Source organism: Streptomyces sp. NPDC002476, from assembly GCF_042889785.1.
Lineage (GTDB): Bacteria > Actinomycetota > Actinomycetes > Streptomycetales > Streptomycetaceae > Streptomyces.
Genome location: NZ_JBIARH010000036.1, coordinates 1 through 57,671, shown reverse-complemented (window position 1 = coordinate 57,671; position 57,671 = coordinate 1). Strand labels below are relative to the sequence as shown.

The following is a 57,671-nucleotide window of genomic DNA, read 5'->3' as shown; positions in this document are numbered from 1 at the left end:
TGTGGAACCCGCCGGTCCTGGAGATCCACGACCGCACCGACCGGGACGTCCATCTGTGCGGGCGGGGCCTGTTGCTGGTGCCGTCGGCGTTCCTGACGGGCGTGGCGGGCCGGGTCATCGGTACCGAGCGGGACAGCGGGCAGGCCGCGCTCGTCTTCGGCATGCCGTCGGACGTGACCTCGCTGTTCTCGCTGCTGCCCGAAGAGGAGGAGGCCGGCGGCGAACAGGCGCTCAGCGCCCTGGTGGGCCAGACCCGGGCGGCCGCGCTGCGGCAGCTGACGGACACCTGCACGACGAGTCAGCTCGCGGCCCGGCTCGGCATCTCCCCCGGAACCGCCAGCCAACACGCCTCGGTGCTGCGGGAGTCGGGGCTGATCACCACCCGTCGGGTGCGCAACTGCGCCCTGCACACGGTCACTCCGCTCGGCATGGCGCTGCTCGGCGGCCGGCTGCGTACGCGCCCCGCGCCGGCACGGACCGGGGCGGGCGCTCACGCGCCGGGAGCGAAATCCCTCGGCCCGCTGCCCGTTCCGTGAGGCGCGCCCCGTCCTCGTCCGACCATCCGTTCAACCCCGCACCAAGAAGTAACCGACAGCAAGAAGGAAGGAACACCCGATGAACATCTCCGATGTCTCCGCACTCCGCCCCGACGCCGCGACCGGACCGGTCCGCGGCGCGCTCGGCGCCCTGGTGATCGAGGACCTGGACGGCGCGCCCGACGCCGCCGTCGCGCTGTTCACCATCTGCATCCGCAGCACGCCCGCCGGCTCGTCGGCCGCCGTGCGATAGCCCACCGGACGTCCGGCCGGCGGTGATCCGGGAACGGCCGGCGCGACTCCGCGCTCCGGGAGCGGGGCGTCACGCCGGCCTGACCGCCCGCCGGGTCCGGGCGGTCAGGGCCTTTCGTCGAACTGCCGTCGTCCGGCCGGAGGCCGGACCGCGCGGCATCCGGTGCGGCGTCCGGTGCGTGCGGCGTCGAGGCGGAGGATCTCCGTCGTACTGGAGGACTGTCCCCGGGCCCACCTGACGGCGGTTCACCCCCACACACACCCGCCTCGGCCCGGCCTCACGACCGGGAATTTCCGTCGTCGCCGCACCACTTATGATCTTCGCATGTGCACTGGAGTTCGACGACTTCGCGGGAAGCGCCACCGAAGATCGCAGACCGCGCATGAACGGGACGGTCGCATGAAGCAGGGGTGCGGTCGCTCGTCCGGCACGAACGGGGCAAACAACGGGGAATCAGCCGAAGGGGAGACGGCCGCAGGGCCAGGGGCCGGAACCGGACCCGGCGCCCGAAAGTCCTCACCGCTGCCGGATCTGCCGGCACCGCGGCTGGCCGGAACGATCCTCAAAGTAGCCTTGCTCGGCTATCTGAGCATCACTCTGATCAACCTCGCGAGCGCGGCGCACACGACTCTGTCGCTCGGCGCGTGCGCGGTGGCGCTGCTCCTCGTCTTCCTGCTCCAGATGCGCCACTCCAGTGCGCAGGCCCATCTCGCGCCGACCTGGCAGAAGGCGCTCACGCTCTCCGCCCAGGCGCTGCTGACCTATTTGCCGCTCGCCCTGTTCCACTCCCAGTGGGGCGCGATGGCCGGGTTCCTCGCCGGTTCCCTGCTGCTGCTCCTGCCGCCGAGGGTGGCCTGGCCGGCGTACGGCGCCGTCGGGCTGTCGATGTCGCTGCCGCCTCTCGTCGACGGCTATCCGCTGCGGGAAATGTTCTACCTCTCCCTGTCGACGCTGCTGACCGGTCTGGTGGTGTTCGGGCTGTCCCGGCTGTCGGCGCTGGTCCACGCCCTGCACGACACCCGTCTCGAGCTGAGCCGGATGGCGGTGACGCAGGAGCGGCTGCGGTTCGCGCGGGACCTGCACGACCTGCTGGGCTACAGCCTCTCCGCGATCACGCTCAAGAGCGAGCTGATCCACCGTCTGGTGGCCACGCATCCGCGGCGCGCGATGGACGAGGTCAGTGAACTCCTGGAGATCTCACGGCAGTCGCTGGCCGATGTGCGGGCGGTGGCCAGCGGACTGCGGGCGATGTCCCTCAAACAGGAGCTGGGGTCGGCGCAGTCGCTGCTGGAGGCGGCCGATGTCCAGGTGGAGACGGACATCCGCTTCGGCACGATCGACCAGCAGGTGGACACCGTGCTGGCGGCGGTGCTGCGCGAGGCGGTGACCAATCTGCTGCGGCACACCCGGGCGACGACGTGCCGGATGGAGGCCGTGCAGGAGGGCGACCGGGTGCGGCTGTCGATGACCAACGACGGGGTGGATCCTGCCTACCGCGACGTCTCCCCGCACAGCGGCAGCGGGCTGGGGAACCTGGCGGTGCGGCTGCGGGCCATCTCCGGCAGGCTGAGCGTCGAACGCCTGCCGGACAGGTCGTTCCATCTGGTGGCGGAGGCCCCCACCCGGCTGCTGCGGCCGCTCCCGGACCTGGACGACGACCCGTACGCCGAGGACTCGGTGGCCTGAGGCACAGGGCCCCGGCATGTGAAGAGTTCACTCTCGGCAGATGATCCATGCACTGTATGTTCTCGGCCATGCCTCGCAGAATCGATGGGGTGAAGGCCGGTCCGCTCCTCACCCGGAAGCGGACCGGCCTCCCGAACTCTCGACGCCGTGCGATCCACGAAGGGACAAGAACACCATGAAGGAAACCTTCTCCTCCCGTGCAAGGCTCGCCGAGAAGCCCGCTCCGCACCTGGTGATCGAGGATCTCGATGCCGCGTGTGCCCAGGCCCAGGCGTTGTTCACCATCTGCATCCGCAGCGGACCGGCCGCCGCCGACGCGACGGGCGAGCCCGCGCCGTCGGCACGGCTCGGGGCATGACCACCGACGAGGGACAGGACCTCTGGGCCGCCTCGGGGGACGACCGGATCCGGGTGGGCTTCGCCGGCCACCTCGAACCCACGGTCGTCCCCGGCGAGGCGGTCTACCTGGTGTCCCAGCGCGGTGTGACCGCACTCCACGGCGAGCACGCGGAGGTGCTCGCACCGCTGCTGGACGGCAGCCGCACCGCGGCGGACGTCCTGCGCGAAGCGGCGACGCTGCTCGGGGCCGTCGGGGCCCGTGACTCGCTCACCGCTCTCGAACGGGCGGGCCTGCTGCGCCGGTTCGCCCCCGACGGCACACGGCCCCCCGCCCCGCGCGAGACCATGGCCTACTGGGACCTCGCCGGCCTGGACGGGGCGCGCGCCGCGGCGGCGGCCGGGCGGGCACGGATACGGATCGTGGACCTGACCGGCACGGCGGACCTCGGCCGTCTGCGGGCGGCGTGCGAGGAGTCGGGGCTCACGGTCGCCGAGGTGAGCGACGCGAGCCGGGAGCCCTACGCGCTCCCGGAGACGGGCCCCGACTTCGCGATCGTGCTGTGCGACGACTACCTGACCCCTCGTCTGCGGGACGTCGATGCCGCTCACCGGGCGCGGGGCCTGCCCTGGCTGCTGGCCCGTCCGGGCGGCGCGGAGCCATGGGTCGGCCCGGTGTTCCGCCCGGCGGAGGGTGGCGCCTGCTGGTCGTGCCTGGCGGTACGGCTCCGCGGGCACCGGCGTTCCGAACGGCCGCTCCAACTGGCCCTGGGCATCGACGGACCACCGCCGAGGCCGCTCGGCGCCCTCGCCTCCTGCTACGCCCTCGGGTTGCATCTGGCGGTGCTGGAGTCCGCCAAGTGGCTGGCCGGGGTGCGCGATCCGGCGCAGGAGGCGGTCACCACGATCGGCACGCTCCGGTCGGGGTCGGCGCAGCACGCGGTCAACCGGCTTCCGCAGTGCGCCGGGTGCGGCGACCCGGGGATCGTCGCCCGGCGCGCATCCACCCCGTTCGTCCCCGTCTCCCGGCCGAAGGCGGAACGGGACCTGGGCGGCCACCGGGCGCTGACGCCCGACCAGATGCTGGCGGCGTACGGCGGTCTGGTCGACCCGGTCACCGGGATCGTCAAGGAGATCCGCCGGGCGCCGAACAGCCCCGGCTTCGTCCACCCCTATCTCTCCGGGCACAACCTGGCCATGGGCTCGTCGACGCTGGCCGGACTGCGGGCCGGACTGCGCGCGCTCAGTGGTGGCAAGGGCGTCACGGAGACCGAGGCCCGGGTGAGCGCGCTGTGCGAGGCGGTGGAACGGTACAGCGGCACACGGCACGGCGACGAGGCGGTGGTCCGTGACACCTTCCGCGCGCTGGGCGACGCGGCGGTGCACCCCAACGCCTGCCAGCTGTACGACGAGCGGCAGTTCCGCGACCGGGACCGCTGGAACAGCGCCGGGTCGCGGCTCAGTCACGTGCCCGAGCGGTTCGACGTGGACCGGCCCACCGAGTGGACCCCCGTGTGGTCGCTCACCTCCGGGCGGCAGCGGCTGCTGCCGACGTCGATGCTGTACTACGGCGACGGGTGGGGCACGGACGGGCTGTCCGCCGACTCCAACGGCAACGCGGCCGGCAGCAGTCCGGAGGACGCGCTGGTCCAGGGGTTCCTGGAGCTGGTGGAGCGGGACGCGGTGGCCCTGTGGTGGTACAACCGCACCCGGCAGCCGGCCGTCGACCTGGACGCCTGGGACGAGCCGTACGTGGACCGGATCCGCGAGGGCTGTGCCGGACTGAACCGTGAGGTCTGGGCGCTCGACCTCACCTCGGACCTCGGCATTCCCGTGGTGGCGGCGCTGTCCCGGCGCGTCGACAAGCCCGCCGAGGACGTGATCTTCGGTTTCGGCGCGCACTTCGATCCCCGGCTGGCGGCGCGCCGGGCCCTGACGGAGATGGGGCAGCTGCTCCCGGCCGTGTGCGACGCGCGGCCGGACCACACCGGCTACCGGATCACCGACCCGGAGCCGCTGGAGTGGTGGCGGCGGGCGACGAAGGCGGGCGAGCCGTACCTGGCGCCCGACCCGACCGCACCGGCCCGTACCCCGGCGCACTGGAGCTACGCACCGCGCGGCGATCTGCTCGACGACATCGCCGCGATCAACGGCCTGGTGCGCGCGCGAGGCATGGACCTGCTGGTCCTGGACCAGACGCGGCCGGACCTCGGGCTCCCGGTGGTGAAAGTGATCGTGCCGGGCCTGCGGCCGTTCTGGGCGCGGTTCGCACCGGGTCGACTGTACGACGTGCCGGTGGCGCTGGGGCGGCGGTCGGAGCCCGTCGCCTACGAGGACCTCAATCCCGTTCCGCTCTTCGTCTGACGCCGGATTCGGCCGGAACACGACAGTGGCGAGGGACGTTCGGACGGCGCCGCCGGAGCGACGCGGCGGCCGCCGACGGACGGACGCCGCAGTTGAGGAGTGCGTCGATCACTTCACGTGCTTCACATCATTCACATAAAATCGACGGCAGTCACAAGAATCCGTGGCTGTCCGGAATCGCTCCTCGTCGCCATCGAGGCCGCGACTCGCCCCCGCCGCTCCGCTCAGCGGTGCCCGGCCCCTGGGGGCATCCCCCGGAAACGGCGAGGGATCATGTGCAGTGGACACGGGGGAGCGGAGAACATGGCGATACGCGTACTGCTCGCGGAGGACATGAACATGGTGCGCGGGGCGCTGGTCGCCCTGCTGAACCTGGAGGACGACCTCCGGGTGGTGTGCGAGCTGGAGCGTGGCGACGAGATCGTGCCCGCGGCGCACAAGTACGGCCCGGACGTGGCGGTCATCGACATCGATCTGCCGGGCATGGACGGGCTGACGGCGGCGTCACGGCTGCACGAGGAGCTGCCGGACTGCCGGACGCTGATCCTCACCAGCATGGGCCGCCCGGGTACGCTGCGGCGGGCCCTGACGACCAAGGTCGACGGCTATCTGCTCAAGGACGCCCCGCCCGGCGAACTCGCCGACGCGGTGCGGCGGGTGGCCGCGGGCAGGCGGGTGATCGACCCTCAGCTGGCGCTGGCCGCCTGGGGCGGCGCGGAGACGCCGCTGACGGAGCGGGAGACCGAGGTCCTGCGACTGACCGCGGACGGCGCCGAGGCGAAGGAGATCGCGCGGCAGCTGCACCTGTCGGCGGGGACGGTGCGGAACTATCTGACGAACATCGTGACCAAGCTGAACGCGCGCAACCGGGTGGACGCCATCCGCATCGCCCGGGACGCGGGCTGGCTGATGTAGGTGCCGGTTCTCCGCTTCGCCCCGGTCCGGGGCAGGCGGGTCCGGGGCAGGCCGGGTCGGGTCAGACCGGGTCGGGGAACGGGAGGGCGGACGTGTCGGCCGGCGCCGCCATGGAAGCCGCGGCCAGGTAGCCCAGGATGTCCTCGGTGACCGACGGCGGCAGCGGCAGCGCCGCCGAGATGTCGTCCGGGGTGGCCGGCCAGGCCAGCATCCCCACCACCCAGACGGCCTCGGGGCGGTGCAGCACCACACGGTGCGCGGAGCTGGGCGACTCCAGGATGAAGCCGCCCGGCCGCAGGGTGAGCGTGATGTCGCGCGGCAGCCAGATGAGCCGCCCGCCCGGGAGCCGCAGCAGCGCGAAGGACGCCTGACGGGACACCGGCGTCACCGAGAGCAGGGGCCCGCGGAGGTCGTCCAGGCCCAGAGTGCGCACGACGAGGTGACTGAGACGTTCGAGAACCGGCAGCAGCACCAGGACGCCACTCCCGTCGGTGGTCCCGTCGCCCGGTGGCCCGTGGGGCTCGGTCGGCCCGGCCTGCAGACCGGCATCGGCCCGGTCCGGACCGGGGACGACATTGGCGAGCAGGATCGGCCCGAGCTCCATCCGGCGCAGCGCCGCCTGCACGACGGGGTCGGCGCCGTCGACCCACTCCTTGCCCCAACGGCCGGTGAGCACGAGCTGGTCCTCGGTGTCACCGGACTCGACGGTGACGTCCTCGGCCAACGACCAGAGGTGCACCGTCCGGTGCTCAGCCATCTCCGCCATGGCGCTCCCCCTCGACTCTCCGAGTCGCCCGGGCGACTCGGTGGACCGATTATGCAACTGGCCAGTAGCCCCCGGACAGCTACGGGCTCACGCCCCCGATATGAAGACTTCACATACCGGAAAGGGCACCGATACATCTGCGGGAACGTCGTCCGGGCCGACGTGCGCCGGGGCCGACGCGTCCGGACGTACGGTCCGCCGCCCGGCGCGGCCGTTCCCCGCCGTCCGGTGCCGGTGGCGGGGAACGGCCGTCGGATCAGGGCTCCCGTCGGTCGTGGCGTCAGCGCTCCCGAGGGTCGTGGCCGAGGGCGGACAGCCATCCGTGAACCGCGAGCGCGGTCGCCCCGGCGTGCTCTTCGAGCATGGAGAAGTGATCCCCCGTCACCTCCAGCAGCTCGTGGTCCACGGGCCATCCGGCACGCGTGCCGTCGCCGAGCAGGGCCGTGCTGTCCGCGGCCCGTACCAGCACGGTCGGGGTGGCGACCGGTCCGGGCCGCCAGCCGTCGAGCAGTTCCGCGTAGCACGCCATCGCGGTGAACTGCTCCTCGATCACGGGAAGTTGGGGGAGCTTTTCGAGGAGCCGCCGGGTCAGCACGCACATTCCGCGCGCCATGGCGGTGCCGGTCGACCGGGGTGTGTCGAGCAGCACCAGCGCGGCGGGAGGGGCGCCGGCCTTCTCCAGCCGCCGGACGACCTCGTGGGCGAGCCACCCTCCGGAGGAGTACGCGGCGAGCGCGAACGGCCGCTCCCCCAGGCGCCGGAGCAGTGTCGTCGCCAGTGTGTCCGCGGCCGCGTCCAGGGTCGCGGGGAGCGGCTCGCCGACGGCGTATCCGGGGATGGCGGCGGTCCACACCTGGCGCCGGCCGTGGAGTGCGGTGGCGAACTTCACGTACTGGTGGGCCCCGGTCGGGGCGACGAGGGAGGGCAGGCAGACCAGGGCCTGTTCGCCCGCGCCGTCCGACAGCCGCAGCGTGGCCGGCTCGGGCCCGTCCCCCGCCGCGAAGACGGGCCGGATCCGGGCGGCGACCGACAGGAGGTCGGCTGCCTGTTCCGGGCTGCCCGTCTCGACCGCCGTGCGGAGGAGACCGGCGGCGGGGCGCGCCGGTGACGCTGCCCGGGGCGCGTCCGCTCCGGGGAGCCGAACGGGAGACGGTTCGGGCGCGTCGGAGGTTCGGGAGGGGGGCGGTTCGGGCGCGTCGGGACGCAGGCGTGCGATGAGGCCGTCGACGCGGGAGCCGCCGCTCTTCATGAAGTGGGCGGTGAGTCCCTCGACCGATTCGGCGTCGAAGAGGAGGGTGGACGCGATGTCGCCGAGGTCCTCGCGCAGGGTGTTGGTCAGTTGAAGGACGAGGATGGAGTCCAGGCCGTAGTCGCTGAGCGGTGCCGAGAGCGCGATCCGGTCCGCGGGGATGCCGAGGGTCCGTGCCGCCTGTTCGCGGAGATACCGTGCCATCGTCTCCGCCCGCTCCTCCGGGGCGGGGCCGGTCGGGGCCCCCGTGGTCCTGGCGGGCTCCGTCGTTCCGGAAGCCGGTTCACGCGCCGGTTCGAGGGGCCGTTCAGGTGCCGGAACCGCATGCGGGGCCGGCGGCGCAACGATCCCGGGCCGTGTCCCGGTGCCCGTGGCCGTCCCCGTACCGGTTCCGGGACGCGCTCGCCGGGGTGCGGGCGTCGCGCGCTCCGGCGCGGACACCGCCTGCCGCACGATCCCGTCGCTCTCGGCCGCGATGATCTGCTGCCCGAGCTCGTGTGCCTGGGGCAGGACGAAGACGGACGAGCGGAATCCCTCGCTCTCCAGTACCCGTCGCCAGTTGCCGGGCGACAGCGCCGGCGAGCCCGGGATGCGCAGCGCGTGGTCCTCGAAGAGCCACCAGCCCTCCAGCAGCCCGAAGGTGAGGTGGCTGAAGACATCGAACGCGGCGAGCTCGTTCAGCAGAAGCCAGCCCCCGTCACGCAGCGCCGCCTTGGCGTTGCGGATGGTGTTGCGGGTGTCGCGCGTGGCGTGCAGCACGTTGGCGGCGATGACGAGGTCGTGGCCCCCGGCCTCCACGCCCTGCCCGGCGAGGGGCCGTTCGGCGTCGAAGCGGGTGTACTCGAGGTAGGGGACCTGTGGTCCGTACGCGGTGCGGGCGTGGTTCAGGAACGCCTTGGAGAGATCGGTGTACAGGTAGGTCTCGATGTGTTCCTGGAAGGGGCGCAGCGCGGCGAACATACCGACGCTGGTGCCGCCCGTACCGGCGCCGATCTCCAGGATGCGCAGACGTGCGCCGGGGTCCAGGCGCAGCCGTTCGGCCACGACGGCCGCGGCGGCGTCGGCCATGGCCCGGTTGTACAGGTCGGCGATCCGGTTGTTCCGGTAGGTGCCCTCGACGAGTGCGACGGAGCCCTGCGGGAACAGGATGTCGGTGGGCCGGGTCCTGCCGGTGAGGATGTCGGGGAGGGCTTGGAGGGTGGCGTCGAGGAGGGCGGCCTCGGCCTTCTTGTCGGGGTCCGCGGACCACCGCTCCCGGTACCGCTCCCACTCGCGCCGGGCCTCGGCCGGTGACGGGCCGGACGGTGGCACGACGCGGAGCGCGTGATCGAGCCAGGTGTCGTACCCGGGCAGGATTCCGGCGCGTTCGCGGAGTTCCGCGACCCGGGTGACGCGCTCGCGGGGGTCGGTGGTTCCGGGACCGGGCAGCACGCCGAGCGTTCCGAGGTGTGCGCGGAGCATGCGGGCGAGCAGCGGATCGCGTTCGGTCCTGCGCCAGTCGGCGACCGCGCGCAGTGCCTCGGGGTCGGAGGGCGCCCCGACACCGGCCCGGACCGCGTCGGGGGTGACACGGGTCCGCGCCCGCTCGTGGACGGTGATGCGTGAGTCCGGGTCGATGCCGGTGAGGGCGTCGGGCCGCCTCGACCTGACGAAGGCCACCTGTCGCTGCGGGCCGCCCAGGAGCGTGTCGAGGGCCCGCATCGCCTCGGGAGGCTCGATCGAGATCAGGCCCCAGCGCGCCATGCTCTCCCGGTGGAGCTGCGACGAGGCGCTGCCGGTGCTCCCCCACCAGCCCCAGTTCATGACCTTGACGGGGTACGGCCGGTGGCGGGAGAGGTGTTGGGCGTAGGCATCGGTGAAGGTGGATCCCGCCGCGTAGTTGCTCTGTCCGGCGGCCGTCGTGAACGACTGGACCGACGAGAAGAACAGCATGAAGTCGAGTGCGTCGTCCGTGAAGACCTCGGCGGTGGCGACGGTGGCGTCGACCTTCGCGGTGAGGGCCGCGCGGAGGGTCGGCTCGTCCATCCGGGCCAGACTCTGGTCCCGCAGCACCAGCGCCGCGTGGACCACTCCATGGATCCGCGGATGGTCGGCCTCGATCCGGGCGCGGGCGCGGCGCAGGGCGGCGGGGTCCGCGGCGTCGGCGGACATGTAGCGCACGTCTCCGCCGCAGGCGCGCAGTTTCGCTTCGATCTCGTGGTCGTGGGGGCGCCGTCCGATCCAGACGACGTGTGCGCCGTACCGCTCCACGACGTGCCGGGTCCAGACCACGCCGAGTCCGCCCGCGCCTCCGATCACGACGTACACGCCGCCCTGCCGGTACACCTCTTCCCGTGTGCCGGCGGGTTCGTCGGGCGCCCACCGCCGCACCAGCCACTGGCCTGCGCGGTGTGCGAGAGGGCCGTCCGAGGCCGGGAAGGGGAGCGTGAGGAGGTCGGCGGGCAGGGTGGTGGTGTCGAGGTCGGTCCGGCGGACGGTCCAGTGCGTGTATTCGTGCCCGAGCGATCCGAAGAGGCCGTGCAGCCCGGCGTGGGCGGGGGCCGTCGGCTCCGTGTCGTACGTGGCCAGGGCGCGCCGGGTGACCAGGGTGATGCCGAGCGGGTGGGCGTCGTGTCCGGTGCGCAGGAGCGCCTTGATCAGACGGAAGGCGGCGATGACACCGCTCTCCCGTGCCACGACGAAGCCGGCGGTGTCCGTCGGCGGGAGGGCCGGCGGGCCGTCCGGCGCGGTGTCCCCGGTCTCGGGGGCGATCCAGAGGAGGTGGTCGATCGGGCCGACGGTCCGCAGCCGCTCGGCCGTCTCGTCGACGGACGCCCCGGAAGCGAGGTCCCATGTCGTGACGCGTGGGTACCGGCCGGTGAGCGCGGCCCGTTGTCCGTCCGTGCCGCCCACGACGAGGACGTGGCCGGGGGCCGGGGCGCCGCCGTCCGTGTGGCCACTCGTGTTCGCGGGTTCCCATACCGGGGCGAAGAGTTCGGGCACCGGGTCCTTCGCGCGGCGCGAGGTGTAGCCGGTCATCCGGACGCACACCTGACCGACCTCGTCGACGAGGTCCACGTCGAGTCTGCTGAGCGGCGTGATCTCCCCCGCCGGGTCGGCGACCCGGATCACGGCACGCATCGACGCCCGGCACGGGGCCAGGATCTCCAGGCGGTCGAGCGCGAACGGAACGGCCGTTTCCGGCGGTTGGGCGCCGCCGGTGATGTGGAGCGCGGTCGACGCCTGGATGGCGGAGTCCATGAGGGCCGGGTGCAGGACGTACGGTGCGCCGGCCGGGTCGGCCTCGGTGGGCAGGTCGAGGACGGCGAGGACGGTGCCCTCACCGACGTGCGCCTCGCGGACGGCGCGCAGCGACGGGCCATGGACGATTCCCATCGAGGCCAGCGCCTCGCGGATGCGTTCGGCGGGCACGGTGCGCGTGCCGTCGGCGCGCGGCGGTGCGAGGTCGACGCGTTCCGGACGGGAGGTGTCCAGGACCGCCACCCGCCCCGTGGAGCAGACGACGGACGTGGTGGCGCCCTCGGCCCGCGAGCTGATCTCGAAGGTGAGGTCGCCGCCGGAACGAGCCGGTTTCACCAGGACGTCGACGGTCACGGGCCCCTGGTCCTGGACGAGGGGCCGTATCCAGGTGATGTCGCGCATCCGCAGCGGCGTCCTCGCGTCGACGCCGAGCGCCCGGGCAGCGGTTTCGCGCGCCATTTCGAGGTGGACGACACCCGGCAGGACGTGCTGCCCGCGCACGGTGTGGTCGCGCAGCACGGGTTCGTCGCCCTTGAAGACGGTGGTGGCACGCAGTGTGCCCCGCCCGTCCCCGGCGTCCCCGGCCGGGGACGTCTCGTGGATCAGCGGATGGGCCGCCGTCGGGCGGTGCGCCGTGGCGGGGGACGGTGTGGGCGGGTCCGCCGGGGGGACCGGTCCGGCCCAGTGGCTCTCCCTGGCGAAGGGATACGTGGGCAGCGGCACCCGCAGATGGGCTCCGGGGGCGAAGACCTTCCCGTAGTCGAGTGCCGTTCCCCGGATGAAGTGCCCGGCGAGGGCGGTGAGATCCGCGTGGTGGAGGTCGGCGGACGCGGTCCGTGCCGGGTCCGCGCAGCGGCGCAGTCGGTCGGCGCCCGCGTCGGCCTCGGGATCCGCTCCGGTCGTGCGCGTGCGCGTCGCGTGCCCGGTGTACGCGTCGGGTGCGTCGAGTCCTTGGTCGAGGATCCTCAGCAGCTCGGTGCGGTCGCGCGCCACGCAGGCGAACCGGTGGGCGAGCGCGGCCCTGCCGACGGTGAGCGTGTAGGCGAGGTCGCCCAGGTCGAGGGGTGTCTCACGGCGGCAGTGCGCCGCCAGAAGGGCTGCCTGCCGGGCGAGTTGCTCTCGTGAGTGGGCGGAGAGGAGGACGAGATGGGCGGGGCGCGTCGTGCGGCGGGTGCGGGTGGTGGGCGGGGCCTCCTCGATGACGAGGTGCGCGTTCGTCCCCCCGGCGCCGAAGGAGCTGACGGCGCCGCGGCGGGGACCGCCCCCGGAGGGTGACTCCCAGCGGTGGTCGCGCGTGCTCATGTAGAACGGGCTGCCTTCCAGGCGGATGGCGGCGTTCGCGGTCTCGAAGTGGAGCGAGGCGGGAATCCGTCGGTGCCGCAGGGCGAGGAGGACCTTGAACACACCGGCGACACCCGCGGCGAACTGGGTGTGCCCGATGTTCGTCTTGACCGAACCCAGCGCGCAGTAGCCGGATTTCGTGGTCGATGCCCTGAACGCCCGGTCGAGCGCCGAGAATTCGATGGGATCACCGAGGGGGGTGCCGGTGCCGTGGGCCTCGACGAGCCCGATGGTGCCCGCGTCGACGCCGAAGGAGGCATGGGTGTCGCGGAGCAGGCGCTCCTGCGAGACGGAGCTGGGCGCCGTGATCCCGTTGGTGGCGCCGTCCTGGTTGGTGCCCGAGGCGCGGATCACTCCGTGGATGTGGTCCCCGTCGGCCAGTGCGTCGTCGAGGCGCTTGAGCACGACCACGCCGACCCCCTCGCCGGGGACGAAACCGTCGGCGCGCCGGTCGAAGGTGTGGCACCGTCCGGTCGCCGAGAGCATCCCGGCGCGTCCGGCCAGTTCGTAGAGGCGCGGGGTCGACTGGACGAACACGCCGCCCGCCAGGGCCAGGTCCGTGTCGCCGGACCAGAGCCCGCGGCACGCCAGGTCGATCGCGACGAGCGAACTGGAGCAGGCGGTGTCGACGGCCAGCGCGGGCCCCTTGAGGTTCAGGTAGTAGGAGACGCGGGCCGGGGTGAAGGACGCCATGTTGCCCGTGAACGCCTGCGCGGGCGCGTGGTCCCCGACGATGTCCTGGTAGTCCCCGCTCCAGCAGCCCACGTACACGCCGCAACGGGCTTCGTCGAGCTGCCCGCCGGCGTGCCCGGCGTCCTCCAGAGCCTTCCACGACTCCTGCAGGAGCAGGCGCTGCTGCGGGTCCATGGCCGCGGCCTCGACTCCCGAGATCCGGAAGAACAGCGGGTCGAACTCGTCGATGCCGCGCAGGAATCCGCCACGCGTGCAGCGGGGCGATCCGTCGGGCCCGGCACCGGGGAGGTTCCAGCGGGTCGCCTCGGTGACGAGGTCGTCTCCGTCGACGAGGTGGGTCCAGAGTTCGTCCAGGGTGTCGGAGCCGGGGAACCTTCCGCTCATGCCGACGACGGCGACCGGTGGACGAGCGGAGGCGGGCCGGGAGGACGTGGGAGCGGGCGCGAAGGCCGGTGCGGGGGCCGGTTCCCGGACGGCGTCCGGGAGTACGGGTGAGGCCGCGTTCCGAGGGGCGGCCGGGGACGCGGCCGTTGCCGGAGGTGCGGAGAGGACCGGAGGTGCGGTCGGGGCGGGCCGTGTGGTCGGAGCCGGGGTCGGAGTCTCGGCCCCGATGTCCTCGTACTCCGCGAGCAGATGGGCGACGAGGCGGTCCGGGGAACTGTGGTCGAAGACCACGCCGGTCGGCAGATCCAGTCCGAACGTCTCGTTGAGCAGGTGCACGAGCCGGACCGCGAGGATCGAGTCGAGCCCGTGATCGGCGAACGCGAGCGCGCCGTCGAGCTCGTCCTGAGGCATCGCGAGTACGTCCGCGACCTTCGCGCGTACGGTGGCGCCGACGCGCCCCTCACGGGTGAGTCCGTCGGCGGTCGCGCCCCCGGTGTCCGGGGCTTCGGTCAGCGGGCCGCGGGTTTCCGGAGCGCCTGTGAGCGGGCCGCCGGTGGGTGCGGCGTCGGTGTTCGGGGCCTGTGCGGACGAAGCGTCGGAGTGAGGAGCGTCGTCCCGGGAGCGCGGCGCGGTGATCGGCGCGGCGGCGCCGGGCCCGGCTTCCCCGGCCGGCTCCAGGTCACCGATCCAGTACCGTTCCTTCGCGAACGGGTACGTCGGCAGGGACACCCGGCGGGGCCGCACCGGGTGCAGACCGTGCCAGTCCAGCTCCACGCCGTCGGCCCAGAGAGCGGCCAGCTTGTCGAGCTTCCCCGCCGCGGCCCACCGTTCGACGAGCAGTTCCCGCAGCTCGTCGTCGGCGGCGATCTCGGCGACGGCGCCCCGTGCGCTCGCCGCGCTCCCCCGGTGCAGGCCCGGCGCCCGTACCCCGTCCCCGGCCGTCGCGTAGCCGTCCAGTGCGTGCCGCAGTCCGGCGAGCGAGGAGACGGTCAGCGCGAGGCGTTCGCGCATGGCCCGGCGTCCGGTCCGCAGCGTGTGGGCGAGGTCCGTCAGGCTGATGTCCCGCCGCTCCGCGGGGTCGCGTTCACCGCGTTCCAGATACGCCGCCAGCCGTGCGGCGGCCTCGCGGAGCCGCTCCGGAGTCCGTGCCGAGAGCACGACCAACTGCTCGCCTCCTTCGGACACCGGCTCCGGCACGGTCTCGTCGGGCACGTACTCCTCGATCACGACGTGCGCGTTCGACCCACCCGCCCCGAAGGACGAGACGGCCGCGATCCGCGGGCCCTCGGACTCCCAGGGTTCCAGGGTGCGCTGGAGAAAGAACGGCGTCTCCTCGAACCGGATGCCCGGGTTCGGCTCCTCGCAGTGCAGGCTCGGGACGAGCGTGCGGTGCCGGAGCTGGAGCACGGTCTTGGTGAGGCCCGCGATGCCCGCCGCGGCCTCCAGGTGGCCGATCACCGACTTCACGGACCCGATGGCGCAGAACTGCTTGTCCCTGGTCGACCGCCCGAAGGCCAGTGAGAGCCCCTGCACCTCGATCGGGTCACCGAGTTCCGTTCCGGTGCCGTGCGCCTCGACGTAGCTCAGCCGTCGCGCCGGTGCCCCGGCCCTGGTCAGCGCGTCGTCGATCAGCTCCGCCTGCGCGGTCGGGCTGGGCACCGTGTAACCGTGGGTGCGTCCGCCGTGGTTGACGCTGCTCGCGCGGATTACGGCGAGGATCCGGTCCCCGTCCGCGAGGGCACGCCCGAGCGGTTTGAGGAGCACCGCCCCGACGCCCTCGCCGGGCACGAATCCGTCGCCGCCCTTGCCGAAGCTCCGCAGCTGCGGCCGGGTCGACAGCATGGTGGAACGGCACAGTTCGACGTAGTCGGACGGGTGCAGATACAGGTTCACCCCTCCGGCGACGGCGAGTTCGCACGTGCCCCTGCGCAGGTGCTCGCATGCCTCGTGGATCGCCGTGAGCGAGGACGAGCACATCGTGTCGATCGTGAGACTCGGGCCGCACAGGTCCAGTGCGTACGAGGTCCGCGCGCTGAGCGAGGCGAAGGAGAGCGACGGCACGACCGTCTCGCCCGACGGCAGGAGAGCGGCTCCGTGCCGGGCGTGGCCGGACTTGGTGACCCCGGCGAAGACGCCGACCCTGCGCCGGTGGCGGCGTGCCAGTTCCTCGGGGGTGTAGCCCGCGTCCTCGATCACTTCCCAGGCGGCCTGGAGGAACAGTCGCTCCTGCGGATCCATGGCGTAGGCGTCGCGCGGGGCGATCCGGAAGAAGGCCGGATCGAACGCGTCGAAGTCCTCCAGGAACCCGCCCCACTTGTGGTAGCTGCGGCCCGTGGCGATGGCCTTGGCACGGTCCGGTTCGTAGAAGCCGTCGAGCGGCCATCGGCCGGGCGGGATCTCCGTGACGCAGTCGCGTCCGGCCTTGAGGTTCTCCCAGAACTCCTCGATGTTCCCGGCGTGCGGGTAGCGCCCGCTCAGGCCGATGATCGCGATCGCCTCGTCGGGGCCGGGCCGTTCGGGACGGGCGGCCTCGTCCGGTGCGTCCGCCGCGGGCCGCGGCACCGTCGCCGTCATCACGGCGGCCGGCCCGGACGGGCCGTCACCGGCGGCGGGTAAGGACGCGGGTACGGGCACGGCTGCCGGACCGGCGAGGCGACCGGCGACGGCGCGCAGCGTCGGGAATTCGTAGAAGAGGGTGGTCGGGACCTCTCCGTACCGTGCGGACAGTTCCCGGTTGAGCTGAATGACCATGACCGAGTCGAGGGCGAGGTCGGCGAGCGGCCGGTCGGCGTCGATGTCCTCGGCGGGAAGGCCGGTGACCCGGGCGAAGGTCTCGACGACGGAGCGGAGGGTCTCCCGCTCCCGGCCGGCGTCGGCCGCCCCGTGCGCGGACGCGGGGACGGGTGCGGACTCGGGCAGGGGGGCGGACGCGGGTACGGATTTCGGTGCCGATTGCGGTACGGATGCTGTCGGGCGGGCCGGGCCCGGCAGTGGTACGGCCTTCGCCGTCTCGCCGTGATGCACCCAGATCCGGTCCTCGCCCGCCTCGCCGAGCCGCCAGGCCCGCAGCAGGGTCTCGATCCCCTCGTCCGACTCCATGGGGACCAGACCCCTCTCCCGTCGCAGGCGGGCGCGTGTCGCGTCGTCCACCGTCATACCGCCGTCCTTCCAGAGCGGCCAGGCGATCGCGAGGGTGTGCCCCGTTCGTTCGCCCGCCGCCACGCGCGAGTTGCGTACGGCCGCGTACGCGTCGAGGTAGGCGTTCGCGGTCGCGTAGTCGGCCTGACCGGGGTTGCCGGTGACGGCGGCACCGGAGGAGAAGGCGAGGAAGAAGTCGAGCGCCATCCGCGCAGTCGCCCGGTCGAGATGCACCATCCCGTCGGCCTTGGGCGCGAGCACCGCCTCCCACTGTTCCGCGGTCTTGTTCGGGAGCAGGCCGTCCTGGATCACGCCCGCCGCGTGGACGATTCCGTGGATCCGGCCGTTCTCCTCGACGGTGCGGGCGACGAGGTGGCGCACCTCTTCCCAGCGGGAGACGTCCGCGACGGCGTACCGGGCCGTGGCACCGGCCTCGCGCAGTTCGGCGAGCAGCCGGTCCACGCGTGCGTCCTGCGGCGACCTGCCGGCCAGTACGAGCACCGGGGCGTCGACGTCCGTGGCGATCCGGCGCGCGACCAGTGCGCCGATGCCGCCCGCCCCGCCGGTGACCAGGTACACGCCCCCGGCTCGCCAGGGCGTACGGGCGCCGTCCGGCGTCCTCGGCTCCCAGGTACGGACATGGCGTTCGGCGCCCCGGTGACGAACCAGTTCGTCCTCCGGCTGCCGTGCGTCGGCCGCGACGAGCTCCGCGACGGCGTCCGCGTCGTGTTCCCCTTCGAGTCCGACGACCTGGCCGGCGACCGCGTGTTCGAGGAAGGCGGTGCGCAGCAGTCCGGCGAGGGCCAGGCCGACGGCCCGATCGCCCTGGGCCGGGGTCACCACCTGTATGAAGGCGCCACCGTCGGGAGCCTCCCGGACCACTTCGCGGACGATCTCGAACACCTGCCGCGAGAGGTCGGTGAAGCGGCTTTCCGGTCGGGTCTTCGTGGTCCTGGCGGCGTGGCAGCGGGCGTCGGGCATCCGGCGCTCGACGGCGGTGCGCGCCTGCGCCGCGGTGTCGCACAGAATGACGGCGTGGTGCAGGTGCGGCTTCCTGTCGGCCGGGCCGGGTACGACGGGCCCGGGCATGGCGGGCTTCGGTGTCCAGCGCGGCACGAGCAGTGTCGTGCCGATCGACGCACCGGCTCCCAGGGCCGCGCCGTCGTCCCGGGCCCCGGCAGGCGTACCACCGGCCGCCGTGTCACCAGGTACCGCTCCGGCGGCCGTCCCACCGTGGATCGCCACGCCACCGGCCGGGATCCAGTACCTGTCGCGTGCGAACGGGTACGTGGGCAGGTGGGTGCGCGGCGGCAGGGCGGGACCGGACGTGCCGCCGTACAACGCGTGCCAGTCGGCATCGGCTCCACCCGTCCAGCGGGCGAGCGTCCCGGCGGCGTCCGAACCGCCGCCCGGTCCGGCGCCGTGCTCCGTGCCCGGGGCCGTGCGGTGCTCCGGGGCGGGCACCGTGCCGCCGTCGAGGAACGCCCGGAGCCGTTCGGCCAGTTCGTCGTGCGAGGCGACGACCCAGCCGGCCCGTTCGGCCATGGGCTCCCGCCCGAACTGGAGCGTCCGGCCGATGGAGCCGAGCGGGGCTGGGCGGGGCGTCTCCTCCAGGTACGCGAGCAGGTCCCGCGCCCGTTCGCGGAGTTGGTCCCGGGTGCGCGCGGAGAGCGGGACGACCACCCGGTTCCCGACGGCCATGTCCTGTGCTCCGCCGGTGTACGGGACCTGCCCGGTGTCCAGGGCGCGTCCCGTGTCCAGGGCGCTTCCCTTGTTTCGGCCGCGTCCCGTGCCGAGGGTGCCGGGCGCGACGTACTCCTCGACGACGACATGGCAGTTGGCGCCGCCGAAGCCGAAGCTGCTCACGCCCGCCCGCCGCGGCGCGGGCAGGCCGTGGCGGTCGCGGGGCCGCTCCCACTTCTCCCGCTCCCGCACGATGCGGAACGGACTGCCGTCGAGCTGTATGAACGGGTTGATCTCCTCACAGTTCAGGGTCGCGGGCAGGGTGCCGTGCTCCATGGCGAGCAGCACCTTGAGCAGGCCGGCGACGCCCGCCGCGGCCTCCAGGTGGCCTATGTTCGTCTTCACCGATCCCAGGCCGCAGGTGCGCCGGCCGGTTCCGCCCAGGCGTCGGAAGGCGGTCCGGAGGGCGCGCACCTCGACGGGGTCGCCCAAGGCCGTGCCGGTGCCGTGGGCCTCCACGTAGCCGATCGTGGCGGGGTCGGTGTCCCCCATCGCCCGTACGACGAGGTCGGCCTGTGCGGCGCCGTTGGGCGCGGTGAGCGAGTGCGCCCGCCCGCCGTGGTTCTCGGCACTGCCGACGATGACGCCCAGGATCGCGTCGCCGTCCCGTTCGGCGTCGGCCAGGGGTTTCAGCACGACGGCGCCGACGCCCTCGCCCCGGACGTATCCGTCGGCGTCGCTCGCGAAGGTCTTGCACCGCCCCTCCGGGCTCAGCATGCCCGCCCGTGCCGCGCTGACGAACGTGTCGACGCCGAGCAGCAGGTTGACCCCACCCGCGATGGCCGCGTCGCACGCCCCGGAGCGGATCGCCTCGACCGCCCGGTGGACCGCGACGAGCGAACTGGAGCAGGCAGTGTCGACCGGCTCGCTCGGTCCGTGGATGTCGAGCACGTAGGAGATGCGGTTGGCGAGCATGGAGTGCGCGTTCCCCGTGGAGGTGAACGCGTCGGGCGGGGTGCCGTGGGCGGAGAGCAGGGTCGCGTAGTCGGTGCCCGAGACGCCGAAGAAGAGTCCGGTGCTCTCCGGCAGACCGGCGGGGGTGTATCCGCTGTGTTCGAGCGCGTTCCAGACCGTTTCGAGGGCCAGCCGGTGCTGCGGGTCCATCAGTTCGGCCTCGCGCGGCAGGATCCGGAAGAACGCGGCGTCGAAGGCGTCCACGTCGTCGAGCACGCCCGCGTGGCGGGGGAAGTCGGACGATTCCACGAGCCGTGCGTAGGCGGCGTCGTAGCGGTGGAGGGGGAACGCCGTGACGCTGTCCCTCCCCGCCAGCAGGTTCGTCCAGTACGTGGGCAGATCGGGGGCGTCGGGGAAGCGCCCCGCGGCGCCGATCACCGCGATCGGCAGGGGCGGCGCGCCGGGCGCGGAGCGCGCGGACGCCGTGCGCGCGGGCACCGCCTCCACCCGCTCCTCGGCCTCCACCCGCTCCCCCGCCTCGGCCCCGTCGCCGGCTCCGGCGTCGGGTGCGGCATCGGGTGCGGTCTCCTCGGCCGGGCCCGTCGGGCGGGAACGCTCGTAGGCCGGGCGCAGGGTCTCCCCGTACTCCGCGACGAGGTGCCTGCCCAGCGACTCGAATGTGTTCAGATCGAAGAAGGCCGCGGGTGTCAGGTCTACGCCGAGCCGGTCGCGCACCTGCCCGGCCAGGGCGACGAGCGAGATCGAGTCGAAGCCGAACGCGTCGAACCCGGTCCGCGCGTCGAGCTCGGCCGCCTCGTACTTGAGGATGCCGCTCGCCATGTCCCGCAGTTCGTCCACGGCGAAGGAGACGAGGTCGTCCCGGACCTCCCCGGCCGGTTCCTCCCCTGGTCCCCGGCCGGTGTCCTCCGCGCCGGCCACGACCCGCGCCGCTTCCGCGGCCGGGCCGGTTCGCGGCGCCTCGCCCTCGCCGCACCACAGATCGGACAGCACCACGACCAGCTCGCCCTTCCCGTCGAGCAGCGCGACGCGCCCGCCGAGCCCGTCCGCTCCGCCGGTCACGTCGAGGACGACGTACCTCACCGCGTCCGGGATGTCGCTCCCCGGCGCGAAGAGCCGGATCTCGTCGATCCGACGGGGAGTCGTGCGTGCCCAGTCCGGTGCGCCGAGGCGCTTCGCCTCGAACTGGAGGCCCTGCGCGACCGCGGCGAGGACATGTGGCGGGAGGGTGACGTTCGGCCGGACGTGATCCCGTAGCAGTTCGGGCGGGAGGACGTCGAGCACCAGCCGTCCGTCCGGCATCCGGTACGCGCTCTCGGTGCCGTTGCGCTCCGGCACGTAGCCGAGTGCGCCCTCGGCGAGTTCCGCGAGGAACGCGGTGCGGGAGAGCGTGGCCACGGCGTCGGCCGCCAGGTCGCCGGCACGCAATCGCCTGTACGGTCCGGCGCCGGTGGCCCCTGCCCCGAAGGCCCCGGTCGCGGCTGTGCGGGCGGGGTCACCGGCCCGTACGTCGAACTCCGCCACGGCCACCCGCGTTCCCCGCGCCTCCTCCACGAACACCGTGCCCGAGGCCGTCTTCCGGTCGGCGGGGTCGAGGACCGTCACCAGCCGGGCGGCGGCCCTCCAGTCGGCCGGGGCGAGGAGACGCAGCCGGCGTACGACCGCGCCTTCGGCGAATCCGGAGACCCGGGTGACGGCGAGCGCCAGTTCCACGGCGAACGTCGGCACGATCCCCGGCGTGCTGTCCCGTCGCTCCCCCGACGTGTATCCGTAGTCGAGGAGGTCGTCGAGGTGCACGTCGAGCACATAGCGCGGCCCGTCGACGTCCGACGCGTTCTGGCCGAGCAGCGGATGCAGCTTCTCGCGCAGGGCGAGCGGGGCGATCACGGTCGGCGCACCCGGCTCCGGGGCCGTCCAGCAGCGCACGCGCTCGAAGGGGTACGGGGGAAGCGGGACCCGCCGCAACGCGCGGGGCTCGTCCTCGGCCTCCCGCCAGTCGACGCTCCTGCCGCCGACCCACGCCCGTGCCAGTGCGCACAGGCCCTCGGACGCGGGGTCGGTGCTCGCGAGTGCCGGGCCGAGGTCGCGGTCCCCCGCAATACAGCGGTCGAGCGCGGCCACGGCCTCGTCCGCGGTCCTCGCGAAGAAGGCCCAGCGGCACGGGAGTTCGTTGCGGCCCACGCGGAGTGTGAAAGCGACCGAGGCGAGATCCGCGGGCTCGTGCGAACCGGCCGCGAGGTGGGCCCGGAAGCGGGCGAGCCATGTCTCCAGAACGGCGTCGTTCATCGCGGAGAAGACGAACAGTTCCTCGCGCCCGTCGCTTCCGCCGTGCGCGGCGGTGTCCGCGCGCGTGTACTCCTCCACGATGATGTGCGAGTTCATCCCGCCCGCGCCGATGGAGGTGATGCCCGCGCGCCGGGGATGGCCGACGCGCCGGCCGTCGACCGTCGTCACCACGGGCTCCCAGTCGGTGAGCCGGCGCTGGAGACGGAACGGTGTGCGGGAGAAGTCGATGTCCGGGTTGATCACCTCGCTGTGCAGCGAGGGCGCGATCCTGCCCTTCTGGAGCTGGAGGAGCACCTTCGTGATGCCGATCATTCCGGCGGCATGCAGGAGGTGTCCCATGTTCGACTTGACCGAGCCGATCGCGCAGAACCCGGTGTCCTGCGTGTACGTGCGGAAGGCCGTGGTCAGGGCCTTGACCTCGATCGGGTCGCCCAGGGACGTCCCCGATCCGTGCGCCTCGACGTAGCCGATCGTCCGTGGGTCGATGCCCGCGTCGTCGATCGCCTTCTGGATGGCGCGCGCCTGCATGCGCGGGCTGGGGACGGTGAACCCGTTGCGCACGCCCGCGTTGGCGAGGGCGGTCCCCTTGATGACCCCGTACACGTGGTCGCCGTCGCGTTCGGCCTCGACGAGCGGTTTGAGGACGAGGGCGCCGACGCCTTCCCCGAGGATCGTCCCGTCCGCCCCCACGCCGAAGCTGCGGATCACCTCCGAGGTCGTCGTCGTGAAGTGCTCGTGCGACGAGGTGATGAGGTTGTACGGGTGCAGCAGGAGGTTCACCCCGCCCGCCACGGCCATCCTGCACTCGCCCGCCCGCAGCATCTGCACGGCCTGGTGCACGCAGGTCGAGGACCCGGAGCACATGGTGTCCACGAAGAGGGAAGGACCGGTGAACCCGTAGAAGTACGACACCATGTTGGGGAGCGTCGCCGTGTAGCTTCCGGTCGCCGCGGAACCGCGGACGAGGCTGTTCTGGAAGCCGTACAGGCCGTAGTGGTTGCTCATCGAGCCGGCGAGGACGCCCACGTCGCCGTCGTACCGCCGCTGGATCGTCTCGCGCGAGTAGCCCGCGTCCTCCAGGGCGTGGACCGCGGTCTGGAGGAACAGGCGCACCTCGGGCGACATGGCCTCCGCGTCACGCTTCGAGATGCGGAAGTAACGGGGGTCGAACATGTCGATGTCCTGCAGGAACGTGCCGGTCCGGATGGAGCTCCTGCCGAGGACGCTCCGGTCGCGGCTGTAGATCGCGTCGTGGTCCCAGCGTTCGCGCGGCACCTCGCGGAACTCGTGGCGGCCCTGTTCGAGGATCGGCCACAGCTCGCCCAGTGTCTCCGCGCCGGGGTAGGTCCCCGCGACGCCGATGACCGCGATGTCGTGCCGGGCGTCGCGGTCCCGGGCGTCGTGCCGGGCGTGCGCGGCGTCGACGGCCGGCACTCGGGCGGTGCGGGCGTCGGGAACGGTCGGCGGTTCGACGGTCACTCGGGCCTCCGGTGCGTCCGGGACGGGGGCGGCGGGAACCGGTGCGCCGTCCCGTGCGTGCGGCACGTCCCGCGTCTCGGCTGTGTCTCGTACCTCAGGTGCGTCTCGCTCGTCCGGCACGTCGCGCCCGTCGTGTGCGCTGTGGGCGGGGTGTGCCGGATCCTCGGCGTCGAGGACCCGGGGAAGCCGGTCGGCGTGCTCCTCGACGAAGTAGCCGGCGACGCCCGCCAGCGTGGTGTGTTCGAAGAAGATGGTCTTGGGCAGCGGGCCGAAGAACACTTCGAGCGACGCCGTGGTCTCCAGGATGCTGAGCGAGTCGATCCCGTAGGCGATGAGATCGACCGTCTCGTCGATGGTCCCGGGATCACGGTGCAGCACCTCGCCCACGACCCGCCGCAGCAGATCGGTCGTACGCCGCGTCAGCTCCTCCCCCGTGGCAGCGGCGAGGGCGGGAACGGCCGCCGCCACGGGGGCGGGCGGGTCCGTCGGTACGGCGGCGGGAGCGGTGGTGAGCCGTGCGGAGGCGCCGTACGCCACCACGAGGTGCGCGGGGCCGTCGCCGAGCACGCGGCCGAGGAGACGGAGCCCGGCCTCGGTCGGGAGCGGTTCCCAGCCGCGTTCCCGGCGCATCGCTTCCCTCGTCACGTGGTCGACGCTCATACCGCCGTCGGCCCACAGCGGCCAGCTGACGGCGACGGTCCTGCCGCTCCGTTCCCCGGCGTCGGCCAGTGCCCGGCGGTGGTGGGCGAAGGCGTCCAGGAAGGCGTTGGCCGCCGCGTAGTCCGACTGCGCCGGATTGCCGAACACCCCCGCCACCGAGGAGAAGACGACGAAGAAGTCGAGCGCGGTGTCGCGCGAGGCGGCGTCGAGGTTGAGCACCCCGTCGACCTTGGGCGCCAGCACGGCGCGGAGGTCGGCCGCGTCCTTGGTGTAGACGTACGCGTCCCGGAGGACGCCCGCCGCGTGGACGATGCCGTCGAGCCGCCCGTGCTCCCGCTCGATGGTGCGCACGGCGCGCTCCGCCTCGTCCTTCACCGCGACGTCGACGGGGAGGTGGTGGGCGTCGACGCCCGAGGCGCGCAGCTCCCGCACGGCCGCCTCGCTCGCGGCGCCGGGCGCCGACCGGCCGCTCAGGACGACGGTGACCCCGGCGCGCCGCCCGAAGTAGCGCGCGGTGTGCAGCCCGAGGCCGCCCAGACCGCCCGTGATCCAGTACACCCCGCCCTCCTTGAGCGGCGGGATCGCGGGGCCCTCGGTCAGGTCGACCGCGACGGTGCGTGCCGCATGGCGTGTTCCGTCCGTGACGTGGCGGATCTCGCAGTCGGCGCTGTCGTCCGCCGCCTCCGCGCGCAGGATCTCCGCGATGCGTTCCGGCGGCGCGGCGTCGAGTTCCGCGACGCGGACGACCCGGCCACAGACGCGCGGGTTCTCCAGGACGACGGTTCTGAAGAGTCCGACGAGCGGTGCGTGCACCTGCCTCGGCACCCGGTCGTCCACCAGCACCACGAAGCGGTGCGGGGTCCGGGGGCTCGACCTGACCACCTCCGCCACCTGCCCGAAGACATGACCGGTCGTCGCGGCGACGGCGTCGGCGACGCGGCCCGGTACGAGGTCGGGCAGGCGCGCGGCGGTGAAACCGGTCATGCCCGTGAGAGTGTCCAGATGGGCGGCGGCCCTCCCGCCGAGGTGGACGTGGACGTGCGGGGCCTGCGCCGCGTCGGGGCCGGACGGGGCCGGTGTCCACTCCGTGGTGGCCGTGACGACGCCCGTGCCCGCGGCGGTGTCCCGCCTCGCGGACGGGGTGCGCTGCACCAGGCCGCGCAGCCGGGCGGTGACGGCTCCCCCGGCGTCGCACAGGTCGATGTCGAACACGTCGAGCGTGCTGTGCCGCGCGCGGCGCCGTACCCAGGCCCAGGTCTCGGACGGGCAGGGGCCGTGGACCGTCAGGTCCTCGAACGCGAACGGCATCGGCGGGCCGTCGGCCCGTCCGTCACCGGTCTCCGCCAGGAGCAGGAGCGAGGACTGGAAGGCCGCGTCCAGCACGCTCGGAGGCAGCACGAATCCCGCCTCCGTGCCCTGGCCGTCCCCGGGTGCGCCGATGCGGGCGAGGAGTTCCCCCTCGCCCAGGCGGATCTCCCGCAGTCCGCGCATGGCCGGTCCGTACTCCAGCCCCCGGTCCCGGAAGGCGGCGTACACGTCCCGCGGGACGCGCTGCGTCGGGCACGCGGCCCGTATCCGGTCGAGATCGAGCCGTTCCGGTTTCCCGTGGTCACCGGTCTCGGCGGTGCCCGAGCAGTGCACCGCGGCCGTTCCGGCGCCGGTGGAGATCTCGAAGGCGAGCGCGCCGCCGTCCTGGGACGCGAGTCCCACGGTGGCCTCGACCGGTGCGTCCCGCACCACGATCGGGCGCCGCCAGACGACGTCGCGCAGCCGGACGGCGAGCGGCCCTCGCTCGTCGCGTCCGGAGGCGCGCGCCACCGCGGCGCGGACCAGTTCCACCTGGGCGGCGGCGGGCAGCACCCGCTCGCCGCGCACCACGTGCGAGGCCAGGAAGGGCTCCTGCCCGTCGAAGACCGCTCCGAGGCTCCCGCCCTCGGGGCCGGCCCCGCCGTCACGCAGGAACGGGTGGGCGGCGGCGACGGGCGGAGGCACGGCCGCCGCCCCGGCGTCGCGGCCCGGGGCCCTGAACCAGTGGCGCTCCCGGGCGAACGGGTACGCGGGCAGGGGCACGCGCCGGGGCCCCGTCCTTTCGCCGCCCCGGTGGCCGGACGGCTCCGCCCAGTCGGCGGTGGCGCCGTCGGCCCACCGCTCCGCCGCTTCCACCGTCCCGTCCGGGTACCCGTCCGCGCCGCGCACCGAATCGCCCACGAGTACCCGGACGGTCTCGTCCGCACCGTCGATGAAATCCCCGAGCAGGGTGACGAGTTCGTCCCGGCCGGTCACCACGAGGGCCACCCGGGCGGGCATCTGTTCCCGGCCGACGCGCAGGGTGTGTGCGACGTCCGCGAGCGTCGGCGCGGCCCGCCCCCGCAGATGGGCACGCAGTCGGCGGGCGACGGCCCGCAGGCGTTCCGGGGTCCTGGCCGAGAGGGGCACGAGCTCCGGGCCCCTCCCGGACGCCGCGACCGTCGGTCCCTCGTCCGTGAGGTGTTCCTCCAGCACCAGGTGGGCGTTGGTGCCGCCGAACCCGAACGAGCTGACCCCGGCACGGCGCGGCGGAACGGTGCCGTCCGCCCTCGCGGGCGGCGCGTCCCAGGGCCGGGTGTCCCGGACGATGTGGAACGGGGTGCCGTCGAGTCGTATCAGTTTGTTCTGCTTCTCGAAGTTGACGGTCGCGGGCAGTACGCGGCGGGCGAAGGCGCTGATCACCTTGGCGATGCCCGCGACGCCCGCGGCCCCTTCGAGGTGTCCGATGTTGGTCTTGACCGAGCCGATACCGCAGGCGTCCGGGCGGGCGACCGTGCCCTGGGCCGCGTGCAGGTTCCCGAAGGCGCGCTTGAGGGCCATGATCTCGATCGGGTCGCCCACCGGTGTCCCCGGGCCATGTGCCTCGATGTAGCCGACGGTCTCGGGGCGGATGCCGGCCCGGGTGTAGAGCCGCTCGATGAGCCTGGACTGCGCGGCCGGGTTGGTGACGGTGAGGGAGTTCGTCCGGCCGCCGTGGTTCGTCGCGACGCCCTTGATGACGGCGTGCACGGTATCGCCGTCCTCGACCGCCCGTGCAAGGGGTTTGAGGAGCAGCACGGCTCCCCCTTCGCCGCGGACGTAGCCGTCGGCGCTCTCGTCGAAGGCCCTGGCGCGGCCGGTGCGGGACAGCATGCTCGCCTGGCTGAAGGCGACGAAGTGCTTTGGCGACCAGATCAGGTTGACGCCTCCGGCCAGGGCCAGAGCGCAGTCGCCGCCCCGCAGCGCGCGGACCGCCTCGTACACGGACACCAGCGAACTGGAGCAGGCCGTGTCGTTGGTGATGCTGGGGCCCTGGAAGTCGAAGTGGTAGGAGATGCGGTTGGCAATGATCGAGTACGCCGTGCCGGTGGGGAAGTAGACGTCCGTCCGCACTCCTTCGCGTTCCATCAGCTCCGCGTAGTCGGCGTGGCAGACCCCCATGAAGACGCCGGTCTCCGTCCCGGCCAGCGCGCTCGCCGCGTACCCGGCGTTCTCCACGGCCTGCCAGGCGAGTTCGAGGGCGATGCGCTGCTGGGGGTCCATGCTCTCCGCCTCGCGCGGCGAGATGCTGAAGAAGTCGGCGTCGAAGCGGTCCGCGTGCTCGATGAAGCCGCCCCAGACGCTGTTCGTCTTCTGGGCGCCTCGCCTCGGGTCCCCGAAGTAGTCCTCCTTGGACCAGCGTTCGGCGGGCACCTCCGAGATGAGCGAGCGTCCGGCGACGAGATGTTCGCCGAACTCCTCCAGGGTGTCGGCACCGGGGAACCGCAGGGCGAGTCCGATGATCGCGATGTCGTCGGGCGCCGGGACCACGTCCTCGCGGCCGGGGACCGCGTCTTCGTGCGCGAGGGCCCTGTTCTCGGAGGCCAGGGCCTCGTCCTCGGGCGCGGGGGGAACTTCCTGGTGCGCGGAGGTCGGTTCGACCGTGCTCATCGGACTCCTTCTGCGCGGGGGAGGACGGGACGGGAGGACTCCGGCCCCCGGTTCTTCCGGTGGTCGTGGACGGTCCGGATGTGCATGCCGCCCCCGCCGGGGGCGCTCCGGTGCCCTTCCCGCCCTCTCACGAACCGGTGGTCGAGGACGGCGGTGGAGAGCAGGTAGAGGAACGCCTGGTCCTCCTTGGTGCTGATCTGCCGGTCGGGCGTGGTCATGATCTTCGTCGCGAGTCTGCGCGCGAACACGGGATCGACGCAGTCGATCTTCGCCAGTTCCGTGTCCGAGAGGATCAGGTCCAGGTAGTCCGGCCGCTGCTCCTTGAAGACGCTCGCGCCCGGGGCCCGGTACGGCTGCTTGCGCCGCTTCAGGCTCGACTCCGGCAGCTCCCCGTGAAACGCCCGCTTGAGGATCGCCTTCTCCTCGAACCCGTTGTCGAACCGCAGGTTCACGGACGCCGCCGCCCGCACCACGGCCGGGTCGAGGAAGGGGCAGCGGTTCTCGACCCCGTGCGCCAGGCTCATGCGCTCGCCCTGCGTCGACAGCAGATAGCCGGGCAGCAGGGTCTTGTACTCCAGCCACTGCGCCTTCTGCACGGGGCTCAGCGCGGCGTAGCCCGGTGTCGTCCCCGTGAGCGCGAGCAGGTCCGCGAAGGGGTCCTCGCGGCGCTTCAGCAGGCGTGCCGCGAACCGCCCGTTCTGGTAGCGCAGTTCGTGCGAGAAGAGGCCGGGCAGGCGTTCCACCGAGAACTGCTCGAAGAGACCTGCCAGTCGCGCTCGGTTCGCGGGGCCGAAGTGGCTCAGCTCCGGATGCAGGTTTCCGATCCTCTTCATCCGCTCGGCGTCCGACAGTTCGTTCCACTCCGCGCGCACCAGCGTCTCGCGGAACAGCGAATAGCCGAGGAACGCCTCGTCGGCGCCCTCGCCGGTGAGGACCACCCGTATGCCGGCGTCCCGGACGTGCCGCGCCAGCAGGTACATCGGGACGAACGCGGTCCGGAACGCGGGCACTTCGGCGTGGTAGACGGCCGACGGGAAGGTCCGCGCGATGTCGGCGCCGGACACGGTGATCGACGAGTGGAGCGTCCGCAGGTGCGAGGCCACGACCTGCTGACTGCCCGACTCGTCGAAGGCGGCCTCCTCGAACTGCACCGAGAAGGTGCGCACCTCGTGGGAGGAGAGGTCGGTGGTCAGTTTCGTCACGATCGAGGAGTCGAGCCCGCCGCTCAGGTAGACCCCGACCTCGACATCGCTGCGCAGCCTCATCTCCACGCTCTGCCGCAGGGTTTCGCGCACGAACTGCTCCGCTTCGCGCGCGGATCCCGTGAACGCTGGTGTTTCCAGGGCGAGTTCCTCGTAGTGGTGCAGTGAGGTCCGGCCGCCGCGGACGACCATCCAGCTGCCCATGGGGAGCTGACGGATGCCCTGGAACGGGGACCGGTCGGGCAGCGGTGTCCAGGCGGCGAAGGTGGAGGCGAGTTCGGCGGGGTCGAGTTCGAAGCGGAAGCCCGGGAACGCCTGGAACGCCTTCATCTCGGAGGCGAAGAGGAACGCACCGTCCCGGTCGCCCCCGCCGCGCGTGCGGTCGGCGTAGAACAGCGGGCGCTTGCCGAATCTGTCGCGTGCCAGGAAGAGTTCTCCCGACACCGCGTCCCGGATCGCCACGGCGAAGGCGCCGTTGCACCGGGGCAAACATCCCGGGCCCCACTGCATCCAGGCCCGCAGGAAGACCTCGGTGTCGGAGCGGGTGCGGAACCGGTGGCCGAGTCCGCGCAGTTCCTCGCGGAGTTCGACATAGTTGTACAGCTCGCCGTTGAAGCAGATCCAGTAGCGTTCCTCGGGATCCGCCATGGGCTGCGCACCGTGGGAGATGTCGATGATCGCCAGCCGGACCGTGCCCATGGCCATGCCGTCGCCCAGGTAGTAGCCCGCCTCGTCCGGTCCTCTGTGGCGGATGAGCGACAGCATCGAGGTGATGACCTCGGGCGCGGCCCCGGCGTCGAGCGACGGCGAGACGAACCCAGCGATTCCGCACATGCGGGGTCTCCTTGCTTCAGTGGTCGTCGCGCTCGGCGATCTTCTTGGCCACGAAGGCGTCGATGGCTTCGAGCGAGGTGAAGACGTTCGCGATGAAATCCTCGTCCGTCATGTCGAGCGAGAAGTCCTTTTCGAGAGCGCTCAGGAGCTGGACGTACCCGAAGGAATCCATCACCCCGGCCTTGAAGAGATCGCTCGCGGCCGTCAGCTCGTCGTCGAACTCCACGAGGAACTGGTCCTCGACGAGTTTCTTTATGTGCCCCGCTCGGTCCATCTCTCACACCGCGCTTTCGACTGGTTGGCTGTGGGTATCGGACTTCATCAGGCTCCGCACCATGCGGGTGAGGGAACGGCCGCCCATCTCCTCGCACTCCAGCCCCGTCCCCAGGGAGAGGAGATGACGGACGCTGTCGGCCCACCGGACCGGCTCGACGAGCTGTCTGCTGAGCATGGAGGGGATCGTGTCGCGTTCATGGGGGCGCGCGCTCGCATTGGAGATCACGGCGGTCCGGGGTTCCGCGAACGTGAACTCCCCGAGAAACTTCTCGAATTCGGCGCGAGCGGGTTCCATGTGCCGGGAGTGGAAGGCCGCGCCGACCCGCAGCGGGGCGTGGCGGATGCCCCGCTGCTTCAGTGCGGCGTGAGCCGCGCGCAGCGCCTGGTCGCTGCCGGCGATGACGACCTGGGCGTCGGTGTTGAAGGCGGCCAGGTCGATTCCCTCGACGCCGTCCTCGGCCAGGGCGTCGAGCAGGCGCGCGGGCGGGACGTCCATGACGGCCGTCATCCCGCCGCCGGTGGCCGCGGCCATGAGTTCGCCGCGCCGCTTGACGAGTCTCAGCCCCGTCTCGAAGTCGAAGACCCCGGCGGCCAGGAGCGCGTTGTACTCCCCGAGGCTGTGTCCGAGGTAGCAGTCGGCGGGCGGCTCCTCGCGCCGCTCGCGCTCGAACGCGTGCAGCGCGTTGACGGTGTAGAGCGCGGGCTGTGTGCACTCCGTGCGGGAGAGCATGTCGTCCGGATTGTCGCGGCAGAGCGCGACGAGGTCGTAGTCGAGGAGGTCGCAGGCGTACCGCGTGAGGCCGGGATAGCGGCCGAAGACGTCCGCGCCCATGCCCCGGAACTGCGAGCCCTGCCCCGGGAAGAGAACCGCCAACACCGTTGTGCCTCCCTGGTCCGCGCCGGATGGCCCGCGCCACCGGCGGCGCCGTGCCCATGCTGCGCCACACCCCTTGCCGCGCGCTGGCCGGAATTCTGTTGCCGGTCCCCCGCGCCCGCCGTCTCCCTTGCCATTCGCTTGCGGATCACTTGCCGGTCCCCCGGACATATCCGGGGAACGGTCGTCTGATCGCTTACCGGCCATTCGCCGGGCGCGATTCGCTGGAAGCAACATCCGCTGTTCTAGGATCAATTCACCGGGCGCGTCTCAAGCGTGAGAACGAATGGGGCCGAGTATGTCTGCACGTCGGATAGGGATCACAGCGACGCCCCCGTGCCCGCCCGCCCCCGACGGGCCGGTGCTCCAGGTCCTGGGGCCGATGTCGGCGCGGTACGCGGGACACGAGGTGCCGCTCGGACCGCCGCGCCGCCGGGCGCTGCTGGCCCTGCTGCTGATCAGACTGGGCCGGGTCGTCCCCACGTCCGCCCTGATCGAGGGGCTCTGGCGGGACGATCCTCCGCTGCGGGCGGTGGCCACGCTGCAGAGCCATGTCTCCCATCTGCGCCGGTCGTTGGCCCCGCCGGGCGGTCCCGGTGGGGCCTCGGTGCTGCGCTACCAGGCCCCGGGTTACGTGCTCCAGCTGCCACCGCATCAGGTCGACGCCCAGCTCTTCGAGCAACTCGCGATTTCCGGGCGGCAGTTGCTGACGCGTGACCCGCTCGCCGCCCGTGACCGGCTCACTCGGGCCCTCTCCCTGTGGCGCGGCGCCCCGTACGCGGAGTTCGCCTCCCACCAGCCGCTCGCCGACGAGAGCACCCGGCTTGAGCAGGTCCGCCTCACCACCCTGGAGGCGTCCGCCGAGGCCGCGCTCGCGCTGGGGAGGCCCGCCGAGGTGGTGGCCGAACTGGAGCGCGAGGCGCGCCAGCATCCGACGCGGGAGCGTCTGGTGGGGCATCTGATGACCGCCCTGTTCCGGACGGGCCGCCAGGCGGAGGCACTGAAGGTGTACGAGTGGACGCGAGGCCATCTGGTGGAGGAGTACGGCGTGGACACGACCGCCGAGCTCCAGCGGCTGCACGTGGCACTCCTGCGGCAGGAACTCGATGACGAGGAGCCGGCCGGGGCGCCGGGCCGGTGGGCCGCGTCCGGGAGCGCGGGGGTCTCTGTCGGGGCCCCGCCGGCGTCCGGGGCGGCGCCCCGGACGGTGGCGACCACGGCCCGTTCCTGTGCCGCCGGGCCGGCGGCCCGGAGCCGCACCCCCCGGGTCCGGCCCATCCCCTACGAACCGTCCCCGCGCAAGCCCGGTACGACGCCACCGATGACGGGCCGGGACCGGGAGCTGCGGCGCCTGGTCGTGGCGACGGCCGGTGCCGCCGACGGCCGCGGCCATCTCTCCTGCGTGTTCGGATCCTCGGGGCTCGGCAAGACCCATCTCGTGATGGAACTGGCCCAGCGGATCCGGGACGGGGACAGCGACATCGAGACGGTGCGGGGCAGTTCCTTCTCCGGGGAGGGCGTCCCGCCGTACTGGCTCTGGACACAGGTGCTGCGCCTGCTGTCGACCTCCCGGCCCGACGCCTTCCAGGAAGCCGCGGCCCCCTTCGGGACGTTGCTCACCCCCCTGCTGCCCGGCTGGCGCGAGGCCGGGACGAGCGGTGGGCAGGGCTGCGAACCGGAGGGTTCCCGGGACCCGTTCCGGGTGCACGACGCCGTCTGCGAGATCCTGTTCGCCCTGGCCGCGCGTCGTCCGCTGGTACTGCTGCTGGAGGACGTGCACTGGGCGGACACCGCTTCCCTGGAGGTTCTGCGGCTGCTCGCCACCCGCCGTCAGGGACAGTGCCTCAGCATCGTCCTGACCGGCTGGGACCTGGAGGCGTGGCCGGATGCCTCCCGGTTCCGGTTGATGACCGAGGTGCTCAAGGGCCCTCGTACGGAGATTCTCCGGCTCACCGGACTGGCCCGGTCCGATGTCGCCGCGCTGGTCCACGCCCAGGCCGGACCGGGTGTCGACGAGCGGCTGGTGGACGCGTTGCACCGCCAGGGCACGGGCAGCGCGTACTTCGTCCTCCAGACGCTCTCCTACCTCGGCGGCGCGGGGGACCTGCGCGATTCCGGTGCCACGGACGAACTCCTCGGCCTCGTCCCGGCGTACGCGCGCAAGGTCCTGCGCCAGGAATTCGCCATGCTGCCGGAGCCGTTCCTGCGGCTGCTCCGCCTGTGCGCGGTCGTCGCCCCCGACATCGAGGTGGACGCGTTGTGCCGTGCCTCCGACGGAAATTCGGCCATCGCGCTCGTGGAATCGGCGATCCGGTACGGCCTGCTGGCCCCGGACCCGAACCGCCCCGGACGATTACGCCTCGGCTGCCCCCAGGCCCAGGAGGTGCTCACCGCCGAACTGACCGATGAGGCACGCGAACGATTGCACGCCCGGTACGCCGAGGCCCTGTCCTCGCGGCTGGATGCGGAGAGCGCCCCCGAGGAGGCCGACCGCGTCGCCCACCATGCCTGGCACGCCAGGAACGCCATGCCCGCGCAGCGCGTCCTGCCCTGGCTGCTGCGCGCCGCCGCGAACGCGGAGCCGCGTCTGGCATCGGACGACCGCGAGACATGGCTGCGCCGTGCGATGCGGACCGTCCGCCTGCTCCCGGACGACGCCTCGGCCCGCGAGCTGGAACACCGACTGCACCTGGAGCTCGGCCAACTACTGGCGCACGTACGCGGGTTCGGGGACACGGAGGCCGAGGCGGAGTTCAACCGGGGCCGCGCCGCGCAGGCGGGCACCGCCGACGACCCCGCGGCCCTGTCGATGCTCGGCGCCTCGCTCCTCGTCCGCGGCCGCTACGACGATTCCCGTCAACTGGCGCTCCTGCTGCGGGACATCGCGGAACGGACCGACGAACCGACGGCCCGGCTCGGTGCCGCCTACGGCGAGGCGACCGTGCTGTTCGTCCGCGGCCGGCTGTCCGAGGCGCTGGCGGAGCTGGAGCACGGCGTCGGGCTGGCCGACCGCTACTCCCGCGAGGGACGGCTTCCGGAGCGGATGTACCAGTCCGACCCGCGCGTCTACTTCCGGTGCTACGAGGTGCTGGCCCGCTGGCTGACCGGCGACCGGGACACGGTGGCCGAGCAGCGCCGCGGCCTGCTGCGGCTGACGCGGTACGACAGCAGGCCCTGGGACCGGATCCACGCCCTCTACACCCATGCGGTGGTGGCCGCCTGGGAGGGCGATGCCGAGACGGCACGGTCCTCCTGTGCCGAGGGCATCGGACTGGCCGTCGAGCACGGTCTGTACTACTGGAAGATGATGCTCCGCCTGCCGCTGGGGTGGGCGCTGGCGCACTCCGGGCGGGGTGAGGGGATCGCCGAGATGAGGGACGCGCTCGCGGAACTGCGCCTGAGCGGCACACGCATCCGCCAGCCCCTCCACCTGGGCCTGCTCGCCCAGGCCCAGCACCACGTGGGACAGGTGGAGGAGGCGGTGGACACGCTGCGCACCCTGCTCGCGGTCGTCGAGCTCCGGAGCGAGTACGTGTACCTCCACTCCGCCCTGCCCGCCACGCGCCTGCTGCGCGACCTCCTGGGCGGGGGCGTCGCCGAGCCGTCCCCGCGCGAGTGAGCCGCGGGCGACCGGACAGGCGATGCGCGCCGGGGCCGGGCCCCTGAGTCCTCCCTGCGTCCGCCCCTGCGGCACCTCGGAGACAACGTCCGGCGGATGCCCGGACGCCCGACGGGAGCCGCCGGCCGTGCGGGAGTGCCGCCGGGGCGGGGCCGGGGATCCGCCGGCGCCATGACCGTCCCGACCCCGGGCCCTGCCGCCGCACCGGGTGTCCTCGGCACCGCTCTCGCCGCCCGGGGCCTCATCGCTCCGCGCGCACCGGACGGGTGGAGGCGCGCGGCAGCAGCCTGGCCGGGACGAGCCGGTGTTCCGGCCGGGCTCCGGCAGGCGGCGGCCGCCGTATCACGTCGATCAACAGCTCGGCCGCCTGTCTGCCGATCTCCTCCGGGGCCAGGTCGAGCGCCGTGAGCTCGGGGCGCGCGCTGCGTGCGAACTCCCCGTCCGCGCCCACCACGATCTGCACGTCGCCGGGAACGCCCAGGCCGAGTTCGCGGCAGACGGCGAGCGTGGCGAAGCCGAACTTCTCCATCACGACGTACAGCGCGTCGGGCCGGTCCGGACGGGCGAGCAGACGGTGCGCGGCGGCGGTGGAGTCGGTCCCGGACTCGGCCCGGTCCATGAGCAAGGGGCGCCCGGTGCGCCCGCACCAGTCGCGGTAGGCCTCGGCCGCGTCCTCGTCGTAGGACTGGCCGGTCGATCCGGTCAGCAGCCCGATGCGGCGGGCGCCGGTGGCGGCGAGATGGTCGAGGGCTGCGACGGCGCAGGTGGACAGCTCGTTGTCGACCCAGGGGAAGGCGTCCTTGCGGGACAGGTCACGCCCGGTGGTGACGACGGGGACCCCCATGCCGGAGAGGCGGCCGAGCAGCGGATCGTCGGTGAGCGGGTCGATGACGATGGTGCCGTCCAGCGGCAGCGAATCGAAGGGGCGCCCGTCCAGGGAGGGCGGGACGAGCACGAGGGAGTAGTCGTGCGCCATCGCCGTCCACGTCGCCGCGTTCACGATCTTGACGAAGTACTCGATGTCGGTGATGCCGCCCTCGACGGCCGTGCGGTGGGTCAGACCGAGCAGCCCGGTACGGGCGCCGCGCAGCCCGCGCGCGTTGGGATTGGCGCGATAGCCGATCTCTGCGGCGACGGCGAGGACCCGCTCACGGGTCTCGGCCCCGACCCGGCCGACCCCGTTGAGCGCGTGCGAGGCAGTGGTGACGGAGACACCGGCCCGGCGGGCGACCTCGCGCAGCCCGCCCCCCTTGGGCGCGCCCGGCGCGCGGGAGCCGGCACCCGCGTTCCCGGGCTCGCCGAGCCCCGTCGGCTCTGTGACATCTGACATGGCGTCGAGCTTACCGTTTGACTGCCAAAACGTTTAGGCAGTACCGTCCGGCACGTTGCCAAAACGTTTGGGCAACGCCCTCGCGCATAGCCGGGGGCGCGCCCGGCGGGCTGCCGACCCCCTTCGCACACTGTCGTGCGCCCCGTGCTCCGGCCTCGCCGGACCTCCCCGTACATCCCCCGTCCCGTCCCTCCAGGCCGGGACGCGAGTCCGCAAAGGACGCCTGCCGACCATGGCCGAGGCCACCACCGCCGCTCCGCCCGGATCCACCGGGACCACCCCGTCCGCCGCGCCCGCCGCCTCCACCGCGTCCGTCTTCACGGTCGAGCAGCGCGGCATCGACGCCGTACCCGCCGAGGAGCGCCAGGGCGGGCCCAGCCGGCTCCTCGGGCTCTGGGCCGGGACCAACACCACCGTCTTCACGGTCGTCTACGGAGCGCTCGTCGTCTCCTTCGGCCTCTCCTTCTGGTACGCGGTCGCACTGATCGTCGCCGGCAACCTGCTGGGCTTCGCCGTCACCGGTCTGACCAGCCTCCAGGGCCCGCGCACCGGCACCTCCACGCACTCGATCTCGCGGGCCGCCTTCGGTCCGCGCGGCGGGAAGCTCCCCGCGCTGCTGAGCTGGGTGATGCTCGTCGGGTTCGAGGCGGGGGGCATGGTACTGATCGTGCTCGCCGGGCTCGCGCTGCTGGACCAAGCCGGAGTCACCGCCGGTACACCTGGGAAACTGCTGGTCATCGCCTGCGCGGCGGGGCTGCAGATGCTGCTGCCGCTGGCCGGCTACCACCTGATCATGAAGGTGCAGAAGTACTTCGCCTGGATCTTCGCCGCGATGTTCGCGGTGATGGCGTTCCTCGTCTTTCCCAAGGCGGACTTCGCCGGCCACGGCGAGGCTCCCTCCCTCGTCACCGTCTCCCTGGTCCTCGCCATGGTCACCGCGTCGGGCGGCCTGTCCTGGGCCGGCATGGGCAGCGACTACTCGCGCTACCTGCCCGCCGACTCCGCGCCCCGCAAGGTGTTCGCCTGCGCCGCGCTCGGCGGCATGGTGCCCAACATCCTGCTCCAGATCCTCGGCGCCGCCGTCGCCACCGCGACCACCAACGCCGCCGACCCGATCTCCGGTCTGCCGGAGATCCTGCCCGGCTGGTTCAGCACGCCGTACCTGCTGCTCGCGATCGTCTCGCTGCTCGCCGTGAACACCACGGACATGTACTCCTCCGGCCTGAACCTCCTGGCCGTCGGCCTGCCGATCAAGCGCTGGATGGTCGTCTTCATCGACCTGACGCTGTGCACCGGCATCACGCTGTGGGCGGTCTTCTCCGCCGACTTCTACACCCTGCTGTCGAACTTCCTGAGCCTGATCGTGCTGTGGCTCGGCCCGTGGGCCGCCGTCTACCTGACCGACTGGGCGCTGCGCCGGGGCCGCTACGACGTGCCGTCCCTGTTCCCCGGGGAGACCGGCCGCCGGGGCATCTACTGGCACCGGGGCGGTGTCCGCCCGGCCGGTCTGCTCGCGGTGCTGCTGGGTCTCGTCGCCGCCGTGCTCTGGGTCGACTCCACCGTCTTCGTCGGCCCGCTGTCCCGCGCCGCGGGCGGCCTGGACCTCTCGGTGTTCGCCGGGGCCCTCGTCGCCGGGGTCGCGTACTGGCTGCTCGCCCGCCGCGACGTCCGGGCCGAGGCCGCACTGTCCCCCGCCGCCTGATCCCGCACACCTCCTCTCCGCCCTCGTACCACTTCTGGAGCCAACCGCATGAACCAGCCCAGCCTCCGCGCGCTCATCGACGCCTCCGAGGGCGTCGTCAAGGCCGACCGCGTCATCAGGGGCGGACAGCTCGTCAACGTCTGCACCGGCGAGATCTACCCGGCCGACGTCGCCATCACGGGCGACCGGATCGCCGCGACCGGCGACGTCTCGGCGTACGAGGGCCCGGACACCGAGATCGTCGACGCGACCGGCAAGTACCTGACGCCGGGGCTCATCGACGGACACCTGCACCTGGAGTGCTCGAAGCTCTCGGTGACGATGTTCGCCGACGCCGCCGTCCGCCACGGCACCACCTCGGTCGTCTCCGGGCTCGACCAGTTCCTCGTCGTCGCCGGCCTGGACGGGGTGCGTGAGGCGCTGCGCGAGGCGGATGCGAGCCCCATGAAGATCTTCTGGGGGGCGCCGTTCAAGACGCCGTACACGCTGCCCGAGACGACGGTCGGCTTCTCCTTCGGGCCGGACGAACACGCCGAGACGCAGGAGTGGGCGGACTGCTTCGGCGTGTGGGAGACCGTCGCCGAGTTCGTCCTCAACCGTGACGAGAAGGTGCTGCGCGCCCTCGAACTCGCCCACCGCAACCGTCTGCCGATCTTCGGCTGCGCGCCCATGGCCGCCACGACCACGATCAACGCGCTCTCGGCCGCGGGCGTGCGGCTCGACCACGAGAGCTACACCGCCGAGGAGGCCCTGGAGAAGCTGCGCGCGGGCATGTCGCTGCTGATCCGTGAGTCGTCGGTGGCGCACTTCATGAACGAGAACGTGCGCACGGTCACCGAGTTCGGCGCCCAGTCGCGGCGCGTCGGCTTCTGCACGGACGACATGCACGTCGCCGACATCCTGCGCGAGGGCCACCTCGACAAGCTGGTGCGCATGGCGATCGCGGCGGGCGTGCGGCCGGTCGAGGCGATCCAGATGGCAACGCTCAACTGCGCGGAGATGTACCGCATCGACCACCTCGTCGGCTCGATCACTCCGGGCCGCTACGCGGACGTGCTGATCGTCGACTCCCCCGAGTCGTTCCAGGTGGAGCGGGTGTTCGCGCGCGGCAAGCTGGTCGCGGAGGGCGGCCGTACCGTCGAGGCGCCGCGGGCCCCGGAGCGCTCCGCCGCCCTCTCCCCCGCCTTCCGGGTCGCCCCGGTCACCGAGGACTCGATCGGCGTCGCGGCCGAGGGCGACGAGGCCCGGGTCCTGGTCGTCGAGATGGACCGCACCGTGCCGTTCGTGCGCAAGGGCGTGCAGATGACGCTGCCGGTCGTCGACGGCAGGGTCCGCGCCGACCTCGCGCAGGACGCCCTGTACGTCACGGTGTCGGAGCGCTACGGGAAGAACGGCGGCGGCACCGTCACCGCGATGATCAACGGCTTCGGCCTGCGCTCCGGCGCGATCGCCTCGTCCGCCGCCCCCGACGACAACAACATCGTCTGCGTCGGTGCCGACCGCGCCGACATGGCCCTGGCCGTGAACCACCTGGCCGAGCACGGCGGCGGCCAGGTCGTCGTGGACGGCGGTGAGATCAAGGAGTTCCTGCCGCTGCCGGTGGCCGGCATCGTCGCCGACCTCGCCCCCGAGGAGATGGCCTCCGCGGAGGACCGTCTGGAGGCCGCCGCCCGCGCGCTCGGCTGTGAACTCCCCTCCGCCTTCGGATACCTGATCTTCCTGGAGATCACCGCTATCCCGGAGTACGCCGTGACCGACCTGGGTGTCGTCAACTACCACACCCAGGACGTCGTCGACATCCTGAACCCCGCCGCCAACTGACGTATCCAGTCGAGGAGTTCACCATGACCACCGCACCCGCCCCCGTAGACGCGTTCATCGCCGGCCTGCCCAAGTGCGAGCTGCACCTGCACATCGAGGGCACCCTCGAACCCGGCCTGAAGTTCGCCCTGGCGCAGCGCAACGGCATCGAGCTGCCGTACGCCGACGAGACCGCGCTGCGCGCCGCGTACGACTTCCACGACCTGCCCGGCTTCCTCTCCGTCTACTACGAGGGGATGTCCGTGCTCCGCACCGAGCAGGACTTCTACGACCTCGCAGCGGCCTACGCGGCCAAGGCGCACTCCCAGAACGTGCGGTACGCGGAGATCTTCTTCGACCCGCAGGCGCACACCGCGCGCGGCGTCGCCTTCGACACCGTCATCCGCGGTCTGACCCGCGCCCTCGACGACGCCGAGCGCGCCACCGGTTTCCGGGGCCGCCTCGTGATGTGCTTTCTGCGCGACTTCCAGGCCGAGTTCGCGATGGCCACGCTGGTGCAGGCGCTCCCCTACAAGGAGTGGATCAGCGGCGTCGGCCTGGACTCGGACGAGGCGGGCAATCCTCCGGTGAAGTTCCGCGAGGTCTTCGCCCGGGCGCGCGCCGAGGGCTTCCGGCTCACGATGCACTGCGACGTCGACCAGAAGAACTCGACCGAGCACATCCGCCAGGTCATCGAGGAGATCGGCGTCGACCGCATCGACCACGGGGTGAACGCCCTGGAGGACCCGTCGCTGATCGAGCGGATCCGCGAGCGCGGCCTCGGCCTGACGGTGTGCCCGATCTCCAACGCGCAGGTCACCGACGGCATGAAGGCAGCCGAGATCCGCGCCCTGCTCGACCAGGACGTCAAGGTGACGGTCAACTCCGACGACCCCGCGTACTTCCCGGGTTACGTCGCGGAGAACCTGGCCGCCCTGCGCGAGCCCGCGTCCCTCTCCGACGCCGACCTGGTGCGCCTCCAGCGCAACGCGATCGAGATCTCCTGGGCGGCCCCCGCCGTCCGCGAGGAGTTCCTCGCCGAGCTGACGGCCTACGCGGAGCGCGGCGGGGTCTGACCTCTCCCGGGCGGACGGAGACCGCCGGACCCGCCCTCGACCGCGCCCCCCTGAATCGCCCGGGTGCCGACCACATTCTCTGGTTCGGCACCCGGGCGGTGCAGTCGGCGCATTCGGCGTCACGCCGCCCCACCACTGTCCGGGCATCAGACCAATCCCCCGGGTGGCGCCGGCCGGTTCTCGGCGGGCTTGTTGCTTCCACCTCCGCTGTCGACTCCATGATGGTCCTGGTGGTGTTGAGAACCTGTCCGCCGTCGCCGTTGCCCGCGATCTGCCGGGTCTCGACGGCCCGGTTCAGACCGTCGAACGTGGTACGGGTCTGGGTCTCCACGGACAGGGCATCAGCCGGCTTGAAGAGACCGTTGCTCGGCTTGCCCGTCGTGTAGTACGGCTCGAACGTCTTGGCGGGGAGGCCCCGCTCGTCGTAGAAGACGTCCGTGATGATGCTGCCGCCGTCCGGCCCGGGGGACTGGGTCTGCCGCTCGCGCTGGAATCCGTCATGGAACACGTACGACGTGATCTGGCCGCCCTTGTTGTTCAGGGTCTTGGTCGCGACGGCGACAGTCGCATCGGTGACGGTGTAGGTGAACTCCTGGTTGGGGACCTGGGTGCTACGGCGGTCCGGCAGCCAGACCTTCATGGAGCGCCCGAGTGCGTCGTAGGTCACTTCGCTCACATTGCCGTTGGTGTCCGTCTCCTTGACAGCCGCACCGCGCAACGGATCGACGGTGGTGACGGTGGTCCGGGCCGTGGTGGCATCCGTGGGGTCGGCGGGAGGCGTGGTCGCCTTGATCTCGGTGACCAGCCCCGTGGCAGGGACATACGTCGTGGTCGTCGTACGTCCGTCCGCTCGCACAGTGCGGACGGGGGAACCGGTCCCCGTGACCACGACATCGGCGACCAGGTCCGTCGTCTTCACCTGGCGTCCGCGGGTTCGCCAGACAGGCCCGCCTGTACGTCAACGGAATCCTCCAGGAGGTCGCCTGCGGCGACGGCGACGCCAACGGCAGCGCCTGCGAGGGCCTGATGGCCTGGGGCGACGACGTCCTGACCACGAAGGCCGCGAAATCCCTCCAGATCGGACGTACGAAGATCGGCGCCGTCGGAAGCGAGTACTTCCCCGGCTTGATCGACGACGTATGGGCCTTCCAGGGCGCCCTGAACGACAGCCAGGTCGAGCAGATGGCCGGCACGTGGTTCGACCTGCCCACCGAAGTCCCCGCCGGCAGCTGACATCACGGGGTGAGACGTCGCCCGTTCGCCGGTCCGCCGGAGGAACCGGAGCGGACCGGCGAACGGACAACGGACAACGGCCGACGGCATCAGCGGAGCAGGCCGAGGCCACGCAGGTCGGTGACGTACTTGCGGATGAGGGCGGCCGACAGGTGGGGGATGTCCTTGTCGGGGCCGATCCCGGCCGACCGGACGGCGGCGTGGAAGCGTTCGGTCGGGAGTGTCGCACCAGGGGTGCCCTCGTCGGGGTGCGCGAAGGCGTGCAGCAGGGGCAGCAGCGAGGACTGACGCTGTTTCTCCGGCAGGGCCCGCATCGCGGCCGTGATGCGGGCGAGCCATGTGTCGTAGTCGTCGATCCGCCGGATCGGGTGGCCGGACTCGATGAGCCAGTCGACGAAGGTGTCCAGCGAGATGCCGTCGTCGTGCGGGTTCAGCGCGTTGAAGGTGCGGTAGCCGTCGGTGGGCCGTGCGCCGAGTGCGGTGATCGCCTCGGCGGTGAAGTCGACGGGCAGACCGTCGTAGTGCGCTCGCGTGCCGGTCCGGTGGAACGAGGCCGGAGCAATGCCGGTGGCGACCACGCTGAGCAGCAGCCGGGTGAACACGTCGGGCACGTTCAGCTGTCCCCGGTACCTGCTGTGCGCGAGGATCATGTCCGACCGGAAGGTGGCGACCGGAAGGCCGCACAGGTCGTGCGCCTCCCGGAGCAGGACCTCCCCTGCCCATTTGCTGGTGGCGTACCCGTTGGCGTAGCTCTGGTCGAGGCGCCGCACCGGGCTGGTGACGCGGATGTCGGCGTCCTCGTCGAGGGTCGCGGCCCCGGCCTGGACGGCGACGGTGGAGACGTAGGTGAAGGGCTTGATCCGCGCGGTGAGCGCCAGCCGGATCAGTTCGGCCGTGCCGACGACGTTGGGTCCGAACAACTCCCTATAGGGCAGTACGTGGTTGACCAGGGCGGCCGGGTGGACGATCCGGTCCACGGTGCTTGCCAGCCCGTCCCAGGTGTCCTGGTCCAGGCCCAGACGCGGCTCACCGATGTCGCCCGCGAGGACCTCCAGGGTTCCGTCGGCCAGTTCCCGGTATCGCCGCAGCAGTTCGGCGTCGCCGCTGTCGAAGGCCCCCTCCAGCCGTTTCGCCGCCGCGGATGCGTCACTGCCGCGTACGACGCAGATCAGCCGGCCGCCCGAGGGCGCCAGCCGCTCCAGCCATTCCAGGCACAGGAACCGGCCGAGGTAGCCGCCGGCGCCGGTCAGCAGGACGGTCCGCGCGGTGCCGTCGCAGCGGGGCAGCGCCGGGGCGGCGGCGAGCGTCGGCGCGTCGATGAAGGCATCCAGGGTGAGATCACCGGCGCGGACCTCGGAGCCGTTCTCGCCGTGCACCAGGGCGCATGTGGGGCGCTTCGTGCCGGACTCGCGTTCCGCCTCGATGTACCGCGCCACCCGCGCCAGGTCGTTGACGGGGCTGATCACCACCCCGACCGGAACCTCGACGTGGAAGATCTCCTTCATGAGCCGGGAGAAGGACAGCGCGGCCAGGGAGTCCCCGCCCAGGTCGGTGAAGTGCGCGTCGGCACTCAGGTCGGTGTCCGAACGGCCCAGCAGGGCCTGCGCGGCCCGGGCGACCGTTTCCGGCACCGGCTGGTCCGGCCCCGCCTGTCGCAGCTCGCGCAAGCACTCGGTCTGTCCGTCGGCGAGTCGCGCGTACAGCCGCTCCAGGGCCTCGCCGTACCGTTCCCTGAGCCTGGGGCGCAGCAGTTTGTGGCTCTCGGCGAGCAGGCCGTTCTCGGCGCTGAAGGGTTCGGTCTCGATCAGGAAGTCGCGCGGGATCTCGTACGGGTTGAGCTCCGCCTCCTTGGCGGCGTCCTGGAGCGATGCGCTGAGCAGCGGCTTGAGCGACTCGACGTCCCCGCCGCTCCTGGCCAGCGTGGCCGGTGTGGGCACCACCACCGCGAGCAGGTGGGCGCGCTCGCTGTTGCCGTACACGAAGATCTGCTGGACGAGGGGGCTGCCGACGAAGACGGTCTCCAGGCGGGAGACGGCCACGAACTCGCCCTGGGACAGTTTCAGCGTGTCCTTGGTGCGGTCGACGTGGACGAGCCGGTCGGGTCCGAGCTCGGCGAAGACGTCGCCGGTCCGGTAGTAGCCTTCCTCGTCGAAGACCGCGGCGGTGACATCGGGGCGCTTGTAGTACCCGGGGATGATGGATTCGGTCTTGAGCAGCAACTCCCCCCGGGGATACGGCACATCGGTGCGGAAGTAGCCCAGTTCCGGGACGTCGACCAGCTTGTAGTCGATCACCGGCGGGCGCTGCACCACCGTGTCCAGCAGCACCCCGCCCGCTTCGGTGGAGCCGTATCCGGTGTACAGGTGAAAGCCCAGGCAGGACTCGACGAAGGCGGCCACCTCGGCGGAGAGCGGGGCGGTCCCGCAGAATGCCTTGGTGACGCGCCCGCCCAGGAAGTTCTCGCGGAGATCGGTTCTGATCGCCGTCTCGATGTCGCCCGGCTCGCCCGCTCGCCGGTCCAGTTCGCTCTGGTACTGCTGGAAGAGCATGTCGCACAGACGCGGGACCATGGTCAGCTCGGTGGGCCGGACCAACGCGATGTCCTCGAACAGGGTGGACAGGTCGCTCCTTGCCGTGAAGTGGCCGACGCCGCCCCGGACGAGCGAGCCCATCAGCGCGTAGCGGCCGGCGAGGTGGCTCTGCGGCATGTAGAGGACGCTCACCGGGACCACGTCCGACGCCCCGTAGCTGAACCCGTACCACGCGGTGCCGACCAGGCGCTGGGTGTACATGGCCCCCTTGGGGGTCCCGGTGCTGCCGGAGGTGTAGATGAGCAGGGCCAGCGGGTCGTCGCCCGGATCGGCGGTGAACAAGGGAGCGGGTGGGAGCCCGGTTCCCTCCGCGATCAGCGCGGCCAGCGTGTCCACGGCCACCGGACTGCCCGCTTCGGCAAGACGGCGCCGGGCGGAGGCGAGGGCGTCGCGGTGGTCTGCGGCTTCGGGGCGGTGGTCGAACACGATCAGGCGCTCGACCGAGGTGCCCTCGAGCACGGCCTCGACGGCGATGCCGAGGCGCTCGGTGCTCGCCGCGAGGACGCGCGGTTCGGTCTCCGCGATGATCGGCATCAGCTGGGACAGCGGCGCGCTGGACTGCAGGGGCACGGCGACGACGCCCACATGGATGCACGCGAGGTCGAGTGTCGCGTAGTCGGTGCTGGTGAAGCCCAGGGTGCAGATGCGGTCGCCCGCGCTCAGCCGGTGGCGCGGGTCGTGGTACCACGTGCCGGCGACCGCGCGGACGCGTGCCCACAGCTCGCGGTAACTGATGGTGTCGAACTGCGGGAGCAGGCGCGCCGTCCCGGGTTCCCTGGCGCGTTCACCGAGGGCCGGGCGGTCCCCGTAGCCCTCCATGATGATCGCCATGACCTCGGCCAGTCCTTTGTCCGGATCATGCGCCGCCGCGGCGATCGTCTCCAGTGGTTCGGCCATGACCAGCCCTCCCGTAGCGTCCCTGTTGTACCGGTGAGTGGTTCGTTCCGAACGACCGGGGCACCGGAACGGGACGCCCGATCCCAGCATCCGGCAGCCCGTGACCCGCCCCTGATCCCGGCCCCGGCCCCGGCCCCGGCGGACCGTCCGAGGCCGCGGCCTCGCCGCCGGTGCGGCCTCACCAACCGACCGGGAGTGTCTCCGCACCGCGGATCAGACGCTCGGTCCGCCACGGCACCTCGTCGGCCGGTACCGCGAGGCGCAGGCCGGGCAGGCGGGAGACGAGGGCCTCGAGGACGGTGCGCAGTTCCATCCTGGCCAGCTGCGCGCCGAGGCAGTGGTGCACGCCGTGCCCGAAGGTGACGTGCGGGACGCTCCCCCGGTGGAAGTCGATCTCACCGGGGCGGTCGAACACCTCGGGATCCCGGTTGGCCATGCCCAGTTCGGCGACCACCGCGTCACCGGCGCGCACGGTCTGCCCGCCCAGCTCCACGTCCTCGGTGGCGATGCGGGTGAATCCTGCGGTGGCGCTGATCGGGACGATCCGGGAGAGTTCCTCGACGGCGTCGGGGATCAGCCCGGGATCGGCGACGAGTTCCCGCCAGAGATCGGGGTTGGTCAGCAGTGTGTAGACGAAGTTGCCGATCTGGTTGGCGGTGGCCTCCTGTCCGGCGGACAACAGGCTGACCCCGAGGCTGACCAGTTCCTCCTCGCGCAGCGGGTCCTCCTCCTCGGCCTGCGCGGTGACCAGTTCGCCGAGCAGGTCACTGGTGGGGTCGGTGCGGCGGAGCGCGACCAGACCGGCGAGGTAGTCGTTGAGGTGCTCGCGCGCCTGTGCCGACTGTTCCGGGTCGGACAGCATCAGCAGACCGTCCACCCAGACATTGAACCGGTCGCGGTCGGCGACGGGCACGCCGAGCAGTTCGCAGATCACCGTGATCGGCAGCGGCCAGGTCAGCGCCTTGGTGAGGTCGGCGGGCGGTCCTGCGGCGATCATGTTGTCGAGCAGACCGTTCACGATCCGCCGGACGTACGGGCGCAGCGCCTCGACGCGTCGTACGGTGAACGCGTTGGCCACCCGGCGCCGCAGCCGGCTGTGCTCCGGCGGGTCCATGCTCAGCATGGAGGTGCTGGGCAGCCCGGCGGAGACCGTGCGGGGCACGTGGTCGCCCACGGCGGCGGCGCGGCTGAACCGGGAGTCGGCCAGCACCGTCTTGACGTCCGCGTGCCGTGTGACGAGCCAGGCGTCGCCGCCGAAGGGCAGGCTCACACGGAGTACCGGCTGTTCGCCACTCAGCTCGGCCAGCCGCGGATCCACTTCGAGCCGGTCGACCGGACCGAACGGATAGGGCCGGGCCCCATCCCCTGTGGTGGTCATCGTGTCAGTCCTTCCAGTCCTGGCAGACGGTCACTCGTTCACAACGTGAACAACTGCTCACTGACGCGGCTGCGGTTCGTGTGCTGCCCGGACCGCCGGTCCGTCGCCGCGGTCGGCGGGTCTGCCGGGCCTGCTGGGAATCGGTGCCCGGACCGCCCGTGTCGGACGTGCCGGGGAGCGGTGCGCGGACCGTCGTGTCGGCGTCCGCACCGAGCCCGGGTCACATGGCCGCGATCCGCCCGCCGTCGATGACGAGCGTGCTGCCGGTGATCCACGAGGCCCGGTCGGAGACCAGGAAGCCGACCGCTTCGGCGATGTCCTGCGACCGGCCGAGACGCCCCAGCGGAATCTCGTCCGCCCATGACACCTCGTCGCTGCCGAGATAGTCGACGATCTGCTCGCGCGCCTCGTCCGCCCCCGGTGTCGCCACGTTCCCCAGGGAGACGGCGACGACGCGGATGCCCTGCGGCGCCAACTCGGCCGCGAGCCCCTTGTTGTAGGTCTCGAGCGCGGACTTGGCGGCGGCGTAGTGCAGGATCATCGGGTAGGACGCGATGGTGGCGATGGAAGAGACGTGCAGGACGACCCCGCCTCCGCTCTCACGCATGGACGGCACGAGGGCGCGGTTGAGCCGGACGGCGGCGAGGAAGTTGATGTCCATCGTGTACTGCCAGTCGTTCTCGATCTCCAGCGCGCTCTGGAGGGCCCGGCAGCCTCCCGCGTTGTTGACGACGATGTCGACTCCGCCGAGGTCTTCCAGCGCGGCGTCCGCGAACTCGCGTACGCCGTCGGGGGTACTGAGGTCCGCCCTGACGAACTTGGCTGCGGACGGGGTGTGTTCGGTCGAGCTGCGGGCCGAGGTGACGACGGTTGCGCCCGCGTCGAGCAGGTTCTGCACGATCGCGGCGCCGATGCCGCGGCTGCCGCCGGTGACCACGGCTCGCTTGCCTTCCAGCTCGTTGGAGACCTGCGCGGTAAAGCGACTTCGACTCACCCTTGGTTCCACCCCCTCGATTTCCTCGGAAATCCTGCGTCCGCGGCACGAATCGGCGACAGAAGCAATTTCTCGGACTGCGATTCGGAATGAGAGTTTTTGATCCGGCTGATCATGACGACGCGGAATCATCGGGACCACTATCGGCGATCTCATTGACACGGTCAAGATGATTATTTCGATGCACTGGATCGCATCTTGCGATGCGTCTCGGACACCTGAGCCGGGTTGTTTGCACGTATGAAATCGGGTGTCCCCCCGACCGTTTCCTTCCGCGGCACCCGGGTGACGAGGACGCACTGGCGCGCCTGGTTCCCCATCGCCGCTCTTCGTGGTCGGCAATCAAGACATCGACATGGCCGCCGCCGGGCGCGCACGAGGTGGCGCGTACGGGCCGCAAGGGCAGGGCACAAAGGGGATCCGCGCAGTCCGGTACGGGAAAGAAATGAGCCGCCGGAAGGTCCGCGCCGTCGCGGCCGTCTGGACGCCGTGGTCCCGCATTGCGGATAATCGTGCGCCATCGATGTGCGGCCGCCGCGTTTCGTACCGGCTGGAATTCTTTTGCCGGACCGGAAGAAACAGGCGCGCAGCGGATGGTACGTACATGTGATGCCGACAACTCGGGAGGAATAATGGCCAGCCTGGGCGAGCCGTTCGTCGTGGGTGATTTGACGGTCGCCAACCGGATCGTCATGGCCCCGATGACCAGAATGCTGTCCCCCGGCGGTGTGCCGGGCCAGGACGTGGCGGAGTACTACGCTCGCCGCGCGGCCAACCAGGTCGGGCTGATCATCACCGAGGGCACCTACGTCGACCGAGCCGCCGCCGGCGCGTACGAGAACGTGCCCCACTTCTATGGCGAGCGGGCCCTCGACGGCTGGGCCCATGTGGTGCGACGGGTGCACCGGGCCGGGGGCAGGATCATTCCGCAGCTGTGGCACACCGGGGTCGTGCGCGCGGCGACCGAGCCGCCTGCCGAGGGCCCGTCCGGGCTCGGCCTGGACGGCGCCCTCGCCGGGAAGGCCATGACCCAGCAGGACATCGACGACACCGTGGCCGCGTTCGCGCAGGCGGCCGTCGCCGCCGAGCGGCTCGGCTTCGACGGCGTCGAACTGCACGGTGCGCACGGCTACTTGATCGACGACTTCCTGTGGAGCGGCACCAACCGTCGCACCGACCGCTACGGGGGCGACCCGGCCTCCCGCGCCCGTTTCGCCGCGGAGATCGTCCAAGCGGTCCGCGCGGCGGTCGGTCCGGGGTTCCCGGTCTTCTTCCGGCTCTCCCAGTGGAAAGTCAACCGGTACGACGCCCGGATCGCGGAGAATCCGGACGAGTTGGCGCGGCTGCTGACTCCGCTGACCGAAGCCGGTGTCGACGCGTTCCACGCCTCCACCCGCCGCTACTGGCAGCCCGAGTTCGACGGCAGCGGGCTCAACCTGGCCGGCTGGGTGCGCAAGCTCACCGGCAGGGCCACCGTCACGGTCGGCTCCGTCGGTCTGGACCGGCAGTACGGCGAAGGCGAATTCGCCCAGGGTTACACCCGGCAGGCCGGTCTGACCGGCATCGAGGAGCTGCTGGCCCGCCTGGAGCGCGACGAGTTCGATCTCGTCGCCGTGGGCAGGACGTTGTTGGCGAACCCGGACTGGGCGGCGAAGGCGCTCCGCGGAGAGCTGTCCCTGACCGTCCCCTACGACCCCGCCGTGCTCAGGACGCTGGTCTGACGACGGTCCCCGCGACGAGCGGGCAGCGCCGCCCGGGTCACGACGGCCCGCCGCGGTGCCCGCCCGTCGACGCGGCAGGGCGTGACGCGGCGGAGCTCGGCGAGGGCCTTCCGGGTCACACCGGCATACGCGCGTCGTAGCTGATCGCGACCGCCGATCTGAGGACGTCCAGGAAGGCTCTGCCGCGTCCGCTCATGATCAGGTCCGGCATCATGGCCACACCGAGGGACAGAGAAGGCAGGTCCCCGGCGATCTCGACCGCTCGGACCCTCCCGCCGTCCAGAGTCGTCATGTTCGGCGTGCGTTGATACATCAACGCGAACCCGGAACCAGCGGCCACGAGCCCGCGCATCGTCTCAGGACTGGCTGTCGTCATCACACGCGGCATGGGAACACCGGCACCGGCGAACATCTTCTCGAAGTGCCGGAGCACGGTCGGGGCGTTCAGGGTGATGAGCGGTCGAGCGGCCAACTCGTGCAGGCCGACCGTGCCGGCCCTCCCCATCGGGTCGCCATCGGCCAGCAGGGCGTAGACAGGCAGGTCCACCAGGGGGTGGAACCTGGAATCGCCCGACAGGAAGTCATAGGTGACGGCCAGTTCGCATCGACCGTCCTGCAGAAGACCCAACAGCCGGTCGGCGAATGCCTCGTGTGGGTTCAGTTGCAACTCCGCATGCCGCTCCCTGAGGATCCGGTGGACCAGCGGAAGGAGGAACGGAGCGATCGAGAAGAAGAACCCGACATCGAGCTGACCGGTGGTGTCACCCGCCAGGGCGTCGCCCTGGGCCTTCAGATTCCTCGCCTGGCCGAGCAGCGCGCGTGCCTCGCGCAGCAGGTGCCGGCCGCTCGGCGTGAGGGTCACCCCACGGGCATGATGACGGAGAAGCAGTTGCACACCCAGTTGACGTTCCAGCCTCATCACGGCCGACGAGACCGTCGACTGCGACGCACACAGTTTCTCGGCCGCCTCCGATATGTTGCCGAGCTCGGCGGACACGACGAAATACCGTAACTGGGTGAGGCTGAAGCCCAGTCGGTCGTTCATCGCGCACGTCCGCAGGCGTGTCCCCGGTCTCCGGCCGTCCGGTTCTCGCGCCGCCGGACGCTGTTTGGCAGGACGCCCCGGATGTCGGTGACGGACGACGGGCAGCACGCTCGCCGGTCCGGGATCCGGTGCGCGGGGGCGTGGGGCACCCCCTCGGCCCGAATCCGGAGCCGACCCGTTCCGGTCACCGCTGCCGCGCCGGTGCGGCGGCCCCACCCGGCGGGGTGGACCGCGGGAACCGGGCGGGCGTCGGAACCACCGTCGCCCGCCGGGGAATCCCCCGCCCCAGAAGCGTCCTCCCCACGCGAGAAGAGGACGTGAGCGCGACGGCCATGATGAGATTCTCCTCGGCTCCGGTGGGCGACGAGCGGACGGACTCCACTGCCGACAACAACCGGCAGCCCTTCACCGGCACGAACCGTTCCGGACTTGCGACCCTCGGACCATCGAAGCCTCGCTCACGCTCAGGGCCACCGTTCCACACCGCGCTCCCGGTCTCGCCCTCACCCCGAAAGAACCCCTCCACGATACGGCGGCCGCCGCGCGGGGCACGCCCCGACATTTGGACAATCGTCAGGTGGCCGAAGGCTCGTCGATGGGGCGCCCGAGCCCCCGGCCGGATCGGTGCGACGTACGCGGCGGCGCTGGTCAGCAGGGCATGTGCCGACCCGACTCCCGCACGTTCGCCTGCAGTTCATTGCCCGGAGCTTCTGATTCGGTCAGGGCGGACATCGTGGTGACGGCGAAAATCTGCACGTCTTCGAACGGGGCCTTCCGGGTCGGCTTCGAGTCGTGACGGGCCCACCCTGATTCCGGCGCGCTCCGCAAGCACGGGCACGGTGACGGTGAAGCCTTCGCAGAGCGCGAGCCATACGGCGCTTTCGTGTCCCTCCAGTCGCAGGACGGCAAGCCGGTATCGGAGTACATGCGAGAGCTCACGGACGCCATGACGACGCTCGGCGAGGCGCTGATCGCTCCCCGCTGAGCGCCGGTCACGGCCCGGGCGACGGGTCAGGCGGGCTGCTCCGCGCGCCCGTCCGCGAGCGTGAGCGCGATGTCGACGATCATGTCCTCCTGACCGCCCACCAGGCGGCGGCGCCCGCACTCCATGAGGATGTCGCGGACATCGGCCCCGTACCTCGCGGAGGCGGCCTCGGCGTGGCGGAGGAACGACGAGTAGACGCCCGCGTAGCCGAGGGTCAGGGTCTCCCGGTCGACACGCACCGGACGGTCCTGGAGCGGCCTCACGATGTCGTCGGCGGCGTCCTGGAGCCGGAAGAGGTCGCAGCCGTGCTCGAAGTCCGACAGGTTCGCGACCGCGATGAACGCCTCCAGCGGGCAGTTGCCCGCCCCCGCGCCGTGACCGGCGAGCGAGGCGTCGACACGGCGGACACCGTTCTCGACCGCGACGACGGAGTTCGCGACCGACAGCGAGAGGTTCTCGTGGGCGTGGATGCCGATCTCGGTCCCGGCGTCCAGCACGTCCCGGTACGCGCGGACACGTGCGGCCACGTCGCCCATGGTGAGCCGGCCGCCGGAGTCGGTGACGTACACGCAGTGTGCCCCGTAGGACTCCATGAGCTTGGCCTGCCGGGCCAGCTCCTCGGGCGGCGCCATGTGGGAGAGCATCAGGAAGCCGGACACGTCCATGCCCAGCTCGCGCGCCGCCGCGATGTGCTGCGCGGAGATGTCCGCCTCGGTGCAGTGCGTGGCGACGCGGACGGAGCGGACCCCGAGGTCGTACGCGTGCTTCAGTTCGTCCACGGTGCCGACGCCGGGCAGCAGCAGGGTGGTGAGCCGGGCGCGCTTCAGCACCGAGGCCGCGGCCTCGATCCACTCCCAGTCGGTGTGCGAGCCGGGACCGTAGTTGACGGAGCCGCCGGCGAGGCCGTCGCCGTGCGCGACCTCGATCGCGTCGACGCCCGCCTCGTCGAGCGCGGTGACGATGCGCTTGACGTCCTCCGGGGTGATCCGGTGACGTACGGCGTGCATACCGTCGCGCAGCGTGACGTCCTGGACGAAGATCGGGGTGCCCATCAGCTGTCTGCCTTCCCTGCTGCGATGCGCTCCGCGACCTGCAGGGCGGCGGAGGTCATGATGTCGAGGTTCCCGGCGTAGGCCGGGAGGTAGTGCGCGGCGCCCTCGACCTCCAGGAACACCGACACCTGGTGGGTGGGCCGGGTGCCGCCGTCGGCGAGGAGCGTGCCGACCGGCTGGTCCTCGGGTATCTCGGTGATCTGCACCTGCTGCTTGAGCCGGTATCCGGGCACGTACGCGGCGACGTCCGCGGCCATCTTCGTGACGGACCGGCGGATCTCCTCCTGGGCCGCCGGGTCCGGGGCGGTGACGAGGCAGAAGACCGTGTCCCGCATCATCAGCGGCGGCTCCGCGGGGTTGAGGATGATGATCGCCTTGCCGCGGCGCGCCCCGCCGACCCGCTCGATGGCGGCCGAGGTGGTCTCGGTGAACTCGTCGATGTTGGCGCGGGTGCCGGGGCCGGCCGACTTCGAGGCGATCGACGCGACGATCTCCGCGTACTCCACGGGCACGACGCGGCTGACCGCGGCGACGACCGGGATGGTGGCCTGGCCGCCGCAGGTGACCATGTTGACGTTCGGTGCGCCCAGGTGCTCGTCGAGGTTGACGGCGGGCACGACGTAGGGGCCGATGGCGGCCGGGGTGAGGTCGATCAGGCGCTTTCCGAACGGGGCAAGCTTGGCGGCGTTCGCCTCGTGCGCCTTGGCCGAGGTCGCGTCGAAGACGATGTCGATCTCGTCGAAGCCGGGCATCGCGATCAGTCCGTCCACGCCCTCGTGCGTGACCGGGACGCCGAGCCGCGCGGCGCGGGCCAGGCCGTCGGAATCGGGGTCGATGCCGACCATGGCGCCCATCTCCAGGTGGTTCGCCCCGCGCAGCACCTTGATCATCAGGTCGGTGCCGATGTTGCCCGACCCGATGATCGCGACCTTCGTCCTGCTCATGAAGCCTCTCCCTCACTGAAGCGGACCGTCACGGCACCGAAGCCGGACAGCGTGGCGGTGACGGTGTCGCCGGGGGACACCGGCCGCATCGGACCGAGCGCGCCGGACAGCACGACCTGTCCCGCGCGCAGCGGGTCGCCGAGCTCGCGGGCCGTACGGGCCAGCCAGACGACTGCCTCGACCGGGTCGCCGAGGCAGGCGGCGCCGGTTCCCGTGGAGACCTCCGTGCCGTTGACGCTCATCGACATCACGACGTCCACCGGTTCGGTCTCGTCGAGGGTGCGCCGGTCCGTCCCGAGCACATAGGCGCCCGCGGACGCGTTGTCCGCCACCGTGTCGCCGAGGCTGATGTCCCAGCCGTCGATCCGGCTGCCGCAGATCTCCAGCGCGGCGACGCCGTAGTCGATCGCCTCCCGGACCTGCGCGGCGTCGAGCGGCCCGTCGGCCAGGTCGGCACGGAGGACGAAGGCGATCTCCGCCTCCACCCGGGGCTGGAGGATCCGCCCGGCCGGGACGGCGCCGCCGTCCTCGTGGGCCATGTCGTCGAAGAGGACGCCGAAGTCGGGCTGGTCGACGCCTAGCTGCTGCTGCACCGCCTCGGAGGTCAGGCCGATCTTGCGGCCGGTGATCCGGGCGCCGTCGGCGAGGCGGCGTTCGGTCAGCGCGGCCTGTACGGCGTACGCGGCGGCCAGGTCGTCCCGGCCGATCAGGTCCCGCACGGGAGCGCAGGGCACACCGGAGGCGGAGGCCTCGGCGAGCCGCGCGGCCGCTGCGGCGATGTCGGACTTGCTCGCGGAGGCGAGCCCTTGGTTCTCGGTCACGGCTTCACTGTGTGCCCGGGTCGCACGCTCGAACCAGCACTTCGTCTCGCTCAGCGATACGCTGCGTCCATGATGGAATCAGCGTCGAGCGGTCTCGACACGGTGCTCGGCAAGGCCGTGACGATCCTGCGGGCGTTCCGGCCCGACGACCGGGCGGTCAGCCTCGCCGAGCTCGTCCGGCGCACGGGTCTCCACAAGGCGACCGTGCACCGGTTGTCCGGTGCCCTGGTCGACAACCGCCTGCTCGACCGGGTCGACGGGGGCTACCGCCCCAGCGGCGGCCTCTTCGAGCTCGGCATGCTCGCGGCGCCCGAGCGGAGCCTGCTGGAGGTGGCGATGCCGTTCCTCCAGGACTTGTACGAACGCACGCACGAGACGGTCCACCTCGGGGTGCGCGAGGGACACGATGTCGTGTACGTCGCCAAGATCGGCGGTCACCGCCAGGCCAGGGCACCTTCGCGCACCGGTGGGCGGATGCCGCTGCACTGCACCGCCATCGGCAAGGCGCTGCTCGCGCACGCCGACGACGAGCTGCGGCGGGAGGTGCTGTCCGGGCCGCTGGAGCGGCGCACCCCGCGCACGATCGTGGCCCCGGGTGCTCTGCGCCGCCAACTGCGGGACGTCACCGAGACCGGTGTCGCGTTCGAGCGGGAGGAGTCGACCACCGGGCTCATGTGCGTCGCGGCGCCGGTGCTGGGGCGCGACAACGAGGCGCTCGCCGCGATCAGCGTGGCCGGCCCCACCGGCAGGTTCCGGCCCGAGCGGTTCGTGACGCAGGTGCGAGCGGCGGCCGCCGGGCTCGGCAGCACACTGATCCGGCGCAACCCGCTGAGCTGATCCTCCGCCGCTCGCACCGGCCGCCCAGGGCGCGATCACGGGCCAGGGGAACGGGCAGAGGGCGGGGCCGGGGTCGGCGGCTCCGTCCCCTGCCCGTGCGCGACCGACGGGAGAGCGTCGGCGCGGCGGGTGAGTACCGGTACTCACGCGTCCGTCGGGCCCCCGAGCCACGATGGGGTGAACGGATCGACCCTCGAAAGGCCCCGTCCCCATGCTCAGCCGCCTCGCCGCCGCCCTGGTACCCGCCGCCGTCGGCCTGAACGTCACCACCGATGTCGGCGCTCGTCTCGCACCGGGCAGCATCATCGCCTCCAACCACACCTCACTGGCGGATCCGGCCGTCGTCCTCGCGGCGCTCCGCCGGCTCGGTGTCGAGCCGGTCGTCATGGCCGCCGCGGGTCTGTGGCGCGTCCCGGTGCTCGGCCGTGCGCTCGCCCGGGAAGGGCACATCCCGGTGCACCGCGGAGACCGGCGGGCCGTCGAGGCCCTGCACACCGCGGCCGAGGCCCTGGCGCGGGGCCGTCTGGTCCTGATCTACGGCGAAGGAGGTCTGCCCCGGCGCAAGGACTCCGGCGAGGCCGGACCCCGGCCCTTCCGCAGCGGCCTCGCACGGCTCACCCGCAGCACCGGCGCACCCGTCGTCCCCCTGGGGCAGGCCGGAGCCCGGCGGATCGTCTCCGGCAGCCGCCCGAAGCAGTTCGCCGGACTGGTCACGGCGCCCCTGCGCCGCCCGGGCGTCCATGTCCACGTCGGCGCCCCCGTCGTGCTGACCGGCAGCCACGCCGACCGCACCGCACACGCCCACCGCGCGGTGACCGCGGCCTGGCGGACCGCGGTCGGGCGCCTCGGCGAGCCGGTCGTACTCACCTCCTGAGCGAAGCGGCGACGTACGACCGGGGCAGACGGACCAAGGGCGGGCGCACGGCACGTGCATGGCTGGTCAGGGCCGAGCGGCGCTCCGCGCGAGGTCCTCGCGTGGGTACGCGGCGGTGAGCGAGCCCTGGGCCCCGAATGCGGCGCAGGGCCGCCGGGAGAACACGCGGGCCGCGGCCGCGGTGCTCTCGCCCGGCGAACAGGCCCTGTTCACCGAAATGCGCCGGAAGGTCGTCGCGTCGGTCGACACCCTGCCGCGTTGACCGAGGACTCCCCCGAGACCTTCGCCCGCCGGGGACGGAATCACCGCCACGGCAGCGCGCCGGGCCCGGCGCGCTGCCGCACTGCGTCCGCATCAAACCGGGCTGTAACATATCAAAAGGCGACAAGTAGGATGCCTGTTTGTGGTGCCGGGCACGCCACCCGGCGGACCGCGCGACCGCGGAGGTTCGCACACGGGCGGACGGCCGGTGCCCGGCGCCGGAGTCCGCGGACGGCTTCGGCGGGGCCCGTCGACCGCTCGCCCGGCAGGGCATCGGTCCTCGCCGTGAAGGGAGGCAGTCATGGCGCGGGCAGTGGGCGTCGACCTGGGAACGACGAACTCCGTGGTGGCGGTGCTGGAGGCCGGCGAGCCGACCGTGATCACGAACACCGAGGGAGCGCGGACCACTCCGTCGGTGGTGGCGTTCGCCAAGAAGGGCGAGGTGCTGGTCGGCGAGGTCGCCAAGCGCCAGGCGGTGACCAACGTCGAGCGCACCGCGCGATCGGTCAAGCGGCACATGGGGGACGCCCACTGGCGATTCCCCGATTCCGGCGACATCGACGGCAAGCGGTACACGGCGCAGGAGATCTCCGCGCGGGTGCTGCAGAAGCTGAAGCGGGACGCCGAGGCGTACCTGGGGGACGACGTCCAGGACGCGGTGATCACCGTGCCCGCGTACTTCAACGACGCCCAGCGCACCGCGACGAAGGAGGCGGGGCAGATCGCGGGCCTGAACGTCCTGCGGATCATCAACGAGCCGACCGCCGCGGCCCTCGCCTACGGCCTGGACAAGGAGAACGACCAGACGATCCTGGTGTTCGACCTCGGTGGCGGCACCTTCGACGTGTCGCTGCTGGAGATCGGCGAGGGCCTGGTCGAGGTGAAGGCGACCAACGGTGACACGCACCTCGGTGGTGACGACTGGGACCAGCGCGTCGTCGACCACCTGGTCGAGCGCTTCAAGAACGGCTACGGCGTGGACCTGTCCAAGGACAAGATGGCACTTCAGCGTCTGCGCGAGGCCGCGGAGAAGGCGAAGATCGAGCTCTCGTCGGCAACCGAGACCACGATCAACCTGCCCTACATCTCGGCGTCCGCGGAGGGTCCGCTGCACCTGGACGAGAAGCTCACGCGCTCGCAGTTCGAGCAGTTGACGGCGGCTCTGCTGGAGCGTTGCAAGACGCCGTTCCACAACGCGGTCAAGGACGCCGGGGTCAAGGTGTCGGACATCGACCACGTGATCCTGGTGGGCGGTTCGACGAGGATGCCCGCGGTCACCGAACTGGTACGGGAACTGACCGGCAAGGACCCGCACAAGGGTGTGAACCCGGACGAGGTCGTCGCCATCGGCGCCTCGCTCCAGGCCGGTGTCCTCAAGGGCGAGGTCAAGGACGTCCTGCTGCTCGAC

General features: G+C 72.1%; 29 protein-coding genes and 1 pseudogene (1 of these 30 running past the window's edge). 16 read left to right on the top strand and 14 right to left on the bottom strand.

Annotation, left to right across the window (positions count from 1 at the left end; all coding sequences use genetic code 11):
- The 6 genes from ACFYXM_RS29740 to ACFYXM_RS29715 form a co-directional block, all read left to right on the top strand.
- Window positions 1–536, top strand: the 3' portion of a protein-coding gene (locus ACFYXM_RS29740) for an ArsR/SmtB family transcription factor (RefSeq protein ID WP_389293960.1). The gene continues 451 nt to the left of window position 1, outside the view; 536 of the gene's 987 nt are visible here — the last part of the coding sequence; its start codon lies beyond the left edge, outside the window; the stop codon is at window positions 534–536.
- 79 nt (window positions 537–615) lie between these two features.
- Entirely contained in the window at window positions 616–789 is a 174-nt protein-coding gene (locus tag ACFYXM_RS29735) for a hypothetical protein (protein WP_389293958.1), read from the top strand.
- 573 nt (window positions 790–1,362) lie between these two features.
- Window positions 1,363–2,475: a sensor histidine kinase gene (locus tag ACFYXM_RS29730; RefSeq protein ID WP_389293956.1), complete on the top strand. Its 1,113-nt coding sequence runs from the start codon at window positions 1,363–1,365 to the stop codon at window positions 2,473–2,475.
- A gap of 175 nt (window positions 2,476–2,650) precedes the next feature.
- Window positions 2,651–2,833: a hypothetical protein gene (locus ACFYXM_RS29725; protein WP_389293955.1), complete on the top strand. Its 183-nt coding sequence runs from the start codon at window positions 2,651–2,653 to the stop codon at window positions 2,831–2,833.
- Window positions 2,830–5,175 carry a TOMM precursor leader peptide-binding protein gene (locus ACFYXM_RS29720; protein WP_389293953.1) on the top strand — a complete coding sequence of 782 codons (2,346 nt, stop codon included), beginning with the start codon at window positions 2,830–2,832 and terminating at the stop codon, window positions 5,173–5,175. Before ACFYXM_RS29725 ends, ACFYXM_RS29720 begins: the two co-directional genes overlap by 4 nt.
- 303 nt (window positions 5,176–5,478) lie before the next feature.
- Window positions 5,479–6,090, top strand: coding sequence for a DNA-binding response regulator (locus ACFYXM_RS29715; protein WP_389293951.1), 612 nt, complete (start codon window positions 5,479–5,481; stop codon window positions 6,088–6,090).
- Window positions 6,091–6,151: 61 nt separating this feature from the next.
- On the opposite strand, the gene ACFYXM_RS29710 is transcribed toward ACFYXM_RS29715, so the two are convergent.
- From ACFYXM_RS29710 to ACFYXM_RS29690, 5 genes are all read right to left on the bottom strand, one after another.
- Entirely contained in the window at window positions 6,152–6,856 is a 705-nt protein-coding gene (locus ACFYXM_RS29710) for an NADH oxidase (protein ID WP_389293950.1), read from the bottom strand.
- A 280-nt stretch (window positions 6,857–7,136) separates the two neighbouring features.
- Window positions 7,137–27,917, bottom strand: coding sequence for an SDR family NAD(P)-dependent oxidoreductase (locus tag ACFYXM_RS29705; RefSeq protein WP_389293948.1), 20,781 nt, complete (start codon window positions 27,915–27,917; stop codon window positions 7,137–7,139).
- Window positions 27,914–29,953 carry an asparagine synthase (glutamine-hydrolyzing) gene (gene asnB / locus ACFYXM_RS29700; protein ID WP_389293946.1) on the bottom strand — a complete coding sequence of 680 codons (2,040 nt, stop codon included), beginning with the start codon at window positions 29,951–29,953 and terminating at the stop codon, window positions 27,914–27,916. Before asnB ends, ACFYXM_RS29705 begins: the two co-directional genes overlap by 4 nt.
- A 16-nt stretch (window positions 29,954–29,969) precedes the next feature.
- Entirely contained in the window at window positions 29,970–30,227 is a 258-nt protein-coding gene (locus tag ACFYXM_RS29695; RefSeq protein ID WP_351518206.1) for a phosphopantetheine-binding protein, read from the bottom strand.
- Between the two features lie 3 nt (window positions 30,228–30,230).
- Entirely contained in the window at window positions 30,231–31,106 is an 876-nt protein-coding gene (locus tag ACFYXM_RS29690; protein ID WP_389293944.1) for an ACP S-malonyltransferase, read from the bottom strand.
- Between the two features lie 295 nt (window positions 31,107–31,401).
- Here ACFYXM_RS29690 and ACFYXM_RS29685 point away from each other — a divergent pair, with 295 nt between their 5' ends.
- Entirely contained in the window at window positions 31,402–34,722 is a 3,321-nt protein-coding gene (locus ACFYXM_RS29685) for a BTAD domain-containing putative transcriptional regulator (protein WP_389293942.1), read from the top strand.
- A 241-nt stretch (window positions 34,723–34,963) separates the two neighbouring features.
- Here the strand turns inward: ACFYXM_RS29685 and ACFYXM_RS29680 are convergent, their stop codons facing one another.
- On the bottom strand, window positions 34,964–36,052 hold the full coding sequence (locus ACFYXM_RS29680; protein ID WP_389293941.1) for a LacI family DNA-binding transcriptional regulator: 1,089 nt from the start codon (window positions 36,050–36,052) through the stop codon (window positions 34,964–34,966).
- Window positions 36,053–36,284: 232 nt separating this feature from the next.
- On the opposite strand from ACFYXM_RS29680, the gene ACFYXM_RS29675 reads away from it, so the two are divergent.
- The 3 genes from ACFYXM_RS29675 to ACFYXM_RS29665 are packed head-to-tail and all read left to right on the top strand — an operon-like array spanning window position 36,285 to window position 40,630.
- Window positions 36,285–37,754, top strand: a complete 1,470-nt coding sequence (locus ACFYXM_RS29675; RefSeq protein WP_389293939.1) for a purine-cytosine permease family protein — start codon at window positions 36,285–36,287, stop codon at window positions 37,752–37,754.
- 48 nt (window positions 37,755–37,802) lie between these two features.
- The gene (locus tag ACFYXM_RS29670) at window positions 37,803–39,575 is read left to right on the top strand and encodes an adenine deaminase C-terminal domain-containing protein (protein ID WP_389293937.1); all 1,773 of its coding nucleotides are present in this window, start codon (window positions 37,803–37,805) and stop codon (window positions 39,573–39,575) included.
- A gap of 23 nt (window positions 39,576–39,598) precedes the next feature.
- Window positions 39,599–40,630, top strand: a complete 1,032-nt coding sequence (locus tag ACFYXM_RS29665) for an adenosine deaminase (RefSeq protein ID WP_389293936.1) — start codon at window positions 39,599–39,601, stop codon at window positions 40,628–40,630.
- Window positions 40,631–41,246: 616 nt separating this feature from the next.
- Here the strand turns inward: ACFYXM_RS29665 and ACFYXM_RS29660 are convergent.
- Window positions 41,247–41,486, bottom strand: a pseudogene (locus ACFYXM_RS29660) (hypothetical protein); the annotation flags it as partial.
- 170 nt (window positions 41,487–41,656) lie between these two features.
- On the opposite strand from ACFYXM_RS29660, the gene ACFYXM_RS29655 reads away from it, so the two are divergent.
- A complete protein-coding gene (locus ACFYXM_RS29655) occupies window positions 41,657–41,863 on the top strand; it encodes a hypothetical protein (protein ID WP_389293935.1) in 207 nt (68 codons plus the stop codon).
- A gap of 89 nt (window positions 41,864–41,952) precedes the next feature.
- Here the strand turns inward: ACFYXM_RS29655 and car are convergent, their stop codons facing one another.
- The 3 genes from car to ACFYXM_RS29640 form a co-directional block, all read right to left on the bottom strand.
- Window positions 41,953–45,351: a carboxylic acid reductase gene (gene car, locus ACFYXM_RS29650; protein ID WP_389293933.1), complete on the bottom strand. Its 3,399-nt coding sequence runs from the start codon at window positions 45,349–45,351 to the stop codon at window positions 41,953–41,955.
- A gap of 178 nt (window positions 45,352–45,529) precedes the next feature.
- Entirely contained in the window at window positions 45,530–46,729 is a 1,200-nt protein-coding gene (locus ACFYXM_RS29645) for a cytochrome P450 (RefSeq protein WP_389293931.1), read from the bottom strand.
- Between the two features lie 220 nt (window positions 46,730–46,949).
- Window positions 46,950–47,723 carry an SDR family oxidoreductase gene (locus ACFYXM_RS29640; protein ID WP_389293929.1) on the bottom strand — a complete coding sequence of 258 codons (774 nt, stop codon included), beginning with the start codon at window positions 47,721–47,723 and terminating at the stop codon, window positions 46,950–46,952.
- 632 nt (window positions 47,724–48,355) lie between these two features.
- On the opposite strand from ACFYXM_RS29640, the gene ACFYXM_RS29635 reads away from it, so the two are divergent.
- Window positions 48,356–49,444, top strand: coding sequence for an NADH:flavin oxidoreductase (locus ACFYXM_RS29635; protein WP_389293928.1), 1,089 nt, complete (start codon window positions 48,356–48,358; stop codon window positions 49,442–49,444).
- A gap of 115 nt (window positions 49,445–49,559) precedes the next feature.
- Here ACFYXM_RS29635 and ACFYXM_RS29630 read toward each other — a convergent pair whose 3' ends face one another.
- From ACFYXM_RS29630 to ACFYXM_RS29615, 4 genes are all read right to left on the bottom strand, one after another.
- Window positions 49,560–50,489: a LysR family transcriptional regulator gene (locus tag ACFYXM_RS29630; protein ID WP_389293926.1), complete on the bottom strand. Its 930-nt coding sequence runs from the start codon at window positions 50,487–50,489 to the stop codon at window positions 49,560–49,562.
- Between the two features lie 1,011 nt (window positions 50,490–51,500).
- Window positions 51,501–52,526, bottom strand: a complete 1,026-nt coding sequence (gene dmpG, locus ACFYXM_RS29625) for a 4-hydroxy-2-oxovalerate aldolase (protein ID WP_389293924.1) — start codon at window positions 52,524–52,526, stop codon at window positions 51,501–51,503.
- Window positions 52,526–53,470: an acetaldehyde dehydrogenase (acetylating) gene (locus tag ACFYXM_RS29620; protein ID WP_389293922.1), complete on the bottom strand. Its 945-nt coding sequence runs from the start codon at window positions 53,468–53,470 to the stop codon at window positions 52,526–52,528. The genes dmpG and ACFYXM_RS29620 overlap by 1 nt, the downstream gene beginning before the upstream one ends.
- Window positions 53,467–54,291, bottom strand: a complete 825-nt coding sequence (locus tag ACFYXM_RS29615) for a 2-keto-4-pentenoate hydratase (protein WP_389293921.1) — start codon at window positions 54,289–54,291, stop codon at window positions 53,467–53,469. The genes ACFYXM_RS29620 and ACFYXM_RS29615 overlap by 4 nt, the downstream gene beginning before the upstream one ends.
- Window positions 54,292–54,360: 69 nt before the next feature.
- Between ACFYXM_RS29615 and ACFYXM_RS29610 the strand changes: the two genes are divergently transcribed.
- The 4 genes from ACFYXM_RS29610 to ACFYXM_RS29595 form a co-directional block, all read left to right on the top strand.
- On the top strand, window positions 54,361–55,128 hold the full coding sequence (locus ACFYXM_RS29610; RefSeq protein ID WP_389293920.1) for an IclR family transcriptional regulator: 768 nt from the start codon (window positions 54,361–54,363) through the stop codon (window positions 55,126–55,128).
- A 211-nt stretch (window positions 55,129–55,339) separates the two neighbouring features.
- Window positions 55,340–56,002: a lysophospholipid acyltransferase family protein gene (locus ACFYXM_RS29605; RefSeq protein ID WP_389293919.1), complete on the top strand. Its 663-nt coding sequence runs from the start codon at window positions 55,340–55,342 to the stop codon at window positions 56,000–56,002.
- Window positions 56,003–56,117: 115 nt separating this feature from the next.
- Window positions 56,118–56,264 carry a hypothetical protein gene (locus tag ACFYXM_RS29600; protein WP_389293917.1) on the top strand — a complete coding sequence of 49 codons (147 nt, stop codon included), beginning with the start codon at window positions 56,118–56,120 and terminating at the stop codon, window positions 56,262–56,264.
- A 300-nt stretch (window positions 56,265–56,564) separates the two neighbouring features.
- On the top strand, window positions 56,565–57,671 hold a 1,107-nt coding region (locus tag ACFYXM_RS29595; RefSeq protein WP_389293916.1), incomplete at its 3' end, for an Hsp70 family protein.

Coding starts and splice junctions, on each gene's coding strand:
- dmpG (WP_389293924.1), bottom strand. CDS start 52,526: ATGGGCACCCCGATCTTCGTCCAGGACGTCACGCTGCGCGACGGTATG.
- ACFYXM_RS29610 (WP_389293920.1), top strand. CDS start 54,361: ATGATGGAATCAGCGTCGAGCGGTCTCGACACGGTGCTCGGCAAGGCC.
- ACFYXM_RS29720 (WP_389293953.1), top strand. CDS start 2,830: ATGACCACCGACGAGGGACAGGACCTCTGGGCCGCCTCGGGGGACGAC.
- ACFYXM_RS29635 (WP_389293928.1), top strand. CDS start 48,356: ATGGCCAGCCTGGGCGAGCCGTTCGTCGTGGGTGATTTGACGGTCGCC.
- ACFYXM_RS29665 (WP_389293936.1), top strand. CDS start 39,599: ATGACCACCGCACCCGCCCCCGTAGACGCGTTCATCGCCGGCCTGCCC.
- ACFYXM_RS29645 (WP_389293931.1), bottom strand. CDS start 46,729: ATGACCACCACAGGGGATGGGGCCCGGCCCTATCCGTTCGGTCCGGTC.
- ACFYXM_RS29705 (WP_389293948.1), bottom strand. CDS start 27,917: ATGAGCACGGTCGAACCGACCTCCGCGCACCAGGAAGTTCCCCCCGCG.
- ACFYXM_RS29725 (WP_389293955.1), top strand. CDS start 2,651: ATGAAGGAAACCTTCTCCTCCCGTGCAAGGCTCGCCGAGAAGCCCGCT.
- ACFYXM_RS29630 (WP_389293926.1), bottom strand. CDS start 50,489: ATGAACGACCGACTGGGCTTCAGCCTCACCCAGTTACGGTATTTCGTC.
- ACFYXM_RS29715 (WP_389293951.1), top strand. CDS start 5,479: ATGGCGATACGCGTACTGCTCGCGGAGGACATGAACATGGTGCGCGGG.
- ACFYXM_RS29685 (WP_389293942.1), top strand. CDS start 31,402: ATGTCTGCACGTCGGATAGGGATCACAGCGACGCCCCCGTGCCCGCCC.
- asnB (WP_389293946.1), bottom strand. CDS start 29,953: ATGTGCGGAATCGCTGGGTTCGTCTCGCCGTCGCTCGACGCCGGGGCC.
- ACFYXM_RS29670 (WP_389293937.1), top strand. CDS start 37,803: ATGAACCAGCCCAGCCTCCGCGCGCTCATCGACGCCTCCGAGGGCGTC.
- ACFYXM_RS29735 (WP_389293958.1), top strand. CDS start 616: ATGAACATCTCCGATGTCTCCGCACTCCGCCCCGACGCCGCGACCGGA.
- ACFYXM_RS29675 (WP_389293939.1), top strand. CDS start 36,285: ATGGCCGAGGCCACCACCGCCGCTCCGCCCGGATCCACCGGGACCACC.
- ACFYXM_RS29605 (WP_389293919.1), top strand. CDS start 55,340: ATGCTCAGCCGCCTCGCCGCCGCCCTGGTACCCGCCGCCGTCGGCCTG.
- ACFYXM_RS29680 (WP_389293941.1), bottom strand. CDS start 36,052: ATGTCAGATGTCACAGAGCCGACGGGGCTCGGCGAGCCCGGGAACGCG.
- ACFYXM_RS29655 (WP_389293935.1), top strand. CDS start 41,657: ATGGCCTGGGGCGACGACGTCCTGACCACGAAGGCCGCGAAATCCCTC.
- ACFYXM_RS29710 (WP_389293950.1), bottom strand. CDS start 6,856: ATGGCGGAGATGGCTGAGCACCGGACGGTGCACCTCTGGTCGTTGGCC.
- car (WP_389293933.1), bottom strand. CDS start 45,351: ATGGCCGAACCACTGGAGACGATCGCCGCGGCGGCGCATGATCCGGAC.
- ACFYXM_RS29695 (WP_351518206.1), bottom strand. CDS start 30,227: ATGGACCGAGCGGGGCACATAAAGAAACTCGTCGAGGACCAGTTCCTC.
- ACFYXM_RS29620 (WP_389293922.1), bottom strand. CDS start 53,470: ATGAGCAGGACGAAGGTCGCGATCATCGGGTCGGGCAACATCGGCACC.